Origin of the sequence: Sporanaerobacter sp. PP17-6a (assembly GCF_900095615.1) — a bacterium.
GTDB lineage: Bacteria > Bacillota > Clostridia > Tissierellales > Acidilutibacteraceae > Acidilutibacter > Acidilutibacter cellobiosedens.
Genome location: NZ_FMIF01000013.1, coordinates 115,343 through 170,809, shown reverse-complemented (window position 1 = coordinate 170,809; position 55,467 = coordinate 115,343). Strand labels below are relative to the sequence as shown.

The 55,467-nt window shown below is 37.0% G+C and carries 60 protein-coding genes (1 of these 60 running past the window's edge); 4 read left to right on the top strand and 56 right to left on the bottom strand.

Annotated features, from left to right (window positions below):
* The 40 genes from PP176A_RS16410 to PP176A_RS06925 all read right to left on the bottom strand — a co-directional run.
* The coding region (locus PP176A_RS16410) for a hypothetical protein (protein ID WP_200796086.1) at window positions 1-617 on the bottom strand (617 nt) is incomplete at its 3' end.
* A 13-nt stretch (window positions 618-630) separates the two neighbouring features.
* Complete coding sequence (locus PP176A_RS16405; protein WP_200796084.1) at window positions 631-2,892, bottom strand: siphovirus ReqiPepy6 Gp37-like family protein; 2,262 nt, start codon at window positions 2,890-2,892, stop codon at window positions 631-633.
* 1 nt (window position 2,893) lies between these two features.
* Entirely contained in the window at window positions 2,894-3,649 is a 756-nt protein-coding gene (locus PP176A_RS07090; RefSeq protein WP_071139762.1) for a hypothetical protein, read from the bottom strand.
* A gap of 11 nt (window positions 3,650-3,660) precedes the next feature.
* The gene (locus PP176A_RS07085; protein WP_071139761.1) at window positions 3,661-4,527 is read right to left on the bottom strand and encodes a distal tail protein Dit; all 867 of its coding nucleotides are present in this window, start codon (window positions 4,525-4,527) and stop codon (window positions 3,661-3,663) included.
* 12 nt (window positions 4,528-4,539) lie between these two features.
* A complete protein-coding gene (locus PP176A_RS07080; protein ID WP_071139760.1) occupies window positions 4,540-7,293 on the bottom strand; it encodes a hypothetical protein in 2,754 nt (917 codons plus the stop codon).
* Window positions 7,294-7,379: 86 nt separating this feature from the next.
* A complete protein-coding gene (locus PP176A_RS07075) occupies window positions 7,380-8,213 on the bottom strand; it encodes a hypothetical protein (protein ID WP_071139759.1) in 834 nt (277 codons plus the stop codon).
* A gap of 76 nt (window positions 8,214-8,289) precedes the next feature.
* Window positions 8,290-8,823, bottom strand: a complete 534-nt coding sequence (locus PP176A_RS07070) for a PH domain-containing protein (RefSeq protein ID WP_071139758.1) — start codon at window positions 8,821-8,823, stop codon at window positions 8,290-8,292.
* 338 nt (window positions 8,824-9,161) lie between these two features.
* Window positions 9,162-9,485, bottom strand: coding sequence for a hypothetical protein (locus PP176A_RS07065; protein ID WP_071139757.1), 324 nt, complete (start codon window positions 9,483-9,485; stop codon window positions 9,162-9,164).
* Window positions 9,485-10,048, bottom strand: a complete 564-nt coding sequence (locus PP176A_RS07060) for a hypothetical protein (RefSeq protein ID WP_071139756.1) — start codon at window positions 10,046-10,048, stop codon at window positions 9,485-9,487. The genes PP176A_RS07065 and PP176A_RS07060 overlap by 1 nt, the downstream gene beginning before the upstream one ends.
* Window positions 10,048-10,368 carry a hypothetical protein gene (locus PP176A_RS07055; RefSeq protein WP_071139755.1) on the bottom strand — a complete coding sequence of 107 codons (321 nt, stop codon included), beginning with the start codon at window positions 10,366-10,368 and terminating at the stop codon, window positions 10,048-10,050. Before PP176A_RS07055 ends, PP176A_RS07060 begins: the two co-directional genes overlap by 1 nt.
* Complete coding sequence (locus PP176A_RS07050) at window positions 10,355-10,744, bottom strand: HK97 gp10 family phage protein (RefSeq protein ID WP_071139754.1); 390 nt, start codon at window positions 10,742-10,744, stop codon at window positions 10,355-10,357. Before PP176A_RS07050 ends, PP176A_RS07055 begins: the two co-directional genes overlap by 14 nt.
* Window positions 10,741-11,067 carry a hypothetical protein gene (locus PP176A_RS07045; protein WP_071139753.1) on the bottom strand — a complete coding sequence of 109 codons (327 nt, stop codon included), beginning with the start codon at window positions 11,065-11,067 and terminating at the stop codon, window positions 10,741-10,743. Before PP176A_RS07045 ends, PP176A_RS07050 begins: the two co-directional genes overlap by 4 nt.
* A 4-nt stretch (window positions 11,068-11,071) precedes the next feature.
* Window positions 11,072-11,629, bottom strand: coding sequence for a hypothetical protein (locus PP176A_RS16400; RefSeq protein WP_071139752.1), 558 nt, complete (start codon window positions 11,627-11,629; stop codon window positions 11,072-11,074).
* A 12-nt stretch (window positions 11,630-11,641) separates the two neighbouring features.
* Window positions 11,642-12,850: a phage major capsid protein gene (locus PP176A_RS07035; protein WP_200796083.1), complete on the bottom strand. Its 1,209-nt coding sequence runs from the start codon at window positions 12,848-12,850 to the stop codon at window positions 11,642-11,644.
* Window positions 12,850-13,605, bottom strand: coding sequence for a head maturation protease, ClpP-related (locus tag PP176A_RS07030; RefSeq protein ID WP_071139751.1), 756 nt, complete (start codon window positions 13,603-13,605; stop codon window positions 12,850-12,852). The genes PP176A_RS07035 and PP176A_RS07030 overlap by 1 nt, the downstream gene beginning before the upstream one ends.
* Entirely contained in the window at window positions 13,598-14,758 is a 1,161-nt protein-coding gene (locus tag PP176A_RS07025) for a phage portal protein (protein ID WP_071139750.1), read from the bottom strand. Before PP176A_RS07025 ends, PP176A_RS07030 begins: the two co-directional genes overlap by 8 nt.
* An 18-nt stretch (window positions 14,759-14,776) precedes the next feature.
* On the bottom strand, window positions 14,777-16,429 hold the full coding sequence (locus PP176A_RS07020; RefSeq protein ID WP_071139749.1) for a terminase large subunit domain-containing protein: 1,653 nt from the start codon (window positions 16,427-16,429) through the stop codon (window positions 14,777-14,779).
* Window positions 16,407-16,727: a P27 family phage terminase small subunit gene (locus tag PP176A_RS07015; protein ID WP_071139748.1), complete on the bottom strand. Its 321-nt coding sequence runs from the start codon at window positions 16,725-16,727 to the stop codon at window positions 16,407-16,409. The genes PP176A_RS07020 and PP176A_RS07015 overlap by 23 nt, the downstream gene beginning before the upstream one ends.
* 169 nt (window positions 16,728-16,896) lie before the next feature.
* Complete coding sequence (locus tag PP176A_RS16750; protein WP_373419508.1) at window positions 16,897-17,055, bottom strand: HNH endonuclease; 159 nt, start codon at window positions 17,053-17,055, stop codon at window positions 16,897-16,899.
* A gap of 274 nt (window positions 17,056-17,329) precedes the next feature.
* Window positions 17,330-17,656, bottom strand: a complete 327-nt coding sequence (locus PP176A_RS07010) for a type II toxin-antitoxin system HicB family antitoxin (protein ID WP_200796079.1) — start codon at window positions 17,654-17,656, stop codon at window positions 17,330-17,332.
* A 75-nt stretch (window positions 17,657-17,731) separates the two neighbouring features.
* Window positions 17,732-17,953: a type II toxin-antitoxin system HicA family toxin gene (locus PP176A_RS07005; RefSeq protein ID WP_200796077.1), complete on the bottom strand. Its 222-nt coding sequence runs from the start codon at window positions 17,951-17,953 to the stop codon at window positions 17,732-17,734.
* Between the two features lie 110 nt (window positions 17,954-18,063).
* Window positions 18,064-18,642 carry a DUF4236 domain-containing protein gene (locus PP176A_RS07000; protein WP_071139745.1) on the bottom strand — a complete coding sequence of 193 codons (579 nt, stop codon included), beginning with the start codon at window positions 18,640-18,642 and terminating at the stop codon, window positions 18,064-18,066.
* 266 nt (window positions 18,643-18,908) lie between these two features.
* Window positions 18,909-19,274, bottom strand: coding sequence for a hypothetical protein (locus PP176A_RS06995; protein WP_071139744.1), 366 nt, complete (start codon window positions 19,272-19,274; stop codon window positions 18,909-18,911).
* A complete protein-coding gene (locus tag PP176A_RS06990) occupies window positions 19,271-20,650 on the bottom strand; it encodes a DEAD/DEAH box helicase (RefSeq protein ID WP_071139743.1) in 1,380 nt (459 codons plus the stop codon). The genes PP176A_RS06995 and PP176A_RS06990 overlap by 4 nt, the downstream gene beginning before the upstream one ends.
* 13 nt (window positions 20,651-20,663) lie before the next feature.
* Window positions 20,664-20,978: a VRR-NUC domain-containing protein gene (locus PP176A_RS06985; RefSeq protein ID WP_071139742.1), complete on the bottom strand. Its 315-nt coding sequence runs from the start codon at window positions 20,976-20,978 to the stop codon at window positions 20,664-20,666.
* A 382-nt stretch (window positions 20,979-21,360) separates the two neighbouring features.
* Entirely contained in the window at window positions 21,361-23,688 is a 2,328-nt protein-coding gene (locus PP176A_RS06980; RefSeq protein WP_234958864.1) for a virulence-associated E family protein, read from the bottom strand.
* Between the two features lie 161 nt (window positions 23,689-23,849).
* Window positions 23,850-25,841, bottom strand: coding sequence for a DNA polymerase (locus PP176A_RS06975; RefSeq protein WP_071139740.1), 1,992 nt, complete (start codon window positions 25,839-25,841; stop codon window positions 23,850-23,852).
* Window positions 25,838-26,500 carry a DUF2815 family protein gene (locus tag PP176A_RS06970; RefSeq protein WP_071139739.1) on the bottom strand — a complete coding sequence of 221 codons (663 nt, stop codon included), beginning with the start codon at window positions 26,498-26,500 and terminating at the stop codon, window positions 25,838-25,840. The genes PP176A_RS06975 and PP176A_RS06970 overlap by 4 nt, the downstream gene beginning before the upstream one ends.
* A complete protein-coding gene (locus tag PP176A_RS06965; RefSeq protein ID WP_200796075.1) occupies window positions 26,493-27,692 on the bottom strand; it encodes a DUF2800 domain-containing protein in 1,200 nt (399 codons plus the stop codon). The genes PP176A_RS06970 and PP176A_RS06965 overlap by 8 nt, the downstream gene beginning before the upstream one ends.
* On the bottom strand, window positions 27,689-28,015 hold the full coding sequence (locus PP176A_RS06960) for a hypothetical protein (RefSeq protein WP_071139738.1): 327 nt from the start codon (window positions 28,013-28,015) through the stop codon (window positions 27,689-27,691). Before PP176A_RS06960 ends, PP176A_RS06965 begins: the two co-directional genes overlap by 4 nt.
* Window positions 28,016-28,549: a hypothetical protein gene (locus PP176A_RS06955; protein ID WP_071139737.1), complete on the bottom strand. Its 534-nt coding sequence runs from the start codon at window positions 28,547-28,549 to the stop codon at window positions 28,016-28,018.
* Complete coding sequence (locus PP176A_RS16220) at window positions 28,546-28,710, bottom strand: hypothetical protein (RefSeq protein WP_159429048.1); 165 nt, start codon at window positions 28,708-28,710, stop codon at window positions 28,546-28,548. Before PP176A_RS16220 ends, PP176A_RS06955 begins: the two co-directional genes overlap by 4 nt.
* On the bottom strand, window positions 28,695-28,850 hold the full coding sequence (locus PP176A_RS16215) for a hypothetical protein (protein ID WP_159429047.1): 156 nt from the start codon (window positions 28,848-28,850) through the stop codon (window positions 28,695-28,697). The genes PP176A_RS16220 and PP176A_RS16215 overlap by 16 nt, the downstream gene beginning before the upstream one ends.
* Window positions 28,847-29,152: a hypothetical protein gene (locus PP176A_RS06950; protein WP_071139736.1), complete on the bottom strand. Its 306-nt coding sequence runs from the start codon at window positions 29,150-29,152 to the stop codon at window positions 28,847-28,849. Before PP176A_RS06950 ends, PP176A_RS16215 begins: the two co-directional genes overlap by 4 nt.
* Complete coding sequence (locus tag PP176A_RS16210; RefSeq protein ID WP_159429046.1) at window positions 29,145-29,300, bottom strand: hypothetical protein; 156 nt, start codon at window positions 29,298-29,300, stop codon at window positions 29,145-29,147. The genes PP176A_RS06950 and PP176A_RS16210 overlap by 8 nt, the downstream gene beginning before the upstream one ends.
* A complete protein-coding gene (locus PP176A_RS06945; RefSeq protein WP_071139735.1) occupies window positions 29,297-29,491 on the bottom strand; it encodes a hypothetical protein in 195 nt (64 codons plus the stop codon). The genes PP176A_RS16210 and PP176A_RS06945 overlap by 4 nt, the downstream gene beginning before the upstream one ends.
* Window positions 29,488-29,715, bottom strand: coding sequence for a helix-turn-helix domain-containing protein (locus tag PP176A_RS06940; protein ID WP_071139734.1), 228 nt, complete (start codon window positions 29,713-29,715; stop codon window positions 29,488-29,490). The genes PP176A_RS06945 and PP176A_RS06940 overlap by 4 nt, the downstream gene beginning before the upstream one ends.
* Window positions 29,716-29,727: 12 nt before the next feature.
* A complete protein-coding gene (locus tag PP176A_RS06935) occupies window positions 29,728-30,402 on the bottom strand; it encodes an antA/AntB antirepressor family protein (RefSeq protein WP_071139733.1) in 675 nt (224 codons plus the stop codon).
* Window positions 30,399-30,647 carry a helix-turn-helix domain-containing protein gene (locus PP176A_RS06930; protein ID WP_071139732.1) on the bottom strand — a complete coding sequence of 83 codons (249 nt, stop codon included), beginning with the start codon at window positions 30,645-30,647 and terminating at the stop codon, window positions 30,399-30,401. The genes PP176A_RS06935 and PP176A_RS06930 overlap by 4 nt, the downstream gene beginning before the upstream one ends.
* Window positions 30,648-30,711: 64 nt before the next feature.
* Window positions 30,712-30,903 (bottom strand): helix-turn-helix domain-containing protein, encoded by a 192-nt coding sequence (locus tag PP176A_RS06925; protein ID WP_234958862.1) that lies wholly within the window; start codon window positions 30,901-30,903, stop codon window positions 30,712-30,714.
* A 245-nt stretch (window positions 30,904-31,148) separates the two neighbouring features.
* Here PP176A_RS06925 and PP176A_RS06920 point away from each other — a divergent pair, with 245 nt between their 5' ends.
* The 3 genes from PP176A_RS06920 to PP176A_RS06910 all read left to right on the top strand — a co-directional run bounded on the left by PP176A_RS06920 (window position 31,149) and on the right by PP176A_RS06910 (window position 33,776).
* Window positions 31,149-31,937 (top strand): helix-turn-helix domain-containing protein, encoded by a 789-nt coding sequence (locus PP176A_RS06920; RefSeq protein WP_071139731.1) that lies wholly within the window; start codon window positions 31,149-31,151, stop codon window positions 31,935-31,937.
* A gap of 29 nt (window positions 31,938-31,966) precedes the next feature.
* Window positions 31,967-32,419, top strand: a complete 453-nt coding sequence (locus tag PP176A_RS06915; RefSeq protein ID WP_071139730.1) for an ImmA/IrrE family metallo-endopeptidase — start codon at window positions 31,967-31,969, stop codon at window positions 32,417-32,419.
* An 85-nt stretch (window positions 32,420-32,504) separates the two neighbouring features.
* The gene (locus PP176A_RS06910; protein ID WP_071139729.1) at window positions 32,505-33,776 is read left to right on the top strand and encodes a tyrosine-type recombinase/integrase; all 1,272 of its coding nucleotides are present in this window, start codon (window positions 32,505-32,507) and stop codon (window positions 33,774-33,776) included.
* A gap of 100 nt (window positions 33,777-33,876) precedes the next feature.
* Here PP176A_RS06910 and PP176A_RS06905 read toward each other — a convergent pair whose 3' ends face one another.
* From PP176A_RS06905 to PP176A_RS06890, 4 genes are all read right to left on the bottom strand, one after another.
* Window positions 33,877-34,893: a GerMN domain-containing protein gene (locus PP176A_RS06905; protein ID WP_071139728.1), complete on the bottom strand. Its 1,017-nt coding sequence runs from the start codon at window positions 34,891-34,893 to the stop codon at window positions 33,877-33,879.
* A 57-nt stretch (window positions 34,894-34,950) separates the two neighbouring features.
* Entirely contained in the window at window positions 34,951-35,475 is a 525-nt protein-coding gene (locus tag PP176A_RS06900; RefSeq protein ID WP_071139727.1) for a DUF2179 domain-containing protein, read from the bottom strand.
* A gap of 53 nt (window positions 35,476-35,528) precedes the next feature.
* A complete protein-coding gene (locus tag PP176A_RS06895; protein WP_071139726.1) occupies window positions 35,529-37,565 on the bottom strand; it encodes an N-acetylmuramoyl-L-alanine amidase family protein in 2,037 nt (678 codons plus the stop codon).
* A 109-nt stretch (window positions 37,566-37,674) separates the two neighbouring features.
* Window positions 37,675-38,670, bottom strand: a complete 996-nt coding sequence (locus PP176A_RS06890) for an AIR synthase family protein (protein ID WP_071139725.1) — start codon at window positions 38,668-38,670, stop codon at window positions 37,675-37,677.
* A gap of 180 nt (window positions 38,671-38,850) precedes the next feature.
* On the opposite strand from PP176A_RS06890, the gene PP176A_RS16050 reads away from it, so the two are divergent.
* Window positions 38,851-39,000, top strand: a complete 150-nt coding sequence (locus tag PP176A_RS16050) for a hydroxymyristoyl-ACP dehydratase (RefSeq protein ID WP_143037658.1) — start codon at window positions 38,851-38,853, stop codon at window positions 38,998-39,000.
* Between the two features lie 27 nt (window positions 39,001-39,027).
* On the opposite strand, the gene PP176A_RS06885 is transcribed toward PP176A_RS16050, so the two are convergent.
* The 12 genes from PP176A_RS06885 to pcrA all read right to left on the bottom strand — a co-directional run.
* Window positions 39,028-40,743, bottom strand: a complete 1,716-nt coding sequence (locus PP176A_RS06885) for a peptide ABC transporter substrate-binding protein (RefSeq protein ID WP_071139724.1) — start codon at window positions 40,741-40,743, stop codon at window positions 39,028-39,030.
* Between the two features lie 402 nt (window positions 40,744-41,145).
* Window positions 41,146-42,861, bottom strand: a complete 1,716-nt coding sequence (locus tag PP176A_RS06880) for a peptide ABC transporter substrate-binding protein (RefSeq protein ID WP_071139723.1) — start codon at window positions 42,859-42,861, stop codon at window positions 41,146-41,148.
* A 150-nt stretch (window positions 42,862-43,011) separates the two neighbouring features.
* Complete coding sequence (locus tag PP176A_RS06875; protein WP_071139722.1) at window positions 43,012-43,995, bottom strand: ABC transporter ATP-binding protein; 984 nt, start codon at window positions 43,993-43,995, stop codon at window positions 43,012-43,014.
* Window positions 43,996-43,997: 2 nt separating this feature from the next.
* Window positions 43,998-45,041 (bottom strand): ABC transporter ATP-binding protein, encoded by a 1,044-nt coding sequence (locus tag PP176A_RS06870; RefSeq protein WP_071139721.1) that lies wholly within the window; start codon window positions 45,039-45,041, stop codon window positions 43,998-44,000.
* Window positions 45,042-45,054: 13 nt separating this feature from the next.
* Window positions 45,055-46,005, bottom strand: a complete 951-nt coding sequence (locus tag PP176A_RS06865) for an ABC transporter permease (RefSeq protein WP_234958859.1) — start codon at window positions 46,003-46,005, stop codon at window positions 45,055-45,057.
* An 11-nt stretch (window positions 46,006-46,016) separates the two neighbouring features.
* On the bottom strand, window positions 46,017-46,934 hold the full coding sequence (locus PP176A_RS06860) for an ABC transporter permease (protein WP_071139772.1): 918 nt from the start codon (window positions 46,932-46,934) through the stop codon (window positions 46,017-46,019).
* Window positions 46,935-47,242: 308 nt separating this feature from the next.
* Window positions 47,243-48,673, bottom strand: a complete 1,431-nt coding sequence (gatB, locus tag PP176A_RS06855) for an Asp-tRNA(Asn)/Glu-tRNA(Gln) amidotransferase subunit GatB (RefSeq protein ID WP_071139720.1) — start codon at window positions 48,671-48,673, stop codon at window positions 47,243-47,245.
* On the bottom strand, window positions 48,663-50,141 hold the full coding sequence (gene gatA / locus PP176A_RS06850; protein WP_071139719.1) for an Asp-tRNA(Asn)/Glu-tRNA(Gln) amidotransferase subunit GatA: 1,479 nt from the start codon (window positions 50,139-50,141) through the stop codon (window positions 48,663-48,665). The genes gatB and gatA overlap by 11 nt, the downstream gene beginning before the upstream one ends.
* Before the next feature lie 15 nt (window positions 50,142-50,156).
* On the bottom strand, window positions 50,157-50,441 hold the full coding sequence (gene gatC, locus PP176A_RS06845) for an Asp-tRNA(Asn)/Glu-tRNA(Gln) amidotransferase subunit GatC (RefSeq protein WP_200796073.1): 285 nt from the start codon (window positions 50,439-50,441) through the stop codon (window positions 50,157-50,159).
* Window positions 50,442-50,581: 140 nt separating this feature from the next.
* The gene (locus PP176A_RS06840; RefSeq protein ID WP_071139717.1) at window positions 50,582-51,895 is read right to left on the bottom strand and encodes a hypothetical protein; all 1,314 of its coding nucleotides are present in this window, start codon (window positions 51,893-51,895) and stop codon (window positions 50,582-50,584) included.
* Window positions 51,896-51,990: 95 nt separating this feature from the next.
* On the bottom strand, window positions 51,991-53,967 hold the full coding sequence (ligA, locus tag PP176A_RS06835) for an NAD-dependent DNA ligase LigA (RefSeq protein ID WP_071139716.1): 1,977 nt from the start codon (window positions 53,965-53,967) through the stop codon (window positions 51,991-51,993).
* On the bottom strand, window positions 53,967-55,467 hold the 3' portion of the coding sequence (pcrA, locus tag PP176A_RS06830; protein ID WP_071139715.1) for a DNA helicase PcrA. Its footprint extends 692 nt past the window's final position; the window shows 1,501 of its 2,193 coding nt (coding positions 693-2,193); the start codon falls outside the window, past its right edge; its stop codon occupies window positions 53,967-53,969. Before pcrA ends, ligA begins: the two co-directional genes overlap by 1 nt.

Sequence of the window (55,467 nt, the reverse complement as noted above, 5' to 3'; positions counted from 1 at the left end):
TCATTGCCAGCAAGTGCATTATATCCCACGGCCACATTACCACCTGTGCTTGTACTTGCCCCGTATCCTATAGCAACACTGCTCGAAGGCGCCTCCGCATTTTCACCTATTGCGATAGAACCATAATCCCCTGCGTTAGCCTGATGCCCTAATGCAATTGAACCGTTATAGTTGCTAAATGCATTGAGCCCAAGTACTAAATCTCTTTGATTTAATCCATGAATGTCTGATACATCAATGCCTACAGCACCTGTTTTCCCGTTTACACTTGTTACTGGGCTTTCTTCACTCCCCAATAATTGAAAATTTGAGCCTGTGTAAACAAGATGACATATCTGCCCCGCTTTAATGTTGCCGCTGCTTAGAGCATTGCCATTGCTCTTGACAATACTTTTTGCCCCAAGAGAATTGACGTTCAGCGTTGCTGTTCCAGTGTTGGCATTTGTAAATTTTACTTTTATGCTCAAACCTTCGGTAAGGCTTGATATGCCTGAGATAGATACTGTATAGGTATTTGTGCCGGAAGCAACAGCGTACATATTTGCTGGGACGGGATAATATATATCATATGTCCCGTCTGAATTTTTCCTTTGCATCAAAATATTTTTTTCTGTCATATTCATTCCTCCTTTACAACTCTTTGTACCACCAATCTCCGGTTTTCAAGGTTGGCTCTGTTGGCTCTGTTGGACTTGCCGCAATGTTCAGGCCACCTCCTGCACCTATATCATTTTCAAATTGGCTTAGCTTTGTTGGTATGTCTCCTACGTATGCAACCTCTGTCCCATCAGTCTTTTTGAAGGAAGGAGCCTTTACTTCGGCCGGAAATGTTACGTTCTTATCTTCATCCCAGCTATATATGGTTCGTTTACCTGCCGGATATCCTCCATACCACTCCAGCCCAGATAATATCATGTTGGGATAATCATTCGTTTGTGCAGTAGCTTGAATAGTTATCCTTACGTGGTTATAATGCCTTGCGATACTTGCGGATGAAAATAGTATAGCCGTGTGAGGAATAAGCATATGAGCAGGCCAGCCCGAAGCCGAATTATTATAGTCAAATACTGTTATCCAACTTTCCTCGTCATCTCTCTTTTTCTCACATTTTACCTTTATGTTATTGCCTTGGGAGCTGAAATACATATATATATAATTCAAATATACATAGCCTACCGGGTCTATGGTAATACGTAAATATTTTCCCTTAGCGAATGTTATGTTTGCATTATTATTACCGCTTACTAATTTCTTTTTAACTATGTCGCTTACCTCAAAGGGTGTGTAAGTTATATCATCATCACTTATTTCAAAGTTTATCTTGCTTGCATTATAAAACCATAGTTTATTATTTATTTCACCGTCAATCATTCCTGCCTCTAAAATCGACGGATTACCTAAATTACTTCTTATTATGTTTGTACTTGGTTTTGTTTCGGCCAAATAAGCACTCATTAATAAAAAGTCGCTTGCATGCTTATTATCTACGGTATCAGAATTTCCTCCATTTGCTGGTAACGTTGACGGAAAGTCCGATATATCCGATTTCACATGCGTATGTTCACTTGGGGGAAATGTACTCGGCTTGTTGTTTATTCCTTCCCATTCCGTAGTACCGGGATCACCTTTATCTCCTTTTTCTCCCTTTGGCCCTTGTGCCCCTGTGTCTCCTTTTAGGTTTACATATTGATAAGTGGAATCCCCCTCTAATCTCACGCCAAGTTGGGTACCATTCCAACTGTATTGAAGGCTTACTCCTGGGTCTCCAGTACCCCCGGCTTTAGGCTCAACCAATTTACTTGTCTTATCAATGTTCTTTATTTTGTCAATTATTGTTGGAATGCTGGTACCGAACGTAGCTTCGAGGGAAGTCCCTCCGGCTTCATATACCTCTGTCAGCTCGACAATCTGACAATCCATGGTAATACCCCACTTTTTAGATTGAGCAGTAACGAAGTCTCCAAGGTCATAATCCTGCTCATATTTGAAGGTATTATCGGGGATGAGTTGAAATTCAAAAGTCAATATTCGTTTCAACTCATTCAATTTTTGTTGGCCCATAGTCAACAATTCTGTCGTATTGTCGGCATTGGAGCAATCTAAAAAAGATTCAATCCTTTCAAAACCGGCAGTATTTCCTATTTTTTGTATCAGCCTATCGGCTTCATCTCCCTTACCTCCGGCATATCCCACATTGGAAGTCCCTATACTGCTTTGTACAAAATGTTGATTTTTGATGTTGTCAAAATCTGTGGAAAATATTACCGGCGGTAGGGTATCTTGGTTTACCGTCATATTTCGGCCTTCAAACACATCAAAAACCCACTGTGAATTTTCTATATCCAGTGTGACGTTCCAACCCATTTGAGCATACTCCCCTATTTCGGCCAGCTTGTCAGAAAGAACCTCAAATCTTGAACGCCATGAATCCTGTTTCCCTCTCCCTTGGTCGGTAACAATTACCATTTGAGGCATTTTTCTGTCAATATCTGCCGGGCTAACGACATTGTTATTGACAAAATTTTTCAATATCGTTTCTACGGCCCCTGAATGGCTCTCATATCCATTCCCGTTGGTGGGCGGTACAATTAGTCGCCTTGACATGATTCCTTTCAATGTAGGCCCTTTTATTATGAGAGTATCGGTCGTCTCTCCATTTTCATCAATTTCATTTTCCCTGTGCATGATAATCCCGACTTTATTAAAATGGCTGCCTAATAGAACCAAATTATTTTCAATCAAAATATCTGTGTTGACTTTATTCGCATTAATATGAAGTTCAAACTCACCTACTTTATAAAACCGTCTAATAAATTGCAAACTCTCATAGTCGTCAATCTCACCCAAAAGTTCAAAATTGGGTGAGATAATACGTATTGGTACATTCTTCATCTTATGTCAGCTCCTTAAGCCAATAGTCCCCGGCAGATATAAGAGCCGGTTCGGTTGCTCCAAATAATACCTTTGGAATGGCATTTATAAGGTTTAACAAATTCCCGGCCGTATCTCCATCTAACGTGTCCTGAACCGTAGCAAACCATTCATCAAAACTCTGTTGCAACTGTTGCTTTATTACTTCCACGTCATCCTCGGCCTCTGCGGTAGTATGTTGATACCAGCTCACATACTGGTTGAATATTGTGGTGGTATCTACTTGGTCAATTATTCCATGCACTATTCCGCATAGGCCGGTATTTAATCTTAGGTCGGTTATATTGGCCTGTATAATGGCCGTTATGCCCTTTCCTACTGTTACATCTGCCAATGCTATTTCATACCCGTCAGCGTCCCGTTGTAATTCCGGAGCTGTCGGCATGCTTGCGGCTGTCCCCTTTTTTACCTGTGCAGTTATGGCTCTGTCTACTGTGTCCATCCTCAACACAATCCTGTCTATTCTGTTCAAGGTACCGTCAGCGGCGTCTATATTTAGTATTAGATCGTCCGTATTTACATATATGGCTCCATTTATCCAGCCTTTGCCCTGTTTTATTATTATTGACATGCCACTACTGTTTGCTATCGCTTGCAAGCCATCAGAGGGGCTTGGAAATACCCCATTGGCAACAAAACTTGCGAAATAATCTCTGAAATCCTCCGCTTTGTACTTCCTATCTCCATCTACACTATTGAAACAAAAACTTTTTTCCATATTCACACCTCCTAAACTCCGACATATAAGGGCCTATAGTAAATACTTACTTCCAAATTGTCAATTCCGGATTCCGCATCATATCTTAAGACATTGTCTCCTTGTTCAAGTTGAATGAAAGTACTTCCCAAGTCTATCCAATTGAATACATTTATGTCTTCACCGTTCGTTTTTATCATTCTTACCTTTTTATTCCCAAAACTGGTGTCTATAATCAGTTTGTCGCCGGCTTCCAACGTCCTTTTTACTTTTATAAATTCATCTGTATATATATTCAAAATGGAAGGATTTACAACGGTTGCAAGTGCCCTAAATTCAACCCTCATACCACATTCGGCATCACCTTTGTTTACAATATTGACAATCAAATTTGACACTCTATGGCCCATTTCTATACCGGTGCCCTCCGGTATCTCCAATGGAAACTCAAAGTCACCCATCCATAAGGCTATCTCTTCCCTTGATTCTTGAACATCTTTCCAATACGGATTTGGACAATACAGTTGAATTTGAAATTCTTGTGCCGGTTCTGTCTTTTCATCCGGGGTAACAGTTTGTACAATGCAGCCAATTGAGTATTCCCCAGCGCTATTGATATATTGCAAGGTACCGGTCAATTTGGGATTGAATACCTTATTCAGCTCTCTCCTTTTCCTGAACATGTCTTCACTATTGTTGCCAAGTATGGCAATTACGATTGTCAGTACTCTTGGTTCCAGGAGAGTCTCCATATGGCTCTCTCCATCCTGCCCTGGGGACTTGGTTGTAAGAATAGTAGCCTCGGCCGGATCCGGATTGAAACTTTCTAACAAAAAAGGAGCTGAGCTAGTTAATTCTATACTCTGCTCCCTATTATTTGTAAATATTAGTTTTTGCATATCATCACCCACTCATATTAAAAAAGCAGCTTTTCTAAATAAGGATTCATCCTGTCTTCTCTGCTCTGACGGGCTTGCCTTTGTTGGACTATTATGTGTAAAGTTGAAGTTATTTACTGTCTTATTGCTTGTGCTGCTTATGGTTTTACTGCTACTTATACTATTACTTTCCATGGTTCTCAATGCTTCGTCCCTTGCGGAACTTATATCTGCCGTTATAGAACTTATCATATCCTTTATTTCGTCAATTTTGGGCTGAAAGCCTTCAACAAGCCTTTCCCCTAATGTCTCTCCTGCCTGTTTATACTGTTCCCCATAGCTGCTTAAAAGTTCAATTATGGCCTGTTGGTTGTTATCCATTATTAGCTGTTCACTCTCAGCTTCAAGCTGTGCATCTGTAAGTTTTTGAGTATAAAAGGTCTTTACATCGGTAAGCTGTTGGTCCAAAGAAGTTTTGTTTGCTGTGTATATTTGACTTATATTGGCAAGTTGAGCCTCTTTGTCTGTGTTCATAAGCTCTTTTTGCTTTGCATAGTAGGCTTTACTTTCGTCCAATTGCCTATTTAACCTCGATTTTTTGACATCATAAATATCCTCAATAGCCTTTTTCTGGTTGTCGGCATCACTTTGAATTATATCTATCTGTTTTTCAAGTTCGGTCTTTTTGTCGTCGACAGCTTCTTTATTTAGGAGCTTTTGATATTCAGCCTGCTCCGACTGTATTTGCTTTTGCAATTGGGAAGTATTGTAGTCATCATGGCTGTATTTCATTTGCTCGTGGAGATCAGCTATTTTATCCTCATATTCCTTATGTTTTTCTGCCCTGTCCTCTGCCACTGTCTGTTCTTCAAGTGCGTCAATTTGCTTTTGTATAGCCTCCACCTTTGCATTTGCAACATCTTCAATATTCTGTATAGATGCTTCTTTCCATTTGTCAAGCTCGTCAAGTTCATTTTGTATAGCTTCCTCTGCCGCCTTTTCATCTGCTTCAAGCCTGTCTTCTTTGGTGCCAAATAGGTCATTTATGGCATCTTCTGACTTGTCCTTCCAATTCTCCCAATCACTAAGCTGTTTGTTTAGGTTATCTTCCTCGGCCTTTTGAGCCTCGGTGTACTTTGCTTTGAGAGCATTTTTAATTTGGTCATTCAGGCTATTAACATCTGAAACAAATTGTTTCCTTGCCTCAAGCTCTTTGTCAAGTTCTTCCTTGGACATTTTCCCTATCCTTTGTATTTCAGCGATTTCCTTATCTGCCTGCTTCTTGCGGAGTTCTATTTCATCATTTATAACTTGTTTTTTCTTGTCGTATTCTTCACGAATAGTACTTTGTGAAGTGGCATTTGCACCATTGAGAGCCGTTTTTTCAGTATCATTCAACCTTGACAGCTCAATATTGAGATCATTTACTTCTTTTGAAAGATCATCCTTTATGCTTTGAATCCTTTTAGAAACCAAACTTGCAACGTTCTTTGCGGCTTCCTCCGGCTTGTCGCTACTTTTTTCTATAGTATCGGCCAAGAGTTGCATGAAGTCGGTTCCGTAGGTATCGGCGTCACTCAAAGGCCCTTCTTCCGGCACTGAGAAGTGAAGAAATGACCATATCTTTTTGGCTACACTTTTGGCCGCATCTCCAACCTTGCCTACCATGCTCTTTATGCCGTTTATAAGGTTTTGTATCATATCTTTCCCATATTGCAAAAATTGAGAAGGTAGGTTCTTTAGAAAACTTATAGCTTTCGTCATGCCTGTTTTTATGACTGTCCCTACTGTGGGAAGAATATTGGAAATGCCTTCTTTCATAGATGTAAACATATTTTTACCAATATTAAACAATGTTTTAGGTAGGTTTTTGAACCAATTTATTATACCGTTCCACACAGTTACAACTCCGGTTTTAATTCCATTACAAACGGTCACAATTATATTTTTAAATCCATTCCATCCTGTAGAAACGCCTGTCTTAATACTGTTCCATATTCCAGCAAAGAATGCCGGTATTCCTGCAAAGAAGGACTTTATCCCATTCCATACATTAGTTACGGCTGCCCTAAATCCTTCATTCGTCTCCCATAGATGCTTTATACCTACGACTAAAAGGGCAACTGACGCTGTAATACCGGCTATCCATAGAACCATAGGGTTCGCAAGCAAAAATTTTACCGCTCCGCCAATCCCATTTATAACATTTGGAACCATTTGTATACCTGAAATAAGGTCTTTTACTCCATCAGAAATTTTGTGTATAATGCCGGCAACCGGGGCAACTGCTGCTATAATAAGCCCAATTTTTACTACTGCGTCTTTTTGTTTGGGACTTAAATCGCTGAACCATTTGGAAAACTCTTGTAGTCTTTTTACTAATTCTTGAAGCATAGGAGCTAAGACACTTTGTAAAGAAGATGCAAGGTCAGCTCCCACCAACTTCAAATTGTTCAAAGCAGTTTTAGCCTTGTCAATCGGATCCAGCGTCGCATCAAAAGTTTTGGAGACAGAGCCTCCGGCTTTCTTAGCCGAATCAGATAGCCCATTTAAATCTAAGGTACCTCTTTTTATGGCGTCCACCATGAAGACGGCACCTTTTGTTCCAAAATATTTGGTTGCTATAGTCAAAGCCTCTGTATCAGTTTTGCTATTTTTAATTTTTGTTGAAACTTCGGTTAGTCCTTCACTAACCGATTTTCCTTCTTTTGCAAACTCAACGCTCGACTTGGAAAGATACGACAAGGCCTTTTGACCATCTATACCACCCTTTTCAAATCGTCCCATTAACTCCGTAGCTTCGGAAAAATTCAATCCTAAGTTTTTTAATGTTGGAGCACCTTTAATAACGGAATCAAAAAGCTGATCTACTCCTACCCCAGTTTTTGAGACGTAGCAGTAACGGCATCAAGCACTCCACCTAAATCTTTTGTACTAAGCCCAAAGGCTTCTATAGCTCCTTTTGCATTTTGAGTAGAAGTGGTTACATCGGTATTGTTTATGCTCCCAAACTTAACCATTTGAGAACTTGCATCTTCTAAAGCTTTACCTGTCAATCCGAATTGGGTATTTACTTCTCCTATCGCATCTCCAGCAGCCTGAGCGTCTGTTGGAATACTCTTATAGATATTCTTGAAGGACTGCTCTAAGCCCTCCATTTGCTGTCCTGTAGCACCGGTCTTAGTTGCGATAGTATCAAGGCTATCGTCTACTTCTTTCCAAGCAACTCCCGCCGCTACTCCTACTCCTGCAATTCCTATACTTACAGGCTTCATTTTGTCTGCAATTTTGCCGGAGACATCTCCAACTTTACCGGCAACTTGCGATATTTTGCTTAGTGCTGCGTTACTCTCTCTTGCCTGTTTTTCAAGATTTTTTAATTGCGATTCGGTTTTTATAACCTCTCTCTGCAAAGCTCGGTATTGTTCCTCCCCAATGTCTCCATTTTTAAATTGCTGTTCTGCTTGAGCCTGAGCTTCTTTGAGGGTATCTAACTTTTCTTTGGTATTGGAGATTTGTTTTGATAGAAGAGTTTGTTTTTGAGTGAGAAGTTCCGTATCCCCGGGATTGAATTTCAGCTCTCTATTGACCTCTTTTAATTCACTTTGCAAGTCTCGGCTTGTCTTATTTATACCTTTTAAAGCATTGCTAAGCGGGCCTGTCTCCCCGCCAATTTCCACGGTTATACCTTTTATATTATTTGCCATTCATTCTCACCTCCTACATAAAAAAGCAACTACTTTTTAGTAGTTGCTTTTTTTAAAAATAAATATGTTTAAAATATTATTTCGATAAAATTTTCTTTTTCTCAGAATTAAACTCTTCCTGAGTTAAAATGCCGTCGTCCAATAGTTTTTTTAACTTAGTTAATTCATCTGCAACGCTACCTCCTGATTGCGTTTGCTGAGTTGTATGTTCTCCCTTATGTTTATATGCTTCAATTTGCTCATGCACTGCATTAACAAACGGAGGAACCGCATCCTTATTTATATCCTTGATTTCCATTTTTGCAGCTCCGTCCCAAATTGCTATACTGCCAAAAACAAGCCCTTTCTTCTGTTCAACTGAATTAATTTTTTCAATAGGCGTTTCCCTTTGTTTTAACCCGTATAATAGTCCTCTGTCTAAAAAGAGAATCCTCCTATTTGTGCATACTATAAGCCATGTATTTCCTTCCAACAATCCTGAACACATAGCCTTTATGTGTTCATCGTCAAAAAGTATATTCGGTAACTCTTTGACTTCTTTTCTCGTTCCCCAAATATCAGCCGTTGGCAAGGTTTTAATCTCTTTTTGTATCTCTTCCAAACTTCTCATAATAAGACATACCTCCCATTTATTATTCTAATTTTATCTTAGAACAATACGGGAAGTATGTCAATGTTTACCTTTGTCCTTTCCAAAATATTTATGGAGCATCTCTCGATCCGGCTCTGTCTGTTCGGAAAGCCAACATTTCTCCAAGTATTCCCGGCCGGCATCTGTTTGAGAATAATTGTAAATAACGGCATCTCTAATAAGGAGCCAATATTCAAATATGGTTAAATTTTCTATACGGTCAAAAGTATAACCGGTGTATTCTTGTATTACTTTACTCTCAATAGTGTTAATTTTATAATGGCCCTTACTATCTTTTTCAGGGTAGTAAGGGACTTTTAGTTTGGGTTTTTTTGTTCTATACTAAGCCATTGAAAATAAGCAACCAATATTGTATTCAATTGGTCTATATTTAAGTTATCTACTATCTTATCCGTCACTTTGTAATTGCTTTTGTTATTGGCCAATATCATCTTTACAGCATCTGCCAAATCGTCTATTGCTTCTTCATCTTTGACAGCCGAAAGAGCTATGACCTTTTTCAAAGTCTTTATCTTAGGAGGTTTAATCTGGAGCTGTATATTCTTCATAGCTCCATTATCATCTTCCACTTTCAATTTCAAATCAAAATATCTTTTGTTGATCTGTTCTAAATCGAACATTATGCACCAGCTCCCGCCGGATCCATTTCATCCAATATTATCAAAGTTCCCTCATCATCAGATGGTTCGGCCGATATTTCCGGTTCAATGTTGGTTGCATCATCTGCTGCATATTTCAATGTCAGCCCTGCGGTATTGGTACCTACTATAGTGATACGTAGGTCTCCAAGAACGGCGTCTTTATGAACAAATCTAAACAGATATTTCTTTCCGTTATCCTGTCCGATACCACCTATTTTTATCGTTCTTCCTCCTTCTTTCTCTACTACCCTGCAAGTGGAACAAAGGAAATTCAGTTTGCTATAAACCCAGCTTATCAAGCCAAGTTTAAATGTTGCTTCCTCTTCCGTCAGTACGTTTCTCACTGCCTTGCCAAGATCATCCTTGAACTTCTTGAATGTCCCTTTGTAAGTCAGTGTTGCACCTCCGGATATATACCCCAGTCTGTTTGTATCTACTTCAATTGTTGCATTCTCCGGAATGGCAGTCCCGGACGTAAAATCTGTTACGTAGATTTCCCCGCTTCCTACGGGGATATTCTGTTTTTCTGTTGCTGTAGCCATTATAATACCTCCCTTTCAAATATTTCAAAATTGTATATAGTCAAAAAACATTCTTCATTACTCAGCCACTGTCGGTCCTTTGTGTATTTAATTGCTTGTTTATCAAACAAAGCTTCCAATTGTAAGTTGTCCTCCGGCCCATCCGAGTACCTTTCGACAGCGACAGAGTGCTGTTTTGCCATGTTCTTTGTGTCTCCTCCAACACGTTCCACCGTATCTAAAAAAACAATGTAAGGAAATTGAGGAGCTTCCCCGGGTACGAAACAAGTCTCTTCAACCGGTTCCCCTGCCTGTTCAAGCCAAGATTTAAGATCCTCCATGCTCAATTACCTCCCTTACTTTCTTTTCAAAATCCTCGTTTGCCTTTACCTCATTTTTTTTGATGTGAGGAAATGCCCTCGTTCGTCCTCCATTTCTGGTAGCATGTCCATTTTCCAAAAAATATGTCAGCCGGTATTCCTTATTGTGAATTACCGTATGCCTGCCTAATGGGGTATCAGTCGCTACTGTTACCTCCCAGCCTTTTTTATATTTGCCGGTTGGCCCTACCGGACTATCTTGTTCAAGGTTTCCTTTGCACTCCTTAGCTACTTCATCCTCGGCCTTTTTAATGCCTTCCGTGATATCCTTTGTGTATTCTTGCAAGGTACCCATTATCGTATCTGTAAGACCGTCAGCACTAACTTTTTCGCTCATACTATCACCCCTATTCTTTTTAGAGTGAGAATCGTTACCGGTGGATTGGTGTCTTTGATATGCTGTACCTGCTCAATCTTATATTCATTATTCTCTATTACCGCCCGGTTAAGAGATGTAATAGACAATTGTTGCGGTATCTGTATCAACCTGTTAATATCGACATTAGCCGCCCTTGCGGTATAGTATCTTTTCATTCCAACTGTTCTATCTCCAAACCTCAAAGACATGATTTTTTCATCAATCTTGTTCGTTTTCACTGTGTATATATCACAGATACCATCATTGAAAGTTTGAAATTCTGTAGGTGTTTTAATTTTCATATCATCACCCCGTTATTACAGTAGTTGTGCCGGCTCGGATTGCTTTGAACCCATCTTCTATTTCAACAATCAAAATGTCATCCCCGGATACGGCTTCAATTTCATCAGTGCCGTTCCAAGCGGTATAACCTTTCACTGTATCACACACCTCAAAAAACTCCGGCAATTGAAGGTCCGTACCAGTTTTGTACATGTACTCATAGCTATCACAAAACTTCGGTGAAATACTTATTTTTGTATACCCCGGGGCTCCGGTGGCCGATACTACTATCAACTTTTCAGGCGTTTTAAGTTGGTTATTAAGATTGAGTTCCAATAGTTCACTTTCAAAATTCTTTTCAAATACTTCTAATGCTTGGCTATTCGCATATCTGCAATAATCGAACAACAAAGAACGCGCTAAATCTTCCTCTGTAAAATCAAGTGACACGCCTGCTATATGTTGCAAACGTGTCATCCCTCGGTTTATATATCCTGTTATTCTTTTATCTGTCTTTTCGTCCTGCCAATTGATATTCAAATAGTCTTTTATGTCCTCAAGAATCCCTTCGGGTAAAGCCATTTATATCACTCCTTAGGCTCCTTGTTCCTTTGTATTTACAATGCCCTTAACCTCGTTTACAACTACTTCCAAATTAGCCGGTGTCAAGCCGGATATATCGGCAAGTATAAAGGCATTGTCGTCTAATGCTCTACCATTTCCATACATTCTGGTAGTATACACTCTTTCATCTTCCAAAAAGCGGTATTCATCAGAGTATTCGATTTTCCCCCCGTCTCCCCCAACGCCTATCCCCATGAAGTAACGGGAAGCTAACCCGAATATAGCCTGTCCTTCTGTTACAAAAGAGGATTGTATTACCTTCGTCGGATACGGAAATACGTTGGAAGCGTAGGTTCCGTTTGCTGTCAATATTGTAGTAGCCGGCATAATTTTTGTAAAATAGTCGGCCGGATTCACGACCAATAGTATTTCCGATACTGGTCTGTATCTTCCATTAGGTCCTGTTGCCAATTGTTTTGCAATAGTTCCAAATGTTAAGGGCTTCAGATCCGTAACCGCGATAGGAGTTTTTTGAGGGTATACTCCACCGGTAACTGTTACCTCGTCTGAAACGTCCCTGTCCATTCCTATCGGTTCATCCTTCCCGGTACCTGTTACTATAGCTTTTTCCAATCCTCCGGAATTTGCTTCGGTCAATACCGCTCTTACATACGCATCCATCCATTGCGGGCCTACGTTTATCATGTCTTTAGAAATCGGCATGAAGGCGGTCAACTTGTTTGTACCAAGTTGTATTAATCCTATTGCTCCTTCAAGCTCTTTTGTAATTGTACTGTTCAGGGGCCCCCATATCGCAAGCTGAGCACCTTTCTTGTTCACAATCATCTTTGTTAAAGTGGATGTGTTTTGGAAAGTAATAGCTGACAGCAATGGGAAATTGCTCTTTATGTCCTCTATTACTGAATCAATAACCGTTTCGGGAAGGGCATTGTCAAGCCCTGTGAAGGCCATTTTAATATCCTTCGTTTCCACTGCTTTTACAAGTGCCTGATAAAACTTTGTTTCATCTGTTGTCAATTGTCTTATTCCCCTATTTGCAAGGATAGAGGAATCATTTGTTTTCTGATATGCCTTAAAATCATCTAAGACACTGTTTTGAATCCCCATAGCAAACTCAGTTAATGCCTGAGTTATTGCCCCGGAATCCTCACTCTTTAAAGCTTCTTCAAATTTCTGCTTCAATTCCTGTTGCATTACATCTTTTGACTTCATTACCATTACTCATTACCTCCTTCAATTTTTTTCTTGAACGCTGCCATGAGTTTTTCAGCGTTCGTTTTTTGCTTTACAAAATCTTTTGGTACCTGAATGGGCTTTTGGCTTTGATGCTGCTTTTTAATCAGCTGTATATATTTCTCAAATTTTTGTTTTGCCTGAGAAATATTGTCATTGTCTTCAATCCCAGCTATTTTGTCAGCCAAGCCATATTTCAGGCAATCCTCGGCATTTAACCATGTTTGAGCATCAAGCAATTTGCTTAAGGTCTTTTCATCAAGTTTGTCCCCAGCTTTTACAAGATAGCTTGAACAACTTGCTTTGTCTATTACCTCAAGATCATTTGCTGTTTTCCTCAATTCTTCGGCATTACCGTCGGCCCATGTACTGGCATGATGTATCATCATTAATCCATTATTTGCCATTATAATTGGATCTCCTACCATGGCAATAACCGACGCTATTGAACAAGCAAATCCGTCAATGTAAACTGTCTTTTGTGCCGGATGTCTTTTAAGAAGGTTATATATCCCCAACCCTTCCTTCACTTCTCCACCGTAGGAATTAATATAAATATTAATTTGTGTTACATCTCCAGCGGCTTCAAGTTGCTCTTTTACATAATTTGCGGACGTTTCGCTTTCTATCTTTTCACCAGTCCACCAGTCTTCCCCATCACCTTCAATGTAATCATAAAGGTACAAATCCAGCGTGTTTGGTTCTGCTGATTGTTTTACAAAATACATTGTCTTAGGCACTTCCTTCACCTCCTTCCGTCTTTCCCATGTATTCAACCTTCTGATAGTTCTTTGTCATCCAATGCTCTTTACTCCACCAAGTACTAAGTGGGGTATCTCCCAACTTAATACGGAGTTCATCTACACTGTACAAACCGTCGGAAATAAGTTTGTCTGCTTGGTTGGCAATGGAGAATATATCAATATGCTTAATTGCGGTAGTATCTATTTTCAAATAACTACCGGACAAATAAGCTGTCTTGCCGTATCGTTTGCGGTTTATTTCTGTTTGTATGAGATCGACTAATGGATCAATCCCGAAAGTCAGCCATTCATCAACCACTTTACTCACGTCCGCAACGTCCCCCTGTAATAGTGCCGGGGGGATTCTGAAAGCCTGTGCAACACGGAACATTACTTCTTTTGTGATGTTGGTAATATCATTTATCTCCGATGTGGTTTTCTTATTCGCTTCGCCGGTAATTTCCGAATATTCAACCCCATTCGGAATTACCACTACCGCATTTTCAGATTCAAAATAATTCTTCATTCTTTTGTTGAAAAAATCTTCTATCCTTTGTTCATAGTCTTTATCTCCGCTTTTTGTCTTTTTTACTGATGCCGTAGCTTTTCGACCACCTGCACGTTTGTATTTCCCTATAGCCATATTCAATATCTCGGAGTAACCTTTTATCAGGTTTGAAAGCAATGCCCTTATGTCTTTATTGTTGAGCCTGAAATACAAAACATCAGGCATACTAAAGGGCATGTCGAAAGTTAGGTCCCCTCTGGTAACTCCTGTAAACGTATTGGGGTAAAGAGCATATTCATTCTGGGTAAAATTCTCCGCAATGATAAGCTGATTATTTACCTCCACAACCAAAACCTCATTAAAAAACAAGAGCCGTGATATGAGCTCCTGCATGAATTGACTGCTATTTTGATTTACATTCGGTTCTACATTCCAAAGGTAATATTCATCTGCCTTCGTTTCCTGGCCTTTCAGATACGTCTTAAATTCACACTTGCCTATTGCTCCGGCAATCATATTAATGGCCATCTGTATTGAGAAGTCCTCAATCGCCAGTTTATATCTTTCGGATTCCAATTTTTGAGTGATGTAAACTGTCTTTTTGTCTCCGAAAAAGTCTCTTAAAAAGTCAACTACTTTCAATCTTTCACCTCCCCACCTCTAATATGAATAAACCTTAAAATCCTCTATGCTTGATTCCTCCCCGCAATCTTCCAAATCTTCACTCGAACATACCGCAGATACAAAAGCCATGAACCCATCAGTTTTACGGGACTTAGCCTCCTTCTTCCCGTAGTACTGGTTTCCGCCATCTTCTATAACACATGTATTATTTGTGTACCAGTTCATCAGGGGGTTGTCTCCCCATATTATCAAATGATTATTGAATGCACTGGTAATCACTGGTATATATCTCATTTGGGTAACACGTTTCGTCAGCCGGATATTATTAGCTCCGTCCTTGTCAGTGTCAAAACCTGCCTCCCTCAACGCCCTTGCTACCAAGGTATATCGAAAGTTATCTATGCCGAGGGTGGTGACGTTGTATCTTTGTGCCTGTTTTGCGAGCCATTCGGCCGGTACGCTCGGGGGTATCTCCGGACCATCTACAAATTCAAGAAGTCCTTTAGCTTCCCATCCTCTCAAATCTTGTTTTATTCTTGGCAAATCCAAAGACGAGCTGCAAACCCATGAATGAGTTATCCAGCAGAAAAAACCTTTATACTTGAACAGTAGGCCTGCCGCCAAGAAGTCCGTTGTTTTCATATAGTCTATAGCTCCCACACAGTCACACCCTTCAAGGTTCGGCAATTTCCTGTTAGCCGCTTGGATATTGTCCCAACTTGTTACGCTTATTTCATCCTTAGACCTCGGAAGGTTCATTCTCTTTGTCATGAAATCTGAATGAGCCATGGGATCACTTTTGTAATCACCATATTCTGTGTCCAGTTCTTGCCTCAATGTTGGAAAATAAATGTATGAAGGATTGGCCTTAGACCATAGCTTTTTTTCACTTACTTCCTTTTCATCATCCAGCCTGCAAATAAAAGGAATCATGCCATTATCGCCCATCTTCCCATTTAGTATCTCGTCAGCTCGTGCCTTTATGTCGTCAAGGGGGCCCCCTCTTACATTCCCATCCGTAGTAATTATGGTCTTTCGAGGAAGTGCTTTCTTGCCAAGGCCAGTTTCTGCCGTTGCCAATAATTTATAATTTTCATATGCATGGTATTCGTCGAATACAACCGCCCCGGGCCTGCCGCCATCTTTGGTCTTTATCCCAGAAGTGCGATAGCGGATTTTAGAACCGGTCTTAATATTTTTAATAACCTCCTTATTCCATGTGAAGTACTTACGCAACTTCTCCGAGTTATCTTCAAGTACGTTATACACGTCTTCAAAACTGGTCTTCGCCTGATCCTCAGATACGGAAAAAATATCAACATCATAATTTTTAATTCCATTAATAGGCAAAGTCCAACAAAAGGATTCAAAAGACAAATAGCCATTCTTGCCAGCCCCACGGCCTACCAGTACAAAAAGAAAAGGCCATCTAAGCAGACCATTATTTTTATACACGCAATTATGAAGAGTAAATACAAACTTTTCCCATGGAAACAATTTGAAAGGAAAGTATTTCTCCTGTCTTAGGTACCTTGCCAACTGGTCCTTGTCAACATGTATATCTTCTTCCTCAAAACATTTGGGAACATATTCGGCAAGAGCGAGCTGATCCGCACACATCGGAACTTCTCCGGAAAGAACAAATTGGATATAGTCATCTATCTCCTTACAAGTCTTCTTCTGGGTCATCCTTGTTTTCGCCCTTTATCTTTTCCACATCAAGTCCCAGTGCATCCAGTATTGCCACCATCTGTTTATTGTACTTTATAGCATTTTCAACAGACGGATTATTTTTTTCATACTCCTTGCCGGCTGATGATGTTGTCATATATGTTCGACCACGCTTTTTAATATCTTTTTGCATTGCCCTTTCCTGTTGCCAAAACCACATATAGTCATCTATCAGACTTTTCAATACGTCTATGTTAGCGCCTTTATTTTCCAATTGTTTTAACAGCGATTCTTTTATATTCTTTGCTGTTGCCATTTTGCATCTCTCCTTTCTTGAAAAATTCCTCACATGCGTGAAAAATCACTTTTGTCTTACCTTGTATCCCGTTCTTCCATAGTCAAAATATGTTCCAAAAAATTACCCCGGGGGGTATAATAAAAATTTTATTTATCTTTCATTGTGCCTATAGCCCATTGCCCTCCTGTCACTCGAATCTTTCATCATCCCACTTCGGTTTGTTCTTGTGATGAATCTGATAGTGACATTCCTCACATATCGCCATGAGGTTCGCCTTTGTCAAGGCCAGCCATGGATATTCCCTTACCGTTTTGATATGGTGTACTGTTGTTGCTGGTACATACAACCCTTTCTTCTTGCATAGCTCACACCCATCACCTTTGTGTTCCTCCAATACCTCTGCCCTTAGATGTAGCCATGCCTTGCTGATATAGAAAGCATGAATGTCATCCTTGGCTATTAACTTTCATATCCATACCGCCAACTCTGATGGCGTGTATGTCTTATATCTTTTCATTCCTCCAACCTCCCAATCTTTGAATATAAAAATAGCCGAGAGATTGTTCTTATTCTCTCAGCTTTGCTTGCCATAAATAAAATAGAGCCTATTAATCAAGGCTCTATCTGCTTAGCTTATATAGTGCATATTGATTTAATGATATCCCTTCTTGTTGTGCCTCAATACTTAGTCTCTTATGCAAACTCTTAGGCACTCTAAGAACAAACTTACCACTATACTTTTCATCCCTCATTGCTCCCGGTATAGGATCCCCATGCTCTAACTTTACTCCCATCCAGCCCTTCATAGCTTCTCTTAGGCTGTTGTATGCATCCTCGAATGTTTCTCCTGTACTTTGGCAACCGTCCAGTTCTAATACTTGCCCGTAATAATAACTGCCGCTTTCATCCGTAATTGGTTGTATTACATAATTGTATGGTAAATTCATGTAATAGTTAATGTCTTTTTTCTCCATGCCGAAAGGTGGAAGTTGTTATACTTATGGAGAATCAAGGAGATTTTCTTATCTCCCTATTCTCGTAAGTACATCTCTTACATATACAGCCTTCAAAGGTTGCTCTTCCTTTATCGTTATAACGTCACCTTTCTTATTCCTAAAGTGTCTATGTGAACCATTCTTCCTCACTAACTCATATCCGTAAGCGTTTAACACCTTTGATACTTCATTGAATCTTATTCCGTTTGGCTGTCTCTGCATTTTATTTATAATCTTTTCAACCCCCACCTTTTGTTCACCTCCTTGTATATATAGTATCATATATAGTACTATTATGTCAAGAGGTTTTTATATATTTTTTTAATTTTTTTATAATAAAAAAAGAGCCTATAGGCCCCCTAAATATACTTTCTATCCTTGCTTATAAAGTCTAACATAGCTCTTGCAGATTCATTATCCTTATCTATTTTCAATACTTTGTTACATTCCTTTTCAGCTTTACTAAAGTTATATCTTAGCATGCTCTTTTTAGCTATATCTGTACATATGGCTATTCTTCCATCTTTAGTAAAAAGCATAATTGCTGCGCTTATTACAAGCAATATAAATGCTACTGGTAAGAACAATATAAATATTGCACTTAATATAAGACAAATAAATCCAGCTATTAATAGCTTTGTTGCTCTACTCGGTGTCCTTGGATTTATTCCACTTAGCATTTCCATCATACTATCCTGAGGACTTAAATAAGGTTGATCTATTCGTTCCCCTTTACTGCCCTTATTTATGCTACCCCATGACTTTTGTTCTGTATAATATACTCCAGTTCCCGGAATACTTGTTGTTTTCCTTACCCCCTTGGGACCAACTCCTACCCTAAAACCTTTTACTCCAGTACTCACTCCTATCCCACTTTTAGAAATATTTAGCCTGGTACTTTTCCCTATCTTTGTAGACTTCCTGATATTCAAACCCATATTGTACTATCCCCCTTTATTTATCGTTTTTTTTGCTTATTTTATTATTATATTTCTATAAAAAAAGAGGAAATCCTTCTCATTTCGTAAAAATATGCAAAAAGACATACCACTCAGGCATGCCTTTCAAAAGGGGAATCTAATTTAAAAGCAGCCGGGGGTAATGAGGTAACCTCCTTCCCCCGGCTGCTGCCTTGTATATAAATTATATAACCACCTACTATCATTATAACACGGGTATATATAAACCCCTCTTCATTCTTTCTTCACTCCTTATTTATTCTTGCGGACAATTTCATCGCCCAGCTATCGCTTATATAGAGTTCCTCCGCTATTTCATTCAGGGTTTTGTTCTCTATAAATTTTTTATAAGCTATTTTATACTCTAATCCGGATAACTTATTTAGTTTTTCCAAAATAGCCCTTTTAGTTTCTTTCTTATCATCTATAACAGCTTGTATTATAGCCGCTTCATTATTAATTTTATGCTTCCTGTCCACATAAACGTCTAAATCTATTTTGTTATAAAATAATCTTCGTAAAGCATAATCTTCTCTATATAAATCTTCTAACCTATTTTCATATATCTCAATCTCTCTACACAAATCTTGGTAAGTTGATATTGGATTCATACAGCACTCCTCCAATTTTCTCTTTTTACTTTGTCTATTCGTGCTTTCAAGGACTCTAATAAGGCATTCTGCATGTCTGCCTTGTTCTCCAAAGCCGTCATCACATCCTCGTCCCTGCTGTCCTCTACCACAAGATGGTGTATGAATACTTTTTGTTTCTGCCCCTGCCTGTGTAACCTTCTGTTAGCCTGTTCGTATAGCTCCAAGCTCCACGTAAGTCCGAACCATATCGCGTGGTTCCCTCCATCTTGAAGGTTTAGCCCGTATGCCGTACTGGCAGGATGCGCTAAAAGTATATCTATCTTTCTATTGTTCCAGTCCGCTTCATCTTGCGGGCCTTTTAATTCCCTTACTTCTAGGTTGCTTTTAGAAAGTACTTTTTTCAGCCTTGCTAAATCATGTTGGAAATTGTAAAACACTATCACCGGCTGGCCGTGAAGGGCTTCTATAAGTTCTAGAAATGCTTCAATCTTACAGTCATGCACTTCTATAACTTTTTTATCCTCTCCATATACTGCGCCATTGCACATTTGCAAGAGTTTATTTGTCAATACCGCTGCACTCCCCGCATCTACTATGCTCTCATCTACTTCAAGAAACATCTCTTTTTCCAACTTATCATATGCTTGCCTTGCCTTTGTGTTAAGTACTACAGGTACTACGTTATAAACACAATCGGGTAATTCTAAATAATCCTCGGACTTCATCGATACGCAAATATCTTTTATTTTATCCTGTATACTGTCTTCGGATCCCGATTTTAGTTCGTAGCTGAATCCGTCATACCCTCTTTCAAAGTACCTTTCCCGGTAATGCGTAATTCTTTTTCCCAGCCTCTGTCCTTCATCAAGCAAATACATTTCCGCCCACAAATCAATATACCCATTTGATGCTGGTGTACCAGTTAATCCCACTATCCTGCTTATATACTTTCTTACCCATGTCAAACACTTGAACCGCTTAGCCTGATGGTTTTTAAAACTGCTAAGCTCATCTATAACAACCATATCAAACGGCCAAGCATTTCTGTAATAACCCACCAGCCACTGAACATTTTCCCTATTAATAACCCATATATCACCTGGTATACTTAAAGCTTTTATTCTTTTTGACCTTGAACCAAGTACTAAATTTATCCTAAGTAATTTCAAATGATCCCATTTCTTAGCTTCTTTACTCCAGGTTGCCTCGGCTACTTTTTTCGGCGCTATAACAAGTACTTTATTTATCAAGAATCTATTGTACTTTAAGTCATTTACAGCTGTCAGAGTAATAACGGTTTTTCCTAGCCCCATATCAAGAAACAAACCTAACTTATTTTCATTTATCATGCGATTAATGCAATATTTTTGATATGCATGCGGTACAAATTTCATTCGCTCACGTCCTTTATTTACAAGCTATAATAATTAATTCAGCACAATATTTCATTATTTCGTCTACCTTTTCCTTGCTATCCACCTCACCTGCTACTCCTCCATAAACTACAAATCCTAAATCTCTAAGCTCTTTTTGCTTTTTCAGTTGTAGTGCTGTAGACTTTTTCCCTGAAGCCTTGGTTTCAACAAACACTACTTGGCCACCAGGAAGGCATATCAGTCTGTCAGGTACTCCGTTATTTCCGGGGGAAACAAATTTATATGCCTTACCACCCAACTTTTTTATTTCATTTCTCAGGTAAGTTTCTATTTCTTTCTCTTTCATCTGTCTTTCACTCCTTGCGGATACAATTTTTAAATTACCAGTAAATATATTAACTTTTACCTTTTTAATTCCATTTTTTAGGCGCTCATCTGTGGTGAACGTCTGTAGTGAACGTCCTAAGCCCCGTAATTACTCGCTTACGAGCGATTTGTCAACTAATTATTAAATTTTTTCCTTATAGTATATATGCATTATGCGTATTAAGGTGTATAACGTATGTATATATATCTATATATACCTCTCTATAGTAAAAGTTAGTGACTTGGTGAACAAATCTATAAAGTAATAGTAATAAACAGGTTTTAGCTGTTCACCAAAGTGTTCACTTTGATGTTCACCAAATATTTTTTGGTGAACATCTTCCATTAATTTCTAATTAAATCTAGCGAACATTTTCGGATATTTGATGAACATTTTTTTCAGGTTGGTGTACATTTTGATCCACAATTTTTAAGGTATTTAAAGACCCCTCAATTCGTTTAAATCCCTTTTGTCTACCGTATTCTGCCCCGAATCTTATTACGTCTGCCCTTTTCCAACCAGGCAGGGAATCTAATATGGAATTTATTCGGCGGGCTTCCTTTTTTGGAATATTTTTACTCTCACATAAACACTCTTTCCATATCTCAGCTGCACAAATTTTGTCTCTTTTTACTAATTTTATATCCCCCGTAACCCCATTAGCCCAAAACATTCTGCGCCTATCTAGGGACCATTTTTGCCAGTCACAGGGTAACGGTTGGTCTAAAAATTCTTCTATTTGTCCCTGTAGGGGATCTCTGTCTATGTGTTCTTGCCTCTTTTTCTCTGCTTCTTCCTCCATTTCTTTCGACAGGTACAGCGGTTCTCCCAGCCTCCAGCGCATAACGGCTTCCGCCCATATCTGGTCCAGTTCTTCATCCAAATCCTGGAAAATAGACTTTGTAGGTTCTTGTATTTCTGCATCTACGGGCCAGAACCTTCTGTTTCCTGTGGGGTCTCTTAAATAGTCGTAATTGTTCGTTGTGCCGAAGAATACACTTTTTCGCAGGTGTTTCTCCGTTATCCTTCCGTATGCCGCCCTGTACTGGTCGTCTTCCTTGCTAAGGAAGGATTTTACGGCATTGATATCAGATTTGTTGAAGGCTTCAAGTTCGCTTATTTCTACTATCCATACGCCCTGTAAAAGCTCTGCTCCGTCTTTGCCTTCAAAGGTTTTTATGCTGTCGGAAAACCAGTTCTTGCCCAATTTTCTAAGGATAGTAGACTTTCCTATTCCTTGCCTTCCACAAATTACAGGCATATAGTCGAATTTAATCCCCGGCTGCATGGCTCTTGCTACAGCGGCTGTCAGGGCTTTCCTTGTTACGGTTCTTAAATATTTGCTGTCTTCTGCGCCTAAATAGTCGATAAATAGGGTATCTAAACGGAGTACCTCGTCCCATTCCAAATTATTCAGATAGTCGGTTACAGGGTTGAATCCGTTTGCGGATGCGTGATTTCTAAGGGCATCGTCCACTATATCCCCAGATCTAAAGCCCAATATTTTTTCTATATATTCCCTAAGCCCGGAGCTGTCGGCGTCTTTCCACCTGTCCGTTCCTTTTTCGTTTTGTCTGTTTCCCCAGGGCAAAGGTGCGGTAAGGCATATAAATTCTCCGAATTTATCTTCTTTTATCCGTCCTTTTAATAACGGGTCGTGTTCTAAAACAATTCTTACGTTTTCAATTGTTTTCAGTGATTTTCCTGACGATGGAGACACTTTTAATAAGCCGATCCAATTAGCATCGTCTTTTATCTCAGTTGAGAATTTTATGTTTGCTTCATTGTATCTTTCCTGATTAAGCAGGGATGATACCTGTTTATCTTTTACGGCAAATTCGCACATAGCCTTATAGCTTGGTAGTTTGCTTATGGGTGTATCGGGCTTTGATTCTTCGTCAAGTTCGCCAAATCTATGAAGTCTTACCAGGTCGAATGCGTTGCACAGTTTACCCCCCGCCGGGTCCGTTGCATGGTGGCTGTATAAGAATTTCCCATTGTCATATATGATTGCCCCTGCTGTGGTAGAACCCCCCGTATAGGTCAGCCTGTTCTCCATATCGCAAGCTGCATATACATTGGGTATAAATGTATTGATGGCTTTGTAAATATCATAGACCCTGCAAAATGCCCCGATAATGCCTTCTTTTCCTGTAGGGTCCGTTTGTTTTTCGGCGCGCCTAGTCTGTGTCTGCTGCGCTCCCGGTACTTGTGGCCATTCAGCAACATTTCTCCAGTCGCTATACATTCCAAGCATTCCATCGGCATCTATAAATGGCTTATCTGCAAACTGGTATACATACTGGCTGTTGCTACAGCATGAAGGCCAGTACATCAGCCTACTCGCTTGAAATGTCGTAGGATCACACAATTCGATACCTACTATGCTTGCAATTTTTCTTGCTATAGGTTCATATTCATCCGCCGTACACGTTCTGTTTAAGGGCAACAGTACCCTTAATCTCGGCTTAAGAGGTTCATGCTTTCTTGTACTGTAGACTGCATACCCGCATCCTAAACCTTCAAGCCTAAGTAAAACGTCCTGCGTATGTTCGGCAGGGATATTATCTAAGTCGAGTACTACTATATCCCTGCCTTTTATATTATTGGATCCTCTCTTATTGTCTTTTAGGCTGCCCGCCACAAAGCCTCCGACGTCCTTTAGATTGTCCTGTTTGGCTTTAGACATCCTAAGGTATTCCTGTAGTGTTTCTGTGCTTCTTACAGGCGTTTTTAGCCGCTCTACAAGTTCGGACCAGTATATATTTTGCTGTAGCCATGTAGTAGATTTACGGCTGTTTGCTATACTTATAGTTAGTTTTTTATCATTTATCATAGAAGCATCGCTCCTTAATCCTTCTTAAAAAATTCTGCTTTAAAACCATCAGCCTTTAATGGTAACCCGGGCGCCCACGGTATGGGTTGCCCCATAATCTGGCATACCTGGTCTAAATCTGCATATTCTTTCGGGCAGTCGATTATTACTTCGTCGTGGACGTGGAATACTATTTTATATCCAGCACTCGACAGTTTTCTAATGTTTTCAGCCAAGCAATCCCTCGCTATTGCCTGGGTAATGTTTTCTACTATTTTACCCCCATAAGCATAAATTGTTTCCCATTTTTTAGTTGTCTGGTTCATTCCTTTATAGCATAAAGTTTCTTTTCCCCATTCATTATTTTGAAGAAATGGTTTTACGTAAAATAGTTTTCTTCCAGATGGCAATGTAATTGTTAAAAAATCTTGCTCATTTTGAATATCGCATTCTCGGGCAAATATAAGATTTTTAATACCCATAGGCCTACCCGTATGCATAACTTCAAGTACTGTACTTTCCACCGCATACCACAAAGAGACTATTCTTTTGTTGGTTGACCTCCATCTGTTTACAATCTCCGGAAGTTCTTCTTCCGCCAGCCCCATATTTAGGGCGCCCATAGCAATTAGTGCGCCGCTTCCTCCTTGGTACCCTAATGCTAACTCTGCGACCTTTCCTTTTTGCCTAAGGGCATATTCGGGATTGCCTTTTTTAATTTTTTCTATGGGTATCCCGAACATTTGACTTGCCGAGGCTTCATATATTTTGCCGTGGCTCTTGAATACATCAAGCCGCCATTGTTCGTCTGCAAGCCATGCGATTACTCTTGCCTCTATGGCACTGAAATCGGCATCTACAAATATATTACCTTCGGATGGTATGAAAGCCGTCCTTATGAGCTGACTTAGAGTATCGGGTATACTTTCGTATATAATTTTTAAAGCACCTATCTTCTTATTCTTAACAAGTTGTCTTGCTAATGATAAAGTTTCTAAGTAGTTGCGCGGTAAGTTTTGTACCTGTACTAAACGTCCGGCCCATCTTCCGGTTCTGTTTGCTCCATAGAATTGAAGCAATCCTCTTATTCTTCCGTCTATGCACACTGCTTCATTCATGGCTGTATATTTTTTTATGGATGTCTTAGACAGTTCCTGCCTTATTTCAAGCATACGTTTTGCCTTATCATCTACTGTGTTTATTAGCTCCTTTACTGTGTCTTTTCGCAGGTCCGTTATTTCTTCCCCTGTTTCTTTTTTGAGCCATTTGCTTAGTTGCTGTATACTATTAGGATTTTCTAATCCGGATATATTAGTAGCTTCCTGCGTAAGCTCATTTTCAATAATTTCATTGCAGTATAAAGCTCCCTCAATGAGTTTTCTGTCCACCGCTACACCATAAGAATTGATTTGCTGATCAAGCCGCCACAATTTTTGTTCTTGTTCGGGTACCAGAAAATTGCTTAATTTTTTTTCTATTTCCATTTCCGTAACAACGTCTTGTTTACAGTAATCTTTAAACAGATTCCATTTTTCCGGTTCATGCTGTGGTAATGTTCTTGTTCTGTTGCCGTTATTCTTAGTTGGTTTACACGGTATGCAGAAAGTTCTTATAAGTGCACTTCCTATACTCATCTTGCGTTTATCCTCTGGAAGCCCTAATGCTATGGCTGTGGCTGCGAGTCCTGCCGTATATCCGCAGTATAAACCATGCAGCATGGTACATTGCCATTGTTGTAGCCAGTTGATACGATTTTCATCTGAAAGATTAAAATACTTGCTTAAACAATACCACTCAAACGGGGCATTATAGGCATGTTTTATTGTATCAGTACTAAATATTAAATTTATTATTTCTTGTGGTATTTTCTCTCCTTGCATTAAATCTATAATTTGTACCGGGCTCTCGTCTAAACTGTAAGCAAATAACAATATCTGAAAATCAGGGGATTGCACATATTTGTACAATCCCGCTTTTTTTATACCTACACTACTAAAAGTTTCTATATCTACGCTAAGGTGTCTCATATCCCCATCACACCACCGGGTGTAATTGGCGCGCCTGTAATTGGATCGTATTGCTGTTGTGGTTGCTGTGGTTGTGGTTGTGGTTGTTGCGGCTGTGACTGTTGTGGTGCCCCCATATACGCGTTGGTTCCGCCAAAGGCTTGTTCGGCTGTCACTCCACCGCCTAAAGGTTCGCCGTCTTCTATTTTTTGTATAGGTCCTAATCCTATTCCTATGCCTTTTTTCCCGTTGCTGTTATATGGGAAAAAAGTTACACATATTCTCGCATATACTCCGCTGTATACCTCGCTTTGGTTTATAATAGGGTTAAGGTTCGTGTCTACTACGGCTATTGGTTGCTTGCTGCTTGCAGTAAATACCCAGTGTCCTTTGCATTCCTGTCCAAAGGGCATGCCGTCGGATGGTCTTGTTCCGTCCCCATCGTGCACTGGTATGGCTAATATTGGGGGTCTTACCCCGCCCCATTTATCTTTTATTCCTATTTCTATTGCCGCATTTATGGCGGTGTCTATCCTTTGTTTTGTTGCTATATCAGACTTAGGAACTAATACTGTGGTACTATATTTAGCCTCTTGGTTAGGCTGATGAGCATACGGCGCAAATACATGCGTGTAGCTTAATCTTACTTTTCCGGTTGTTACTTGTTGTGCGTTATTCATTTATTATTCCTCCTCCATTTTTAAACGCCTCTTCGGCTGTAATTTTGTTTGTTATTGCTGGTCTTTTATCTTCTTGGCTTGCTAATGTTGGCTTACCTGGCGGTTTTTCGATATAATTTTTAAGTAATTCCTCAAATTTCTTTTTAGGCAATAGTTTTTCTACCATCGTAAGGGTAATGGGCTTTCTTTCATACAACATTGCTTCATCTATACCATTTTTCTTCAGTATCTCAAATGCTTCGTCCATGTTTGTAAATGTTCTGGTACTCCTGCCTTCTACTGCCTTCCATCCTGGTATTTCTTCCCCGTTTAAACAAGCGCCAAGGGCATATTCCTCAAGGTCTTTTACCCATTTTGCAAGATGTCGGGCTTTCTCCAATATCTGTCCTACTTCTTCATTGCTTATTAAAGGTGGTTTCATGTAGTTGTATTCTTCAAGGCTTGTATTAAATTCTGCCCTTGCCCTGCAAAGTCTCTTTGCCCGGCAAAATCTGCAATGCTCGCCTTGTACGTATTTGCCTTCTCCCCCATATGCTTTTTGGGCTATTGGTTTTATTGCTTCTCCCCAATTTAATAATTTTTCTATTGTCATCTCATATTCTGATATATTATCTATTCTTGGCTGTACTATGGTCATTTTTATAGTTTTTATATTGTACAAGAAGGAGTATTCACTATAGGCTCCTAATGCGTATAACTTCATTTGCGGGTTTTCTTCCGCAGATACTGGAACACCTTTACCATATTTAAAATCAATTATATGAAGGGTATTATCGCCTATCAGAATGCAGTCTCCGGTACCAAATCCCTCGGGGGCGTAATTACTAAAATTTAATCTTTTTTCAGCTGCTACATAGGGAGAAGTTTTATATCGCAACGCAGCTTTTTGAACATACTCCAAATATACATCTGTGTATTTTAGTATTTCATCCTGCCATAAAGGATCTTCTTTAAATTTTTTTATTCTATTATTAAATTTTCTTGGACCCATAGGCTCTAAAAAATATTTTCTAAGTTTTAATTCTGCTACTTGATGGGCCAATGTTCCTTCTTTTGCATAATCACTTTCCGTATCCGGAAATTGTTCTTCAAGCCTCGCAGAAGGAGGACAAGCTAACCATCTGCTCGCACTGCTTGCGGATAGCAGCGCGTGCTCAGGAATGGTTATCGGGGCTGTCATATTCTCTGTCATATCTTTGCCCCCATTTCTCTTAGCTTTGTTGCAAATGCCCCGTATTGTTTTTTTGGAAGGGCTGTCAGGGCTTGTACTCCAAATTGCCCCAATAAGCCGATTAGTTCATTTCTTTTTCCCGCATCCATAAGCTGGGTAGCGGCTACGGCTAATTGTTCCATTGTGTAGGATATGGTTTGTATTGGTATGTTTTCCGGCTGTATTGGTTGTACTGGTTGTTGTACTGGTTGTTGTGTTGCTATTTTGCCCTCCATAGCTGCTATAAGGTTATTTAGGATTTCTTCTAATTTATTAGAGATTGTTACTGTTACCTGAATATCCATTTATTCATTTGCCTCCTTCAAATAATTTATTTTTTCTGTCTTGACTTTTATATATGGGCATATTATTAGCAATTCCGGTTCATCCGTGAAATATATTAAATTACTGGGTGTAGTACCGAGTATTTTAAAATTTTGAGTGTAATCTCCTACTAAATCCGTATATCTTTTATTTACAAAAATATACTTCTTGTCATCGTTTATGAATATTGAACAAATTTCTTCAGGGACCTGATACAATAATTTTGTATATTTTATTTCTTTAGTTTCTTTTGGTATTTGCAGTATGCTCTTTATAAATTTTTTATCCTCTTCCATTCTTTCAGGCTTTCTATCAGGATTACCTGTAGATAGCGTCTCTCCTTCCTGGGGGATGGTATCGAATTTTCTTAATAAGGGTTTGATATCGGCGCCCTTTAATTCTGGTATTTTTAGGCCCCAGTAATCCGCTGTTAAGTAGTCAAATTCTCCCTCCCTTAGCCATTTAAGGTTTTTTACGCCTTTTAAGGCCGATGCTAATTTTTTTGTATTTATCATTTTTTATCCTCCTTTCCTATCCAATTTTCCAAACTATTCTCAACCACCTTTAGTTGGAAGTCTGCTACAATGCTTGTCTGCCCTTTGGATAGCTCTTCTCTCACGTTTTTAACCATTTCTAATAGACCTTTTAGATTTTCTATATCTATTTGCATTTGCATTCGTCACCTCTTTCTGGTAGAATGTAGATATCAAAGTTATTTATTTTGGCCTTTTCCGGTAGTTCGGGAAGGTCTTCTTTTTTTGCAAATATTGGTCTGAAATCTTTTACCTTTCCAACAAAACCAGCTATTAGTCTCATTTCTCCTCATCCTCCTTCATTTTTATTTCTTTTAATACTTGTTTTAAGCTTTTTGATGCACCGTTTTCTAAATCGATATATTGGTAAACCTCTTTAGGAAGAGGTTGCCATACATTAGAATCATTGAATTCTATATAATTTTTTCTGGGCGTCCCTTTATCTTCTTCGTAAATCTCTCCCGGCGCGTGATCACTCAGCCAAACTTGTCCTCCGTATGTTTTAGTTACGTATGCTTTTCCCCAGCCTTTGGTTATCTCTCTCAGATATTTAGAGAGCGGAATTTGAACTATTATTTTAGCCATTTGCTCTTTCCTCCTTTTTTAATATTTCCTTTACCAGTTCAACTGCCTGACAGTATTTCAGTTCCGGTCTTTCTTGCAATATGTTTCTCGCGAGGCCTGATACTTCTGCCGCCAATTCAAGGTTTACTTCATCTTTTTCAATTTTCATTTTGTATCCTCCCTCAATTCCTTTATCAGTGCCTCGTTTTCCTCAATTTCCTTTTCAAAATATTCCTTGTTCTTTGCAACTGTGTATTGTTCAATTCTGTCTGCACAAACTCGTACATTGCTATCTTCTATTTTCTCCCGCAGGAGAATGTTCAAGATTTCCAATTTGGCAATTATCAAATTTTTATTCATTTTTCTTGGGCCTCCTTTATTTGTAGTTCCTCAATATTATTAGGATCAGTTAAGTCTTTGCCTTCGTATTCTTTTAGAAAATCCAATAGAGCGGTTCTTCTTACTTTGTATCTTCCTAACCTTAGTACCGGAAGTAAGCCAGCATTTATTAATTCATAAACATATGCAGAATTGGTTTTAATCAGTTTTGCAACTTCTGGCACTGTATACAAAATATCTTCCATTTATAGCGCCTCCTAAGCTATTTTTTCTTTTCCAAATATCTCTAATAAAAACTGCCTTCCTGTCTCAGTCCACTTTCTGTCATAAACTACTTTTCCGTTTTCAAGTACATTCTGTTTTATGCTTACGTAGCCTTTTTCAGAATAATCAGCAGTTAAAACCCACGTTCTATTAATTTTGTATTGAATTTTCCTTTTCTCTAATTCTTTATTAAAAACCGTTGCACTTCTATATCCCAATTCTTTAGCTATTTCTGTAGTTGTATATAATTTATTCGAATGTGTAAGTATTTCAATTTTCCCTGACAGTTCTATTACCTTATTTTGATAATCCAACATCTTAACATTTGCAATTTGCAATGCTCTTGCCATTACCTGCTCCGGTGAATTCCATTGATTTTCTACTTCTATAAAATAATCTCTAATTCTCCAAGCTTTCTCTCCTCCTGATACCATGCATAGATGTTTAGCTATATCAATCGGAACGATATAATCTATGAACTCTTGATTATTGCTGTTAGTGTACCTGGAGGTACAGTAGGTTAAATTTTCTTTAAGCCCCAATCTTTCTACTTGATTTATCCACCAGACTGAAAATCTTTTGCTGATGCCTAATTTTTCATACAAATTTCTAGCACTTACGACTTGTTGGCCCTTATTGTTAACTTCAACTTTTATTAAATCGTTCATCTTATGTCCCCCTTTCTGTTTTTATCTAGCCATTTATCAAGAAATTCCTTTTTGTAAACGTAATTATTACCGTTTGCAACATACTCAATTTGCCCTATTCGCGTAAGCCTTAGAATTGTATCGTATCCTATACGGAGATATTCTGCTGCTTCTTTTGCGGTAAAGACTTCTTGACTAATTTTTTTGATAATTCCTGTTAATTCTTTGATATTGTCGTTTAGTTCTTTTAATAAATCCTCATTCATAATCACACCTCTGTTCGTATAGATTTTTTATAACTCATTTTCTTGCTGCTTTTTTATTCAGCTCTTATTCCTCCTTTGCCTCCAATAACTCTTCGATTGATATTTTGAAATAATTTGCTACTTTTAACAATGTATCAGCTCGTGGAATTGATTTCCCCCATTTGCTAATGCTACCTGTTGAAATTCCTAAATCTTTTTCTAGCCGATAAATAGATATGTGATTTTTTTTACAAAGTTTTTTAATTTTCTGATACACAATTTCCACCTCACTTATAAAATAGACTTAATAGATTTAGAAAATATTCTATATAACTATTGACAAAGCACTGAAAATATTCTATTATATAAGCACCATACTTTATTAATCAAATATTTTCAGAAATATTTTTGCATGCTGATTATTTTCTGCGTCTACTTTTATTATACAGATTATTTTCTGCATGCCAATAGTTTTTGCAGAATTTTTTCAGCATTTTTGATTTTATTTTTAGGAGGTTAATTATGAATTTATTAGATCGCATAAAAGAGCTATGTCTCGAAAAAAAAATATCGCAGAGGAAATTAGAAAGTAATCTTGGATTGAGTAATGGAGCCACGTCTAAATGGGGAAAATCTTCTCCTAGTGCAGACGTGCTTGAGAAGGTTGCTGACTATTTTGGAGTGTCTACTGATTACTTGCTTGGCAAGATCCCGTTTAGAAATGAAGATGAAGCATATTATTCTATTAGCGTAGCTTCAATAAAATATCTAATGGCGAACGGAGATGAAATACCAGATAATTATGGAATTGATTCTGGGCTAATCTACCTATCTGATAAAAACATAAATAGAGATATATGGAATTATTGTTATAATTTATTAAATAAGTTTGAAAAAAAGCTTTCGCTTACTGATTTAGACCTGTTTGAATTATCAAATATTATTTTTTCGGAAATAAAATGGACAAAAGACTTTAGCGGACTTGTTTACTTAAAAAATTACAATGATGAAACAATAACTATAAAATTAAATTTTAACAAAGTTAATAAATTAAATGCAGATGATTTGAATTTAAAAGACAGTTTTTTATTAAAATCTATGGATATCAATGATAATTCTTTTTTAAGATACAATTCCGTACTTACTTCTTTTAAGTCCAAAGAAAAAAATAATATGAATAATAGGGTCGGCAAATCTGAAGCTCCGGCAACAATAGCTGCTCACTTACCAGAAGGTGAAGAACTTACAGAAGAAGAGCAAAAACAATTAAACGATTATATACAGTTCTTGTTATCAAAGAGAGAAAAGTAGTTAGCATAGCACAAAAGGAGGTTCTGTATATGGGGTATGAAGATTTGTTTGAGGAAGCTGAAAAGCAGGGGATAAGATTATTTGAAAACAATTTCATAGGCAAATTGAAAGGGTTATATACAGATAACACTATAACTATAAACGCAAGTATAGAAACAAATGCAGAGAAAAAATGTATTTTGGCCGAAGAATTGGGCCACTATTGTACAAGCTATGGCGATATATTAGATCAGTCGAATATTAAGAATAGAAAACAGGAAAAGCGAGCTCGAGGGTGGGCTTATCAACGGCTTGCTAGTATTAAAGATTTAATTAGGGCTTTTAAAAATGGTTGCCAGAATATGTACGAAATAGCGGAATATTTGGATGTTTCAGAGCCATTTTTAAAAGAAGCAATTGATTACTATTATGAAAAATACGGGTATTACGAAACAAACGATTACATAATTTATTTTAGCCCTTTAGAAATTATAAAAAAATAAATAAAAATTAAATTTTGGGATATAATTTTTTAACCAATTTTAAGAACATATGTTCTGCCAAAAATAAAGAAAGGAGAAATGAAATATGTCATATTCTAAAGTAAGTAAAAACAAATATCGTATTTTTATCTCTGATGGATTTAATCTTGACGGGAGTAGAAGAAGACCATCTACCACTGTTACAACTGATTTAAAAGGAAGAGATTTAAAGGAATTTTTGAAAAGAGCAGAGGTAGAATTTAGTGACACAGTTAGGAAACGAGAGCCTAAATTTGATAAACTTGCCAAAGGGACGTTTGAAGCGTATTCTATTTGGTGGATAGAAAAAAAAGAAATTTTTGATAAATTAGCACCAAAAACAAAGCATGAATATCAAAAATTACTTGATGCAAGAATACTACCATCTATCGGAAACAAAATATTGTCCAAAATTACAAACGGAGATATGTTAGATTTAATAGAAATAATAGAAAAATCCCAGGCGAAAACTAAATCCGGCAAACTTTCGAACAGTTCTATTAAGCATTATCATACCCTTTTAAAAGTTATGTTTAACGATGCGGTGAAATTTAAAATTTTAACAGAAAATCCAATGAATAATATAAGTGTAAAAACTCCTAAAATTCAATTAAAAGATAATTATTATGAATTAGACGATATAGATAAATTGTTAAAGTTATTGCCTAAAGCGCCGATAAAATATCAATTAATAACTCTTTTAGCTCTTACCACAGGTTTAAGGATAGGAGAAATAACCGGTTTACAATGGAGGCATATTAATTATTCAACAATAAAATTAAAGATAGAACAAGCTAATTCATATGTGGCTAAGACAGGCAGCTTTATAAAAACTCCTAAAAATGATACATCCGCAAGAGAAGTAGCTTTTCCAACCTTTTTACTACCACTATTTAAAAAATACGAACAAAATGAGTTAAATAAGAAAGAATTATCTGGTGATAAATGGTATTATGGAAAGGGCGGCAAACACGAAGACGATTTTGTATTTACGCAAAAGAATGGAAGATTTGTGAATGTAGAAGCCCCATCGATATGGTTTCATCAATTCATTAAAAGGCATGGATTAAGGCATATAACATTTCATGGTTTAAGGCATACCAACGCTACGATTCTAATTTCCAAAGGAATAGACATCGTGGACATATCAAAAGAATTAGGCCATGCAAAAACTTCAACTACTGAGGACTTTTATGCGCATGTTTTAAAATCAAGTGAAAGAAAAAAAGCGGATATATTCGATAATATCTGTACCAAAAATCAAAACGAAAGCCAGCAAAATAATCATAATGGCACAAAAAGTGGCACGATCGCGTCATATTTGAGGGTTGTTAAATGAAAACAAAAGCCTCACAATCGGATGATTACAAGACTTCTGAGTTGATACGCTAAAAAAATATAAGCTGCTACAAGAACAGCTTATATAAACTCAGACATTATTAATATTCATTGGCAAAAGCGGGAATACTCTCATAATGCTTAATATCTATGCCCGCTTCCTCCAAGGTTTTACCGTCTATTAACAACTCCACTTTTTCAATGTCATCAAATTGCTTTAAGGTAAGTCCAATATTCTTTGTAATACCATCGATTACAAATTGTTCTTTTAATGCATCTAATTTATCTGCAAAAACATCTACATAAGCTGTTCCATCTCTTACCTCCACACCTTGAAGTGTTAATCCATCCGGAATATCTGTATACAACCCTAATGTTTCGGAAGGAGAGCCCTCAAATAACTGCTCAATGGCGGTATAAATATTAGGTGTAGGTGCTAAAGTAGGTACAGTAACAGGTATGTAGTATTCATATTCTTGATTGTAGTTTTCCTTATAATATACTACAACTTTGGACCTGGCATTTTCCTCACCTTCTACAAGGTTAATGTCCTCTCTTTCCAAAGGTTCTCCTATTCCGATCCCATGTTTAAGAGAAGGCAGTATTTTCCCTCCAACTACTATTTGTACTTTTTTAATTGCAGGAAATTCTGTCAAAGTGTATACTATTCCTTTGACTAAATTTTCTTCACTTTTTTCAGTTTCGCAATTTAATAAGTTCTCCGTAAAATCCACCTTGCATATTCCCGTTTCTTCATCAATAGACATCCCCGTTATCTCTGTCCCTACAGGAATAATAGGCGTTAATCCTATAGGGCTTAATGTTTCTCTCAATGAAGGACTATCAATCATATTTCTCAGTGCTAATTTTGCTATGCCCTCTTCCCAAGGGATCTTTCTCATTAAGGGCACGAGAAGTCCTTCACTATTTTGAAAATACAAGACTGTTTTTCTTAGCCCTTCATCTTCTTCTGTCAATAAATTTTCTTCATCGCTTCTTATTATTTCTTCTTCTTCCTTAGAAAAAAGTTTTAAAAATCCATCTTTAAGACTGCAACCTGCTAAATTAATGCATAATACAAATATAATTGTTATTAATAAGGTTTTTTTAATCTTCATTCTCTGCCCCCCTTGCCATTTCTAATACATTATATTAGCTGGCAGAGAATACTATGATTATTTCTTTTTACTTCCTGCAAAATATCCTCCCATTATGGGAGTTATTGGATTCACGGTGATAAATGCTTCTTCATCATGCTCATGTAATATATTTTCAAGCACCTTTAAATCTTTTCTCTTTAAAACAATATGTAATACTTCTCTCATTCCTTCTTTACCGTATCCCTCTAATACGGTTACTCCAAACCCATTTTCCCTCAATGATTGAATTAAATCCGCATTATCTTCTCTTTTAAGTATTATCTGAGCAGTTAAATTTCCCAGTGCAATCTTACTTTCAATTAATATTCCCATATAATTTCCCGTAGCAAATCCTAAAGCATAAGCAATAAGATTTCTCGGGTCATTAAGTCCGTTTACCACCTTACTTAGAGCTGCCACATATACCATTACTTCAAAAAAACCTATGAAAGCTGCTTGAATTTTTCTTCCTTGAACTACCATCAGTGTTCTGACTGTAGCCATAGAAACGTCTGTTACTCTCGCCAAAAATATCAAAAGATATCCTATAAATACAGACATATAATTTCCCCAATCCTTTCAAAAGCGAAGGATTTACCTTCGCTTTTAGTTAATTATTCACTCAAAAAATTTTCTATGCCCTTAATTATCGCATCTACCATCTTATACTGATATTCTTCATCAGTCAACAATTTTTCATCTTCCGCATTCGACAAAAATCCTGTTTCTATAAGTATGGCGTCCATCTTGGTCTCTCTTGTGACTACAAGATTAGGTCTTTCAATTACTCCCTTATCTACTGCTCCAAGGTCTTTAATTAACTCTTCCTTCATTGCCTTTGCAAATTCATAGCTGTTTCTTCCCGCCCCTTTGGGAGCACTTGCAGGGCAATACAGCACCTGAATCCCTGAAATATCTTTATTATCATTATAATTACAATGGATACTTATAAACAAATCGGCATTGTTTCTATTGGCAATATCCGCTCTTTCATATAAATCAACAAAAACATCCGTATCCCTTGTCATAATGGTATTATAGCCTTTTTCCGTTAACTTTTCGTCTAACTTTGACGATATAGCTAAAGCCACATCTTTTTCTTTTACATCCTTTGGAACAGTTCCCGGATCCTTTCCTCCGTGTCCCGGGTCTATAACTATAAGTTTACTGTTAGGATTGGTTGAAACATTCTTTTTAAACTTTAAACTTATTACCTTAGATGTTGCAGCAGATAATACTTCATAAGAAATATCTCTCTGGAAGCTGATTTTTATATTTTTATATTCCTTATCTTCTGTTACCTGTATGCTGTCTACTATTCCATCTTTTGGTGAAATGGAACCATTCTCTAATTGAATGTCATCCTTTGGTATGGAAATAGTTATCTCTTTACTGTTTTCTTCGTATTTCACATCATATTTTGTACTCTTTAGCGCTTCTACACTAAAGGAACGTTCATTGCCTGTTCCCGTATAACTAATCTCATCCAATGCCTGCTTTTCCGGATAGATTATCATTTTATTACCGTCATTTTCTATTTTTACGTTAGGATCACTAATTCCTTCTTTTACATCTAAAACAACTCTTACAATTTTACTATTTTTATCATAAAGGCTGTCCGGTTCAAACTGAGATACTCTCACACCCTTTATGAACCCTAACTGATAATCGTAGCTGTATTTATTATCAGCTAAATGTGAATTGAGCAAGTCGACCACTATTCTCGTCGGATTCGTAAGCTTTATTATATTTGTTTTTGGAGTTCCGGTATTATAAATAACTATTCCGTCTTTTCCATTGACCTTCTCCATAGATACCTTAGTTACGTTGTTAAGCAAGGATACTTCTAAAGATTTTCCGTCACCGGACTTTATAACATTAAACCCTGATTCCTGGGACAGCTGAAGAACAATTCTTGTCACATCCGGATTAGTGGAAAATTGAGAAAAACTGATCTTATTAAGTACTCCGTTTTCCCATGTATAATCCTTTTTATCTTTCAATTCCAATTTGGAATTTGGGATATCTATCACTATTCTATAGGGATTTTGTAATATAGTGGTTTCATAACTCATCGAAGACGTACCTTTAATCGTTATCACAGGTGAAGAAATGTTTTCTGTGTTGACTGATATATCCGTAATTGAAGACCCCTGAGGTTTTACGCTTTGGCTATCAATTATTACGGTACTTTTTTGGTCATCCCAGCCTACCTTATATCCCAAATTTTCCGATACAAATCTCAAAGGTACCATAGTCCTTGAATCATTTACCAACATAGGAGGCGGATTATCACCGGAGAGAGTTCCTTTCTTCTCATCTATGTATATATCTCGGCTGTTAATTTTCAGCACTATTTTCTTTCCATTTAAGGTAATTGTAACCGTTTTGTTTTCCTGATTCCATTCTGTTTTCGCCCCAAGTCCGTCAGCTACAAATCTTATAGGAACTAAAGTTCTGTCATTATAGATAAAAGATGGAATATCCGAAACTATAGGTTGTCCATCCATAAGAACCGATACTTCCCTTACCTTCTGGTTTTTACCGCCGATATTTAATGTAACCATATTAATTTTATTTTCTCCATAGCTTACAGAAGATAATGCAAAAAACATTATAAGAACAAACAGGACAACTTTTAATTTCTTCATTACTAATTTCCCCTTTCTAAATCAGTCTATAATAGTTTCATAATTTATTTATATCATTTATCAACTTTGTATGTCAACGAAATGTAAGTTTTGTAATCATAATGTAACATTAACTTAATTTAGATAGGGCTTTATAAAGCTCATCACTTCCTGGTTCTGAAATATTTTCCTTTTTCCCCATTTTCTCGACAAATATTCCTTCCTCTATTATCTCCCCAATAACAGACAATTTAATTCCTTCTTTTATAAAATTCTCTTTTATCTCTTCAATATTGCCCGACGGTACTACTGCAAGCATACTCCCACTGGAAATAAGTCTGTAAGGATTTATATCGAAAGACTCGCAAATTCTTTTAGTAACTTCTTTAACAGGAATATTTTCCTTCCATATCTTTACTCCTTTTTCTATAACCTTGGAAGCTTCCCACACTGCTCCGTATACCCCTCCTTCAGTTATATCATGCATATAATTTGCTCCCAATTTTCCCAATATTACTCCTTCTTTAAGAACACTTAGTAAATTGTCCATATTCAAAGCATCTTCATATTCATCTATGGAAAGTTTCTCTTTCCATCTCTCTCCCATTTCCTTTACTATAATAGAAGTCCCTTCTATTCCTGCCCATTTAGTCATTATTATTTTATCTCCCACTTTAACTTTAGAAGGATCAATTATTTTATTTCTGTTCTGCTTTCCGATAACAGTAGCAGATAATACCATTCTGTTTACTGCGGCGGTTATTTCTGTATGGCCTCCTATTATTTCCACATTCAATTCACAAGCGGCTCTGCCTGCTTCTATCATTATATTTTCAATATCTTTCACAGTAGTGTTCGGAGGAGCCATAATAGTTAAAAGTACTCCCAACGGTTCACCTCCGCTTACTGCTATATCATTACATGATATATTTATAGCCAACTTACCTATATCCTTATCAGTTCCCGTAATAGGATCTGTTGAAATTATGCATAAATCTCTATTAAAGTCAATTATTGCATTGTCTTTTCCTACTCCGGCTCTCACAATAACTTCATCCCTTTTTTTCTTTATATTTGAAAATACTATCTTTTCAAGTACGTCATTCGGCAATTTCCCTATTTCCATTTATTATAAATCCTCCTCGTTCGTGTATTTATTAATTTTAATCTTTATTTTTATCATATCATTAAATTTATTTAAAAACCATTAAAACCTATAATCTGCCTAATAAATAAAGAGCCTATTATAATTAATACAAATATTGGATAAGATAACATTTAGCATTAAATAAGGGAGGTAGTATTTTTGATCATTGCATGTAACGAAAATTGCATATATCAAGAAGAAGGAGTATGTAAACTAAATTATGCTACTTTTTCCTCCGGAACCCCTCTCGGAACCTGCCCATATTTTAAGGAAAAGGAAAAAGGAGAAAAAAATAAAGACGGGATTTAAATCCCATCTTTATTTTTTTCTCCTTTTTTAATGTTCTATTAAATATGTCCACTTAAATTCAAGGTCAGCACCAACAGGGAATCTTATAACATCTTTAACATACGGTTTTGTTAAGAAGTTTCTTGCATTGTACCATATTGGGAATATCGGAAGTTCTTCGGCCAATATCTTTTCACCATCGAGCATTGCATCTATTCTTTCGTCGCCTTCGCCATTTACTGCCTTCTTAATATCCTCATCATATGCTGCATTCGACCAGAAAGCCGTATTGTTTCCTGAACCGGTTACCCAAAGGTCCATAAAGGTCAACGGATCGTTATAGTCTGCGCCCCAGCCTGCAAATGTCGTTGTATAATCTTTTCTGTCATACCTGTCAATTCTCAGTTTAAACGACACTGTTTCTATTTTAACATCAATTCCTAAATTCTGTTTCCACATGCTCTGAATTGCTGCCGCTTGTTTCTTAGCAGTATCGGACTCTCCCGTAAGGAATGTCGTATGTTCTTGGAACTGCTGAGCAGTGATTCCCAATTCCTTAAGACCTGTTTCAAAATATTCCTTTGCCTTTGCCGCATCAAATGTTGGGAAAGTATATTCTTTGTTATCCAACAATTCTTTTCTGTTTTCAGCAAATTCCTTTCCCCCTTTACCTGGAAGAAGTGTTGGGGTAAGTCCGTCAGCAAGTATGGAACCGTTAGCTAATACATTGTCAACAAAGGATTTTGCATCTATTGCCATACTAAGAGCTTTTCTGATATTTAAATTCTTTATATATTTGTCTTCACAGTTATATTGGATATACCAAGTAGTAGCTTCAGCAACAGATCCATATTCCGAACTGCCTTTGTATTTTTCAAGGAAATCTGAAGGAACTCCCGTTACATCAAGTTCATCAGTATCATAAAGATTTATAAAAGTATTGCTGTCTGTAATCATATCTCCTTTTATCTCCTGAAGCTTAACACTTTCTGCATCCCAATAGTTGTCGTTTTTCTTTAAATTCAGATTCTGCTCATGATTCCATTCGCTTACTACATATGGACCGCTGTAAACCATCTTATCGGCAGCCGAAGCATAAGTATCAGCAAAATTTGTAACAGCAGCGGATTGAGCCGGAATAAATGTGGTAAATGACGTCAAGCTCAAGAAGAAAGGCACTTTTCTTGTCAATTCAACTTGAAACGTCTTATCATCTACTGCTTTTATTCCTACCTGAGATCTATCTGTTATCTCTCCCGCAAAGAACTTGTCAGCATTTTTAATTCCTGCCGTATCGGTAAGCTGATAGGAATATTGAGCAGCTACTTCTGGGTCTATTGCTCTGAACCATGCGTCTTCAAAATCTTTAGCGGTTATCGGTGTTCCGTCGGACCATTTTGCATCTCTCAACTTGAAAGTCCAAATTTCTCCACCGGATTCCGTATCCTGTTTCTCATAGCTTTCAGCAAGACCTTTTCCGACTGTCCCATCGGGATTAAGTCTTACAAGACCTTCCATACATGCATTAAGAACTTCCATGGATACCTGATCTGTTGTAGTCTGAGGATCCAAATCTGGTGGCTCTTCGCCCCAGTTTATCCTTAAAATTTGTTCTGCCGCCAATTTTTCAGTTTTTTCTTCCTTTTTCTCTTCTTCATTTTCGCCATTGGTTGCAGGCTCTTCTGATTTACCGCAACCTGTTAATACTGCGGATAATACCATTACCACCACTAAAAGAAGCAGTAACCATTTGTGTTTTCTCATTGAAGCTTTCCCCCTTAAATATAATATATTTTGAATATTTTGATTCATCTGTCTTTAACTTAAATAATCACCCCCTAATATATACTTTATTATTTAACTTATTCGATATCTTTTAAAAAAATCCTTTTTATTTAAAAACATTTTGAACAATAATTTAAAATTATTAGAAAAATTAAACAACAGCATTCCACTAACAAAATTATAAATAAATTTTAATATTCTGTCAAGAAACAACTTTTAAAAAATACTATTTAATTTTCAAATTTGAATTTTAAATAGAAAAATAGAAAAAGTATGAATATTATATAATCTTTCAACAATAACATCACTTCCCACATATTTATTTATAATATGAAATCCATTTTGGAGCAAAAAAAGAGTGGGGCAAAGCCCCACTCTTTATTAATGTTCTAATATATATGTCCACTTAAATTCAAGGTCAGCACCAACAGGGAATCTTACAACATCTTTAACATACGGTTTTGTTAAGAAGTTTCTTGCATTATAATATAGAGGGAACATCGGAAGCTCTTCGGCCAATATCTTTTCACCATCGAGCATTGCGTCCATTCTTTCGTCGCCTTCACCGTTTACTGCCTTCTTAATATCCTCATCATATTTTGCATTTGACCAGAAAGCCGTATTGTTTCCTGAACCGGTTACCCAAAGGTCCATAAAGGTCAACGGATCGTTATAGTCTGCCATCCAGCCTGCAAATGTCGTTGTATAATCTTTTCTGTCATATCTGTCAATTCTTAGTTTAAATGAAACTGCTTCTATTTTAATATTGATTCCTAAATTCTGTTTCCACATGCTCTGAATCGCTGCTGCATATTTCTTAGCGACATCTGACTCGTCACTGAGGAATGTTACGTGTTTTTCAAATTCTGCTGATGTAATACCTAATTCTTTAAGACCTTTATCAAAGTATTCCTTTGCTTTTGCCTTATCAAATGTAGGATAAGTGTATTCTTTCTTATCTAACATTTCTTTTCTGTTCTCAGCAAATTCCTTTCCGCCTTTACCCGGAAGAAGAGTCGGGGTAAGTCCGTCGGCAAGTATAGAACCGTTAGCCAATACATTGTCAACAAAGGATTTTGCATCTATTGCAAAACTAAGACCTTTTCTGATATTTAAATTCTTTAAATATTCATCTTCGCAATTATATTGGATGTACCAAGTAGCAGCTTCGGCAGCAGATCCGAACTCAGGACTGTCTTTGTATTTTTCAAGAAAATCTCCCGGAACTCCTGTCACATCAAGTTCATCAGTATCATAAAGATTTATAAAAGTATTGCTGTCTGTAATCATATCTCCTTTTATCTCTTGGAGCTTAACAGTTTCAGCATCCCAATAGCTGTCGTTTTTCTTTAAATTCAAATTCTGTTCATGATTCCATTCGCTTATTACATACGGGCCGCTGTAAACCATCTTATCTGGAGCGGAAGCGTAAGTATCACCAAATTTTGTAACGGCTGCAGATTGAGCCGGAACAAATGTGGTAAATGATGTCAAGCTCAAGAAGAAAGGCACTTTTCTCGTCAATTCAACTTGAAACGTCTTATCATCTACTGCTTTTATTCCTACCTGAGATTTATCAGTTATCTCTCCTGCAAAATACTTGTCGGCATTTTTAATTCCTGCCGTATCAGTCAACTGATAGGAATATTGAGAAGCTACATCAGGACTTATTGCTCTGAACCATGCGTCTTCAAAATCCTTAGCGGTTATCGGCGTTCCGTCGGACCATTTTGCATCTCTCAACTTGAAAGTCCAAATTTCTCCACCGGATTCCGTATCCTGTTTCTCATAGCTTTCAGCAAGACCTTTTCCGACTGTCCCATCGGGATTAAGCCTTACAAGGCCTTCCATACATGCATTAAGAACTTCCATGGATACCTGGTCTGTCGTAGTCTGAGGATCCATATCTGGTGGTTCCGAACCCCAGTTTATCCTTAGAACTTGTTCTGCCGCTAATTTTTCTTCTGCATTCTCACCTTTTTCTTCTTTTTTCTCACTGTCTTTTGCCGGCGTTTCACTCTTGCCGCAGCCGGCTAATACTGTAGACAATGCCATTACCACTACTAAAAGAAGCAGAAGCCATTTGTGTTTTCTCATTTTAAAATTTTCCCCCTTAATATAATGAAATATTTAAATGTCCAGATTACTTTTTAATAAGTAATCTTATTTTTATAATACTACTTTTTTGTACAAATTACGAGAAATTTTATTTAATTATTTTAATTATTTAATTATTTAATTATTTAATTATTTAATATTATTTATCTTATTTACCATATGACAAGCCACAAAATGATCCGGTCTCAATTCTTTCAGCTGAGGTGCTTCTTTTTTACATATATCTTCAACAAATCTGCACCTCTCCTGAAATTTACAGCCTGGTAAAGGATTTACGGGGCTCGGTACTTCTCCCTCCAATATTATTCTTTTCTTTTTAGTTTCTATCTCAGGATCAGGTATCGGTACTGCCGAAAGTAGAGCCTGGGTATAAGGATGATACGGTCTTTCATATAATTCATGGCTTTCCGCAAGTTCCACTATTGCCCCCAGATACATTACGGCAATTCTGTCGGATATATGCTTAACCATACTCAAATCATGAGCTATGAATAAATAAGTCAGCCCTAAATTCGATTGGAGGTCTTCAAGAAGATTTACTACCTGAGCCTGAATTGATACGTCCAAAGCAGATATAGGCTCATCACACACTATAAATTCAGGCTCTATTGCCAAAGCTCTCGCCACTCCGATTCTCTGCCTCTGACCTCCGCTGAATTCATGAGGAAATCTGCTGGCATGTTCTCTGCTGAGTCCTACCAATTCCAAAAGTTCATATATCCTTTTTTGTCTTTCCTGACCGTGATACAACCCGTGAATATCTATCCCTTCTCCGATAATATCAGTAACAGTCATCCTCGGATTTAAAGATGCATAGGGATCCTGAAATATCATCTGAGCTTTTCTGGTAAAATTCTTTCTTTCATTTTTGTCGAGCTGAGCTACATTCATGCCTTCAAATATTACTTCTCCGTCTGTCGCCTGATATAATCCGATTATAGTTCTCCCTACAGTTGATTTCCCACAGCCCGACTCACCTACAAGTCCTAAAGTTTCTCCTTCCCGTATAAAAAAACTTATGCCGTCTACTGCTTTTAATGTGAGACCTCTTCCTACTGCAAAATATTTCTTTAAATCTCTCACTTCTATAAGAACTTTGTTATTATTAGTCATTCTTATACCGCACCTCCTTTAGCAAATTTGTCGTCAACCTTAGGAGCCCATTCATGCTGCAACCAGCAATGAGTATAGTGGCTTTCTGTCAAATTGGTTCTTACAGGGCCATAAGTTTTGCAAACCTTCATTGCATAATCACATCGTGGTGCAAAGGGACATCCCTTAGGAGGAGCGAATAGATCCGGAGGAGTTCCATATATCGGCACGAGCCTTCCCTTTGTCTCCATGTCAAGCCTCGGAACCGACTTCAATAGTCCCCAGGTATAAGGATGCTGAGGATGATGGAATATTTCCTCACTTGTTCCGCTTTCTATAATAACCCCTGCATACATAACGGCTATTCTATCCGCAACTTTGGCTACCACTCCCAGATCATGGGTAATCAATATTATCGCCGTATCAAGTTTTACCTGCAGATCCTTCATAAGTTCCATTATTTGTGCCTGTATAGTAACATCAAGAGCCGTAGTAGGTTCATCGGCTATTAAAAGCTTAGGATTGCAAGCCAAAGCTATAGCTATCATAGCACGCTGTCTCATTCCGCCGCTGAACTCATGAGGATATTGATTCGCTCTTTTTTCCGGATTTGGAAGCCCTACAAGTTTGAGCATTTCAATGGATCTGTTTTTTGCTTCATTTTTGGGCAATTTTTGATGTTTCATTAATCCTTCCATTATTTGTTTACCTATCCTCATGGTAGGGTTAAGTGAAGTCATAGGATCCTGAAATATCATACTTATATCCTTGCCTCTGACTTTTTCCATCTGTTTATCACTGTATTTAGATAAATCTTTACCTTCAAAAAATATATTCCCACCTTTAATCCTCCCCGGTGGCATAGGAATTAACTGCATAACGGTTTGGGCAGTAACAGATTTTCCGCAGCCTGATTCTCCTACAATGGCCAAAGTTTCTCCTCTGTTTACATGAAAGGTTACTCCTCTGACTGCTTGCACTTCACCTGCATAGGTATCAAAAGATACATACAAATCCTTTACATCTAATAAAAGTCTTTCTTTTTCTTTATTTTTTATATTTTCCATTTTTATATCCCCCTTACGTCCTTAACCTTGGATCAAGTGAATCTCTCAAACCATCTCCAAGTAAGTTAAATGCAAGCATGGTTATACATATTAATAGAGCCGGAAATGCCAACTGATAAGGATGGATCAGGAATAATCTTGCGCCTCTCTGAGCAAGAGTTCCCCAGCTTGCATACGGTTCCGGAAGACCTAACCCTATATAGGATAACATAGCCTCTGTAAATATGGCACCCGGTACTTGAAAGGTCAAATTAATTATTATTGGTCCCATTGTATTTGGAACTAAGTGCCTGGTTATTATTCTGGACGAATCTGCACCCAGCGTTTTGGCTGCAAGGACAAACTCCATCTGTTTTAACTGTAAAACCTGACCTCTTACTATTCTCGCCATGCCTCCCCATCCGGTTATGGATATGGCTATAATAATCGTTCCCAAACCTTGCCCCAATACAACCATAAGAAGTATTACCCATAACAGAGTAGGTATGGAATATATAATTTCAACAATACGCATCAGAATCATGTCAGTATATCCTCCTACATAGCCTGATATACCACCATAAAGTATTCCTATGGTTACATTAATAACCGTAGAAATCAAAGCTATGAATAAGGAAACCTTAGCACCTTCCCAACATCTTACAAATATATCCCTTCCTAATTCATCAGTTCCAAACCAATGAACACTGTTAGGTCCTTTATTTATAACGGTAAAATCCTGATAATCATATTCCCATGGTCTCATCTTAGGTCCTACAAAAGCCATAACCACAATAATAATCAACAGTATTAAACTAAAAATTGCCAATTTATTTTCTTTAAGTCTTCTCCATGCATCAGCCCAGTAGGTCAAACTTGGCCTGACTATCTTTTCATAATCTGCAGCATCTTTTCCCACTACTTCAAACATATCTTTGGAAAGATTCATTTTATCCGTTTTAGCTACATTATTTGTATCTGCCATCTTTTTCCCCCCTATTCCAATCTTATTCTGGGATCTACTACACCATAGAACAAATCAATTATATACATCATCAGTATCAATATTGCCGCATAGAATATAGTTGTTCCCATGATAAGAGTATAATCCTGCTGAGTAATGCTCTGAACAAAATATTTACCAATTCCAGGAATAGCAAATATGCTCTCTATAACAAAGGATCCAACAACAATTCCGGCAAAAGAAACTCCAAGAATTGTAACTATCGGAAGAATAGCATTTCTGATTGTATGTTTCCACGTAACCGCAAGGTTTGAAAGTCCCTTCGCCCTAGCAGTCCTGATATAATCCTGGTTTAAAACGTCAAGCATACTTGTCCTCATCATTCTTGCAATATAAGCAATATAAGTTGCCCCTAAAGCAAAGACAGGCATTATATAGTGAGCCGGAGTCCCCCATCTGGCAACGGGAAGAACTTTAAGCCAAACCCCAAATATCCATTGGAAAAGTGCTGCAAATACAAACTCCGGAACAGAGACTCCTATTACCGCTAAAATAATAACAAAATAATCGATGGCTTTTCCTCTATGAAGTGCCGCAACTATTCCAAACAAAATTCCCAGTCCTGCTCCCAGAGCTAATGCATATATTCCTATTTTAAACGATACCGGGAAACCGTCTCTGAGCATGTCATTTACCGATCTGTTTTTGTACTTCATAGAATCTCCAAGATCACCTTTTAAAATATTTTTTAAATAAGTTCCATACTGAACTATTAAAGGCTTATCTAACCCATACTTCATCTTCAGCTTTTCCATTATTTCTGCGGGAATTTTTTTCTGATCCGTAAAAGGATCTCCCGGAATGGAATGCATTAGAAAAAACGTTATTGTAATTATTACCCACAGAGTCAAGATAGCCATTAAAGTTCTTTTCACAGTATACCTTAACATAAATAACATCACACCCCCACTAGTTTTTTTATTTAATAAATTAGATTAATTCCTCCTCTCATCCATAAAAGAATTAAATTAAAGGGTTCACACACCTATTATTCTTAATAAAGTTAAGTGAAACCCCTATAATTCATTCTATTATACTATTTAGTCAAATAAACCATTCTCCCTCATAAAAATTAATTGTTCAAATATTTAAATAGTTTAAATGTTCCTTACTATAATATTAGGAGATTTTAAATATTTTTTCAATTAAAAATATTTTAACATTATATTAATAAAATTTAATATTAAAGTATATAGTATCATTTTGCTTTAATAATTTCAAGTATTAACTTATTAACAATTTGAGGATTTGCTTTTCCTTTAGTTTTTTTCATAACCTGACCTACTAAAAATCCTATGGCTCTATTCTTACCATTTTTGAAATCTGCCACAGATTGAGGATTTTCGGTTATCACCGTGTTGACAATATCCTTTATTTCTTCCTCATCATTCATTTGGATCAATCCTTTGTCCCTAACAATATCCTTCGGAGATTGACCGGTTTCAAACATTTCCTTTAAAACCTTTTTCCCTATGTTATTCCCAATTTCGCCTTTATTTACCATGTTCAACAATTCTGCAAATTCCATAGGATTAAATCTGATATCTTCTATTTGCATATCCTCATCTTTTAGTCTCCTTAAGATATCTCCCATTATCCAATTGCTTACCTGTTTATAATCATCAACATATTTAGATGTCTTCTCAAAGAAATCAGCTAATTCTTTTGTCCCTGTAAGTACTTCCGAATCATATTCAGGTAAACCATATTCCTGCATAAATCTTTCTTTTTTTTCTTGAGGAAGTTCAGGGAAATTTTTTCGTATATTTTCAATCCATTCTCCCTTAATTTCCATTTTTACAAGATCCGGTTCCGGAAAATATCTATAATCTGAAACTCCTTCCTTTCTCCTCATAACAACAGTTTCATTTCTGATTTCATCCCATCTTCTGGTTTCCCTTACAGTATCCTTACCCTGGGACAAAAGCTCTCTATGCCTTTTTTCCTCATACTCCAACGCTTTTACTACTCCTTTAAAGGAATTGATGTTTTTCATCTCGATTATCTTGCTTTTCTTCCCTGTGGATTCTTCAACTACATTTATATTGACATCACATCTTAAAGAACCTTCCTCCATTTTGCAATCGGATACTTCAATATATCTTAAGGTGGCCTTGAGCTTTTCCAAAAAACTCCTTGCTTCTTCAGGAGAATTCATATCCGGTTCAGTAACTATTTCTATTAAAGGAACTCCGCTTCTGTTAAAATCCATAAGAGTTTCCCCTTTTTCCGAATGAATGGACTTCCCCGTATCTTCTTCCACATGAATTCTTATAAGTCTTATCCTTTTCGGTTTCCCTTCCCTTTCTATTTCCACGTATCCTCTGCTGCAAATAGGAACATCATATTGAGAAATCTGGTATCCCTTAACCAAATCAGGATAAAAATAATTCTTTCTGTCCATCTTCGTAATCTTTGCTATATTGCAGTTAAAGGCAAGGCCTGCTTTTATACAATATTCTACCGCTTTTTTATTTATTACAGGAAGCGCTCCCGGAAGTCCCAAGCAAACAGGACAGCAATGGGTATTTGCTTCTCCGCCAAATTCCGTACTGCAGCCACAAAACAATTTCGACTTAGTCATAAGCTCCACATGTATTTCAAGACCTATTAAGGTTTTATATTTCATTTTCTTCACCTCTTAAATCCGGTAATATTTTTTCTATTCCGCTATTCTGTTCAAAGGCATAGGCAGCTTTCAATATCTTTTCCTCATTGAACCTATTACCAATTAGTTGAAGCCCTACAGGTAAATTTTCTATATAACCGCAAGGAACTGATATAGCACAGCAACCAGCCAAGTTTACGGAAACCGTAAGAACATCTGCCATATACATTGATACCGGATCATCCAATCTTTCTCCTATCCTGAACGGAAGGGTAGGAGACGTAGGGGACAGAATCAAATCATATTTCTCAAAAATCTTATCAAAATCTTTCTTAAGCAATCCTCTCACTTTTTGAGCTTTTTTATAATATGCATCATAATATCCGCTGCTTAAAGAATAAGTCCCAAGCATTATTCTTCTTTTTACCTCTTCTCCAAATCCCTGTGATCTTGTATTTATATATAATTCATTTATGTCAGAATAATCTTTTGCTCTATAACCATATCTTATTCCATCAAAACGAGCCAAATTAGAACTTGCTTCAGAAGTTGCAATTAAATAATAGCAGGGCAATGCATACTGAGTATAAGGTAAAGATACTTCTTCTATCGTCGCCCCTAATTTTTCAAAGGCCCTTGCGCTTTCACGTATCCTTTCACTTATGTTTTTGTCTACTCCTTCTCCGAAATATTCTTTCGGAAGGGCTATTTTCATTCCCTTTATATCTTCAGACAAATATTTCATATAATCTTTCTTCACCATATTAACAGATGTGGAATCTTTATCATCATATCCTGAAATTACATTAAGCATAAAAGCACAATCCTCTACATTCCTTCCAAGGGTACCTATTTGATCCAAAGAGGAAGCAAAGGCTATAAGGCCATATCTGGAAACCAATCCATATGTAGGTTTAATCCCGACAACCCCACAAAAACTTGCCGGCTGTCTTACGGAACCGCCGGTTTCCGAGCCCAATGCAAGGGGTGCTTCAAGGGAAGCCACGGCTGCCGCAGATCCTCCGCTGGAACCTCCCGGCACTCTGCTTAAATCATAGGGATTTTTTGTATTCTTAAATCGGGAATTTTCCGTAGAAGACCCCATGGCGAATTCGTCCATATTGGTCTTTCCTATAATTATTCCTCCCTCATTTTTTATTTTATCCACAACTGTTGCATTGTAGGGAGGAATAAAATTTTCCAATATTTTAGATGCACAGGTGGTTTTAATTCCCTTAGTCACAATATTATCCTTAATTGCAACAGGTATTCCTTCAATGACTCCAAGTTTTTCTCCTCTTGATATCTTCTCATCTGTTTTTTTTGCTGACTTTAAAGCATCTTCCTTAGTCAAAGTAATAAAGGCATCTACTTTTTCTTCTGCTTCTTCTATTCTTTCAAAATATGCTTTTATAACTTCTTCACTTGATATTTCTTTGGATTTTATTCTTTCAGCCAATTCCTTTGCGGAAATTTCAATTATTTTCAAATGTTTCACCTCTCTCTACTCAACTACCTTCGGCAATTTAAAATAGCCGAATTCTTTATCCGGAGCATTTAGAAGAGTATCTTCTTTTGGAATACTTTCTTTAACTTTATCTTCTCTCATCAATTGAATCAAAAAATTAACTTCATACATAGGCTCCGCCTTTTCTGTATCTACCTCTTTCAGTTTTTCCACATATTCCAATACCTCAGAAAATTTTCTTGTAAAATCCTCTATCTCTTCTTCATTAAATTTAAGCCTGGAAAGCTCCGCTATGTGCTTCACTTCCTCTTTCGAAATCATAATACTCCTCCTCTGTTTAAATCTTAAACTTGTAACTATTTTACCACTAAAATACTCGAAAAATCAATATACTCCAACGTAAGATAATGTTAATGGGTCAATCAAGGCTTTCTTGATTGACCCATCATAATTACTTAACCTTATTTCCCCGGTGCTTCACTTTCCGGAACTTTAGTGGTTTCCTCAGCGGGAACCTCCTTGACTTCAACTGTACTGTTCTGAACGGGAACTTCTTTAGCAGGAACAGTCTCAACCGTTGTGCTGTTTTGAATTAAATCCTTGAAGGTTAAAGAATTGTCACTATTAACATCAGGAATATTAATTTCCATATTCTTATTGATATTATATGTCTTTGTACTAAAATCAACTCTTAATTTTAATACAGGTGAATTTTGGTCGGAAGGAATAGCTTGTGAAGCTTCACCATTATTTGCAATTTTTTCTATAGCCCCTATGTCAATATTCAAATCCAATTTTCCAACCTGATGTACAATATAACCTTGGCTGTTTACGCCATATTCAACAACTAATCCATCATCGCCTAAGATCTTCAGATTCTCAATTTTATCCATAAAATCATTAAATTGTTTTTTTATCTCAGGAACATTCTCTTTAACAGTTATTTCAGTGGGGCCATCTGCTTTCCCAATAACCTCCATATTAAGTTTTTCTTTGCTTAATGCCTTATCCTGTACGCCTACGGCTTTATTTATTCCTTCAATATATTTTTGGGTAAATTCTACCATCTCTTCATTGTCCAAATAGCTGTTTCCTATATATCTTACAAGTTTTTTAAATGATGCATCGTCTAATTTTACATTATAAATATATAAAGATTTTCCGTTAACAGTTCTTGTCCCTTTAAAAGTTGCTAATTCAACATCAGGATCAAATTCATCATAGTATTTCTGTAATGAATTCAATAATTCAGGCTGAATTTCTTTACTGAAATTTATTAATTTATTAAGATCTACATTTTCATCTCCTGTATTTAACACATCTCCTATATCATAAACTATGAACTCTTTGTCCTTGTTTCCCTGGGCTATTGAATTCATAACCTCAGATGGCATTTTTATAATTTCCTTCAATTTAGGTGTATCGGAGGACAAATCCGCTTCAGCCCAGACTTCTGTATTCGCATTTATATTTCCTGACTTAATGTCTGTCTTTACGTATGATTTTGATGCTGTCTTTTCTTCATTTTGAATTGTTTTTTGGTACATATTGATTTCCGCACCATTCATCATATTGATCGCTTGCTGAATTTCTTCTTGCTGCTCTTTTGGTAAATTTTCTCCTTCTAAGCTGAATACAAGTTTTGTGTCACCTTCCATCGATGATACTTCGTTAGATTTTTGTAAAGCATTATAAAGATTTTTCTCGGCTCCCGTGCAGCCAGTAAATGACAAGGCCAGCACCAATACCATAACTAAAACAACTGCTTTCTTCATTTTTATTCCCTCCAAATTTTAACTTTTATATGTGTTATAACTAAATATAACTATATATTATATTATACAAAAAATCAATAATTCATCCGTATTAATCATTTATATAATTCCTCTTCACTCAATATTTTAATTCCCAGCTCAACTGCTTTCTCATATTTAGAACCCGGATTTTCTCCGGCTATTACATAATTCGTCTTTTTGCTTACACTGCTTGATACCTTACCCCCTAAGCTTTCAACCATATCTTGCGCCTCTCTTCGCGTGTGTTTTTTCAAAGCCCCGGTTATTACCACAGTTTTCCCGTTGAATATAGACTCTTTTTCCTTCCTTTCTTCAAATGAAAGGGCTATTCCTTCTTTTAACAATTTTTCAATTCCCCGGCGGATTTTTTCATCATGGAAAAATTCTATTATGCTTTTGGCCACTATATCTCCTATATCAGGTATGGATATTAATTCTTCATAGGATGCATTCATCACTCCGTCTAAGGATTTAAAATAATTTGCCAAATCGCTTGCCGTTCTTTTTCCTACATTAGGAATTCCCAAAGCAAAAATAAATGAACTTAAGTTTGCTTCTTTGCTGTTTTTTATTGACTGAAGAAGGTTGTTTACTCTTTTGTCCTTAAATCCGTCCAGTTTTATTAAATCCTCATATTTCAATTCATATATCTGAGGAATATCTTTTAAGTTCAATACTTCAAATAGTTTTTCCGCAGTTTTATCATTAAATCCCTCAATATTCATACCGTCTCTTCCGGAAAAATGGACTATTCTGGAAACAAGTTGAGGCTTACAGGTCAATGAATTAGGGCAAAACATATGAACCCCCATTTGAATCAACTCACTTCCACAGTAAGGGCATTTAACAGGTTTTTCAATTGTTATCTCTTCCTCGTTAGGCTCCATGACTCCCATTATTTCGGGAATTACATCATTGGATCTCCTTATAAGTACTTTCGAACCTATTTTAACCTTTTTTCTCTGAATATCATCCCAATTATTAAGCGTAGCTCTCTTAACCGTCACTCCGCCGATTTCAACAGGTTCCAATATTGCCGTAGGGGTTACCTTCCCCGTTCTTCCGACATTCCATTTGACCTCCAGCAATTTAGTCGTAGTCTCTTCCGCTTCATACTTATATGCAATTGCCCACCTGGGAAATTTTAAAGTATAGCCCAAGATATCTTTTGTTTTTGTATCATTAATTTTTATTACAACTCCATCTGTAAGAATATCTAATCTTTCCCTTTCGCTTTTCACTCTTTCTATTTCTTCAATAACCTGATCTATACTTGTAAATACCTTCAAATAATTACTTACTGGAAGCCTGTTTTTCTTTAAAAAATCAATCATTTCCACATAGTCATGGAATGTTCTCCCTTCAATATATCCTACATTGTAAAAATAACCTATTAGTTTTCTCTTTCTCGTTTCATTGGGATCTAAGTTTCTTAATGCTCCTGCTGCAGCATTTCTCGCATTTTTCAAGGGTTCTAAAGCTGTCTTGTTATATTCCCCTAAAGCAGATAAAGGCATAAGCCCTTCTCCTTGAATTTCAACCAGTCCTTTGAAGGGAATTTTCAGTGGAATTGATTTTATAGTTTTCAATTGAGGAAGTATGGCCTCTCCCACAGAGCCGTTTCCCCTTGTAGCCCCTTGAACCAATTCTCCGTTGTTATAAGTAAGGTTAATTGTAAGTCCATCAAATTTATATTCTGTAACATATTCTAAGGGAGGCAATTTTTCGTTATTTTTTTCATTGTAGTCATTGATTATCCTTCTAATCCTTTCATCCCAATTTATCAGTTCCCCCGTACTGCGGCTTTTGTCCAAACTCCACAGTTTTCCAAGATGAACATGCTTTTCAAATTTTTCAAGTATTTCTCCGCCTACTCTTTGAGTAGGTGATGATGGAAGTATAATTCCCGTTTCCTTCTCGAGTTTTATCAATTGACTATAATATTCGTCATATTCCTTATCGCTTACTTTAGGATTATCCAAAGTATAATAATAATAATCCAAATCATCTATTATATCTATTAATTCTCTCATTCTATCTATGCCTTCCATTATTTAACCTCCCTTACAAACTCTATAGGGGCAATTGAAAGAAGCAATTTTTTTAATCCCTTATTTTCAAAAGCAACAACTATTTCTTTATCCTTACCTACTTTTTTTATCTGCACTACAGTACCCATTCCCCACATTTTGTGATTAACTTTACTTCCGATTTGAATGTCCTCTTTAAGATTCACTTTCTTTTCAAATTTATTTTTAATATCTGTCCTTTCCTCATATTCAATTTCATCTTCCTGTTCTTCTTTTCTCTGACCATTCTTGCATATTTTTAGCATATCATCGGGAATTTCTTTTAAAAACCTGGAAGGCAAGCTGTAGGTCGTATTTCCATATATAGTTCTTAAGTTTGCATAGGAAATATATAAAAGTTCTTCAGCTCTTGTCACTGCTACATAACAAAGCCTTCTTTCCTCTTCCATATCATGAATACTATCCAAAGCTCTGCTTATCGGAAAAAGCCCTTCTTCCATTCCGACTAAAAATACCACCGGAAACTCCAGTCCTTTTGCACCATGGACGGTCATCATGGTTACCACGTCTTTTCTTTCATCCGTCTTATCAACGTCGGAGAGCAATGACACATTTGCAAGAAAGTCCTCTAAAGTTCCCCCTTCATAATTAGTCTCAAAATCCACTGCCACAGATATAAATTCTTTTAAATTTTCTATTCTGCTTTGGGATTCAACAGAATTTTCTTCTTCTAATTCTTTTATATAACCCGTCGAATATACAACTTCTTCTATAAAATCTCTTACTCCCATTATCTCCTTCATAGCCAAAAATTTGTTTATCATAGCAGTAAAAGATTTAATGACATTTCTTGCTCTCCCACTTAATCCTTGTATTTTATCTAAATCAAGTAAAGCACCATATATGCTTTCTCCGGTTTGAGAAGTATACTTTTCTATTTTCCCCAGCGTAGACGCCCCTATCCCTCTTTTAGGCACATTTATAATCCTTCTGAGAGAAATATCATCTAAAGGGTTTTGAATAAGCCTCAAATAAGCAATTAAATCCTTTACTTCCTTTCTATCATAGAACTTTAATCCTCCTACAATTTTGTAAGGTATGTTGTTTCTTATAAATGTTTCTTCAAAACTTCGGGATTGAGCATTAGTCCTATATAGTATAACAAAATCGCCATATTTATATTTCCCTTCCTCTATCAGATCAATAACCTTTTGAGTAACAAAATTTGCTTCTTCCTTTTCATCGAAATTAATTTTAAGAGTAGCATATTGCCCTCTTTCTTTGGCAGTCCACAGTTTTTTGCCTTTTCTCTCCGTATTGTTCTTAATGATGGAATTGGCAACATCAAGAATATTTCCCGTGGAACGATAATTTTGTTCAAGTTTGATTACTTCCGCGCCTTTGAAATCTCTTTCAAAGTTTAAAATATTTCTTATATCGGCACCTCTCCAACCATATACAGATTGATCTTCATCTCCAACGACACAAATATTTCCGTGCTTCCCTGAAAGATATTTTATA

Bases quoted from the DNA above. Each gene is read 5' to 3' on its own strand.
- PP176A_RS16405 (WP_200796084.1), bottom strand. From the start codon at position 2,892: ATGAAGAATGTACCAATACGTATTATCTCACCCAATTTTGAACTTTTG.
- PP176A_RS07090 (WP_071139762.1), bottom strand. From the start codon at position 3,649: ATGGAAAAAAGTTTTTGTTTCAATAGTGTAGATGGAGATAGGAAGTAC.
- PP176A_RS07085 (WP_071139761.1), bottom strand. From the start codon at position 4,527: ATGCAAAAACTAATATTTACAAATAATAGGGAGCAGAGTATAGAATTA.
- PP176A_RS07080 (WP_071139760.1), bottom strand. From the start codon at position 7,293: ATGGGACGATTTGAAAAGGGTGGTATAGATGGTCAAAAGGCCTTGTCG.
- PP176A_RS07075 (WP_071139759.1), bottom strand. From the start codon at position 8,213: ATGGCAAATAATATAAAAGGTATAACCGTGGAAATTGGCGGGGAGACA.
- PP176A_RS07070 (WP_071139758.1), bottom strand. From the start codon at position 8,823: ATGAGAAGTTTGGAAGAGATACAAAAAGAGATTAAAACCTTGCCAACG.
- PP176A_RS07065 (WP_071139757.1), bottom strand. From the start codon at position 9,485: ATGTTCGATTTAGAACAGATCAACAAAAGATATTTTGATTTGAAATTG.
- PP176A_RS07060 (WP_071139756.1), bottom strand. From the start codon at position 10,048: ATGGCTACAGCAACAGAAAAACAGAATATCCCCGTAGGAAGCGGGGAA.
- PP176A_RS07055 (WP_071139755.1), bottom strand. From the start codon at position 10,368: ATGGAGGATCTTAAATCTTGGCTTGAACAGGCAGGGGAACCGGTTGAA.
- PP176A_RS07050 (WP_071139754.1), bottom strand. From the start codon at position 10,744: ATGAGCGAAAAAGTTAGTGCTGACGGTCTTACAGATACGATAATGGGT.
- PP176A_RS07045 (WP_071139753.1), bottom strand. From the start codon at position 11,067: ATGAAAATTAAAACACCTACAGAATTTCAAACTTTCAATGATGGTATC.
- PP176A_RS16400 (WP_071139752.1), bottom strand. From the start codon at position 11,629: ATGGCTTTACCCGAAGGGATTCTTGAGGACATAAAAGACTATTTGAAT.
- PP176A_RS07035 (WP_200796083.1), bottom strand. From the start codon at position 12,850: ATGGTAATGAAGTCAAAAGATGTAATGCAACAGGAATTGAAGCAGAAA.
- PP176A_RS07020 (WP_071139749.1), bottom strand. From the start codon at position 16,429: ATGACCCAGAAGAAGACTTGTAAGGAGATAGATGACTATATCCAATTT.
- PP176A_RS07015 (WP_071139748.1), bottom strand. From the start codon at position 16,727: ATGGCAACAGCAAAGAATATAAAAGAATCGCTGTTAAAACAATTGGAA.
- PP176A_RS07010 (WP_200796079.1), bottom strand. From the start codon at position 17,656: ATGAATTTACCATACAATTATGTAATACAACCAATTACGGATGAAAGC.
- PP176A_RS07000 (WP_071139745.1), bottom strand. From the start codon at position 18,642: ATGGGTTTGAATATCAGGAAGTCTACAAAGATAGGGAAAAGTACCAGG.
- PP176A_RS06995 (WP_071139744.1), bottom strand. From the start codon at position 19,274: ATGAATCCAATATCAACTTACCAAGATTTGTGTAGAGAGATTGAGATA.
- PP176A_RS06990 (WP_071139743.1), bottom strand. From the start codon at position 20,650: ATGAAATTTGTACCGCATGCATATCAAAAATATTGCATTAATCGCATG.
- PP176A_RS06985 (WP_071139742.1), bottom strand. From the start codon at position 20,978: ATGAAAGAGAAAGAAATAGAAACTTACCTGAGAAATGAAATAAAAAAG.
- PP176A_RS06980 (WP_234958864.1), bottom strand. From the start codon at position 23,688: ATGTCTAAAGCCAAACAGGACAATCTAAAGGACGTCGGAGGCTTTGTG.
- PP176A_RS06975 (WP_071139740.1), bottom strand. From the start codon at position 25,841: ATGAGACACCTTAGCGTAGATATAGAAACTTTTAGTAGTGTAGGTATA.
- PP176A_RS06970 (WP_071139739.1), bottom strand. From the start codon at position 26,500: ATGAATAACGCACAACAAGTAACAACCGGAAAAGTAAGATTAAGCTAC.
- PP176A_RS06965 (WP_200796075.1), bottom strand. From the start codon at position 27,692: ATGACAGAGAATATGACAGCCCCGATAACCATTCCTGAGCACGCGCTG.
- PP176A_RS06960 (WP_071139738.1), bottom strand. From the start codon at position 28,015: ATGGATATTCAGGTAACAGTAACAATCTCTAATAAATTAGAAGAAATC.
- PP176A_RS06955 (WP_071139737.1), bottom strand. From the start codon at position 28,549: ATGATAAATACAAAAAAATTAGCATCGGCCTTAAAAGGCGTAAAAAAC.
- PP176A_RS16220 (WP_159429048.1), bottom strand. From the start codon at position 28,710: ATGCAAATGCAAATAGATATAGAAAATCTAAAAGGTCTATTAGAAATG.
- PP176A_RS16215 (WP_159429047.1), bottom strand. From the start codon at position 28,850: ATGAGACTAATAGCTGGTTTTGTTGGAAAGGTAAAAGATTTCAGACCA.
- PP176A_RS06950 (WP_071139736.1), bottom strand. From the start codon at position 29,152: ATGGCTAAAATAATAGTTCAAATTCCGCTCTCTAAATATCTGAGAGAG.
- PP176A_RS16210 (WP_159429046.1), bottom strand. From the start codon at position 29,300: ATGAAAATTGAAAAAGATGAAGTAAACCTTGAATTGGCGGCAGAAGTA.
- PP176A_RS06945 (WP_071139735.1), bottom strand. From the start codon at position 29,491: ATGAATAAAAATTTGATAATTGCCAAATTGGAAATCTTGAACATTCTC.
- PP176A_RS06940 (WP_071139734.1), bottom strand. From the start codon at position 29,715: ATGGAAGATATTTTGTATACAGTGCCAGAAGTTGCAAAACTGATTAAA.
- PP176A_RS06935 (WP_071139733.1), bottom strand. From the start codon at position 30,402: ATGAACGATTTAATAAAAGTTGAAGTTAACAATAAGGGCCAACAAGTC.
- PP176A_RS06930 (WP_071139732.1), bottom strand. From the start codon at position 30,647: ATGAATGAGGATTTATTAAAAGAACTAAACGACAATATCAAAGAATTA.
- PP176A_RS06920 (WP_071139731.1), top strand. From the start codon at position 31,149: ATGAATTTATTAGATCGCATAAAAGAGCTATGTCTCGAAAAAAAAATA.
- PP176A_RS06915 (WP_071139730.1), top strand. From the start codon at position 31,967: ATGGGGTATGAAGATTTGTTTGAGGAAGCTGAAAAGCAGGGGATAAGA.
- PP176A_RS06910 (WP_071139729.1), top strand. From the start codon at position 32,505: ATGTCATATTCTAAAGTAAGTAAAAACAAATATCGTATTTTTATCTCT.
- PP176A_RS06905 (WP_071139728.1), bottom strand. From the start codon at position 34,893: ATGAAGATTAAAAAAACCTTATTAATAACAATTATATTTGTATTATGC.
- PP176A_RS06900 (WP_071139727.1), bottom strand. From the start codon at position 35,475: ATGTCTGTATTTATAGGATATCTTTTGATATTTTTGGCGAGAGTAACA.
- PP176A_RS06895 (WP_071139726.1), bottom strand. From the start codon at position 37,565: ATGAAGAAATTAAAAGTTGTCCTGTTTGTTCTTATAATGTTTTTTGCA.
- PP176A_RS06890 (WP_071139725.1), bottom strand. From the start codon at position 38,670: ATGGAAATAGGGAAATTGCCGAATGACGTACTTGAAAAGATAGTATTT.
- PP176A_RS06885 (WP_071139724.1), bottom strand. From the start codon at position 40,743: ATGAGAAAACACAAATGGTTACTGCTTCTTTTAGTGGTGGTAATGGTA.
- PP176A_RS06880 (WP_071139723.1), bottom strand. From the start codon at position 42,861: ATGAGAAAACACAAATGGCTTCTGCTTCTTTTAGTAGTGGTAATGGCA.
- PP176A_RS06875 (WP_071139722.1), bottom strand. From the start codon at position 43,995: ATGACTAATAATAACAAAGTTCTTATAGAAGTGAGAGATTTAAAGAAA.
- PP176A_RS06870 (WP_071139721.1), bottom strand. From the start codon at position 45,041: ATGGAAAATATAAAAAATAAAGAAAAAGAAAGACTTTTATTAGATGTA.
- PP176A_RS06865 (WP_234958859.1), bottom strand. From the start codon at position 46,005: ATGGCAGATACAAATAATGTAGCTAAAACGGATAAAATGAATCTTTCC.
- PP176A_RS06860 (WP_071139772.1), bottom strand. From the start codon at position 46,934: ATGTTAAGGTATACTGTGAAAAGAACTTTAATGGCTATCTTGACTCTG.
- gatB (WP_071139720.1), bottom strand. From the start codon at position 48,673: ATGAAATATAAAACCTTAATAGGTCTTGAAATACATGTGGAGCTTATG.
- gatC (WP_200796073.1), bottom strand. From the start codon at position 50,441: ATGATTTCGAAAGAGGAAGTGAAGCACATAGCGGAGCTTTCCAGGCTT.
- PP176A_RS06840 (WP_071139717.1), bottom strand. From the start codon at position 51,895: ATGAAGAAAGCAGTTGTTTTAGTTATGGTATTGGTGCTGGCCTTGTCA.
- ligA (WP_071139716.1), bottom strand. From the start codon at position 53,967: ATGGAAGGCATAGATAGAATGAGAGAATTAATAGATATAATAGATGAT.